At 38.1% G+C, this 57,671-nt stretch carries 62 protein-coding genes (2 of these 62 only partly in view); 59 read left to right on the forward strand and 3 right to left on the reverse strand.

Annotated elements, in window-relative coordinates; translation table 11 throughout:
• From pelF to ACFSCX_RS01095, 5 genes are all read left to right on the forward strand, one after another.
• On the forward strand, positions 1-923 hold the 3' portion of the coding sequence (gene pelF, locus ACFSCX_RS01075; RefSeq protein ID WP_377926231.1) for a GT4 family glycosyltransferase PelF. Its footprint begins 502 nt before the window's first position; 923 of the gene's 1,425 nt are visible here — the last part of the coding sequence; the start codon falls outside the window, past its left edge; the stop codon is at positions 921-923.
• Positions 904-2,373, forward strand: coding sequence for an exopolysaccharide Pel transporter PelG (gene pelG / locus ACFSCX_RS01080; RefSeq protein ID WP_377926232.1), 1,470 nt, complete (start codon positions 904-906; stop codon positions 2,371-2,373). The genes pelF and pelG overlap by 20 nt, the downstream gene beginning before the upstream one ends.
• Positions 2,374-2,719: 346 nt before the next feature.
• Positions 2,720-3,562: a putative glycoside hydrolase gene (locus tag ACFSCX_RS01085; protein WP_377926233.1), complete on the forward strand. Its 843-nt coding sequence runs from the start codon at positions 2,720-2,722 to the stop codon at positions 3,560-3,562.
• Positions 3,563-3,836: 274 nt separating this feature from the next.
• Complete coding sequence (gene rpoE, locus ACFSCX_RS01090) at positions 3,837-4,433, forward strand: DNA-directed RNA polymerase subunit delta (protein ID WP_377926234.1); 597 nt, start codon at positions 3,837-3,839, stop codon at positions 4,431-4,433.
• Positions 4,434-4,664: 231 nt separating this feature from the next.
• Positions 4,665-6,269, forward strand: coding sequence for a CTP synthase (locus ACFSCX_RS01095; RefSeq protein ID WP_377926236.1), 1,605 nt, complete (start codon positions 4,665-4,667; stop codon positions 6,267-6,269).
• 122 nt (positions 6,270-6,391) lie between these two features.
• On the opposite strand, the gene ACFSCX_RS01100 is transcribed toward ACFSCX_RS01095, so the two are convergent.
• Complete coding sequence (locus tag ACFSCX_RS01100; protein ID WP_377926237.1) at positions 6,392-6,913, reverse strand: DUF2529 domain-containing protein; 522 nt, start codon at positions 6,911-6,913, stop codon at positions 6,392-6,394.
• A 183-nt stretch (positions 6,914-7,096) separates the two neighbouring features.
• Here ACFSCX_RS01100 and ACFSCX_RS01105 point away from each other — a divergent pair, with 183 nt between their 5' ends.
• The 35 genes from ACFSCX_RS01105 to ACFSCX_RS01275 all read left to right on the forward strand — a co-directional run bounded on the left by ACFSCX_RS01105 (position 7,097) and on the right by ACFSCX_RS01275 (position 37,858).
• Positions 7,097-7,465 (forward strand): response regulator, encoded by a 369-nt coding sequence (locus ACFSCX_RS01105; RefSeq protein ID WP_377926238.1) that lies wholly within the window; start codon positions 7,097-7,099, stop codon positions 7,463-7,465.
• Between the two features lie 170 nt (positions 7,466-7,635).
• Positions 7,636-8,493 (forward strand): class II fructose-bisphosphate aldolase, encoded by an 858-nt coding sequence (locus tag ACFSCX_RS01110; protein WP_377926239.1) that lies wholly within the window; start codon positions 7,636-7,638, stop codon positions 8,491-8,493.
• A 67-nt stretch (positions 8,494-8,560) separates the two neighbouring features.
• Positions 8,561-9,202, forward strand: coding sequence for a fructose-6-phosphate aldolase (gene fsa, locus ACFSCX_RS01115; protein ID WP_377926241.1), 642 nt, complete (start codon positions 8,561-8,563; stop codon positions 9,200-9,202).
• A gap of 753 nt (positions 9,203-9,955) precedes the next feature.
• Positions 9,956-11,242, forward strand: coding sequence for a UDP-N-acetylglucosamine 1-carboxyvinyltransferase (locus ACFSCX_RS01120; RefSeq protein ID WP_377926242.1), 1,287 nt, complete (start codon positions 9,956-9,958; stop codon positions 11,240-11,242).
• Positions 11,243-11,365: 123 nt separating this feature from the next.
• Complete coding sequence (gene glpX, locus ACFSCX_RS01125) at positions 11,366-12,334, forward strand: class II fructose-bisphosphatase (RefSeq protein WP_377926243.1); 969 nt, start codon at positions 11,366-11,368, stop codon at positions 12,332-12,334.
• A gap of 348 nt (positions 12,335-12,682) precedes the next feature.
• Positions 12,683-13,963, forward strand: a complete 1,281-nt coding sequence (gene rho / locus ACFSCX_RS01130; RefSeq protein WP_377926244.1) for a transcription termination factor Rho — start codon at positions 12,683-12,685, stop codon at positions 13,961-13,963.
• Between the two features lie 194 nt (positions 13,964-14,157).
• Complete coding sequence (gene rpmE / locus ACFSCX_RS01135; protein WP_377926321.1) at positions 14,158-14,358, forward strand: 50S ribosomal protein L31; 201 nt, start codon at positions 14,158-14,160, stop codon at positions 14,356-14,358.
• A 239-nt stretch (positions 14,359-14,597) separates the two neighbouring features.
• Positions 14,598-15,212, forward strand: a complete 615-nt coding sequence (locus tag ACFSCX_RS01140; RefSeq protein WP_377926245.1) for a thymidine kinase — start codon at positions 14,598-14,600, stop codon at positions 15,210-15,212.
• A 96-nt stretch (positions 15,213-15,308) separates the two neighbouring features.
• Positions 15,309-15,743: a hypothetical protein gene (locus tag ACFSCX_RS01145; RefSeq protein ID WP_377926246.1), complete on the forward strand. Its 435-nt coding sequence runs from the start codon at positions 15,309-15,311 to the stop codon at positions 15,741-15,743.
• A 152-nt stretch (positions 15,744-15,895) separates the two neighbouring features.
• On the forward strand, positions 15,896-16,483 hold the full coding sequence (locus ACFSCX_RS01150; RefSeq protein ID WP_377926248.1) for a transposase: 588 nt from the start codon (positions 15,896-15,898) through the stop codon (positions 16,481-16,483).
• A gap of 103 nt (positions 16,484-16,586) precedes the next feature.
• Complete coding sequence (gene prfA / locus ACFSCX_RS01155; RefSeq protein ID WP_377926250.1) at positions 16,587-17,654, forward strand: peptide chain release factor 1; 1,068 nt, start codon at positions 16,587-16,589, stop codon at positions 17,652-17,654.
• A gap of 1 nt (position 17,655) precedes the next feature.
• Positions 17,656-18,528 (forward strand): peptide chain release factor N(5)-glutamine methyltransferase, encoded by an 873-nt coding sequence (gene prmC, locus ACFSCX_RS01160; protein WP_377926252.1) that lies wholly within the window; start codon positions 17,656-17,658, stop codon positions 18,526-18,528.
• Between the two features lie 126 nt (positions 18,529-18,654).
• Positions 18,655-19,275 carry a stage II sporulation protein R gene (gene spoIIR, locus ACFSCX_RS01165; RefSeq protein ID WP_377926253.1) on the forward strand — a complete coding sequence of 207 codons (621 nt, stop codon included), beginning with the start codon at positions 18,655-18,657 and terminating at the stop codon, positions 19,273-19,275.
• Positions 19,276-19,507: 232 nt separating this feature from the next.
• Positions 19,508-19,951, forward strand: a complete 444-nt coding sequence (locus tag ACFSCX_RS01170; RefSeq protein ID WP_377926254.1) for a GNAT family N-acetyltransferase — start codon at positions 19,508-19,510, stop codon at positions 19,949-19,951.
• 466 nt (positions 19,952-20,417) lie between these two features.
• Positions 20,418-21,461 (forward strand): L-threonylcarbamoyladenylate synthase, encoded by a 1,044-nt coding sequence (locus ACFSCX_RS01175; RefSeq protein WP_377926255.1) that lies wholly within the window; start codon positions 20,418-20,420, stop codon positions 21,459-21,461.
• Positions 21,462-21,523: 62 nt separating this feature from the next.
• On the forward strand, positions 21,524-22,084 hold the full coding sequence (locus ACFSCX_RS01180) for a manganese efflux pump MntP (RefSeq protein WP_377926256.1): 561 nt from the start codon (positions 21,524-21,526) through the stop codon (positions 22,082-22,084).
• A gap of 231 nt (positions 22,085-22,315) precedes the next feature.
• On the forward strand, positions 22,316-22,756 hold the full coding sequence (locus ACFSCX_RS01185) for a low molecular weight protein arginine phosphatase (protein WP_377926257.1): 441 nt from the start codon (positions 22,316-22,318) through the stop codon (positions 22,754-22,756).
• Between the two features lie 27 nt (positions 22,757-22,783).
• Positions 22,784-24,082 carry a methyl-accepting chemotaxis protein gene (locus ACFSCX_RS01190; RefSeq protein ID WP_377926258.1) on the forward strand — a complete coding sequence of 433 codons (1,299 nt, stop codon included), beginning with the start codon at positions 22,784-22,786 and terminating at the stop codon, positions 24,080-24,082.
• A 32-nt stretch (positions 24,083-24,114) separates the two neighbouring features.
• A complete protein-coding gene (gene rpiB, locus ACFSCX_RS01195) occupies positions 24,115-24,573 on the forward strand; it encodes a ribose 5-phosphate isomerase B (RefSeq protein ID WP_377926259.1) in 459 nt (152 codons plus the stop codon).
• A 17-nt stretch (positions 24,574-24,590) separates the two neighbouring features.
• Entirely contained in the window at positions 24,591-25,160 is a 570-nt protein-coding gene (locus ACFSCX_RS01200) for a TIGR01440 family protein (protein ID WP_377926260.1), read from the forward strand.
• A 259-nt stretch (positions 25,161-25,419) separates the two neighbouring features.
• The gene (locus ACFSCX_RS01205; RefSeq protein ID WP_377926261.1) at positions 25,420-26,145 is read left to right on the forward strand and encodes a GntR family transcriptional regulator; all 726 of its coding nucleotides are present in this window, start codon (positions 25,420-25,422) and stop codon (positions 26,143-26,145) included.
• 100 nt (positions 26,146-26,245) lie between these two features.
• On the forward strand, positions 26,246-27,340 hold the full coding sequence (locus tag ACFSCX_RS01210; RefSeq protein ID WP_377926263.1) for a PhnD/SsuA/transferrin family substrate-binding protein: 1,095 nt from the start codon (positions 26,246-26,248) through the stop codon (positions 27,338-27,340).
• Positions 27,341-27,428: 88 nt separating this feature from the next.
• Positions 27,429-28,217, forward strand: a complete 789-nt coding sequence (gene phnC, locus ACFSCX_RS01215; protein ID WP_377926264.1) for a phosphonate ABC transporter ATP-binding protein — start codon at positions 27,429-27,431, stop codon at positions 28,215-28,217.
• A complete protein-coding gene (locus ACFSCX_RS01220) occupies positions 28,207-28,992 on the forward strand; it encodes a PhnE/PtxC family ABC transporter permease (protein WP_377926265.1) in 786 nt (261 codons plus the stop codon). The genes phnC and ACFSCX_RS01220 overlap by 11 nt, the downstream gene beginning before the upstream one ends.
• 23 nt (positions 28,993-29,015) lie before the next feature.
• Entirely contained in the window at positions 29,016-29,858 is an 843-nt protein-coding gene (locus tag ACFSCX_RS01225) for a PhnE/PtxC family ABC transporter permease (RefSeq protein ID WP_377926322.1), read from the forward strand.
• Between the two features lie 216 nt (positions 29,859-30,074).
• A complete protein-coding gene (gene phnG / locus ACFSCX_RS01230; protein ID WP_377926266.1) occupies positions 30,075-30,512 on the forward strand; it encodes a phosphonate C-P lyase system protein PhnG in 438 nt (145 codons plus the stop codon).
• Positions 30,499-31,137, forward strand: a complete 639-nt coding sequence (gene phnH / locus ACFSCX_RS01235) for a phosphonate C-P lyase system protein PhnH (RefSeq protein WP_377926267.1) — start codon at positions 30,499-30,501, stop codon at positions 31,135-31,137. The genes phnG and phnH overlap by 14 nt, the downstream gene beginning before the upstream one ends.
• Positions 31,125-32,249: a carbon-phosphorus lyase complex subunit PhnI gene (locus ACFSCX_RS01240; protein WP_377926268.1), complete on the forward strand. Its 1,125-nt coding sequence runs from the start codon at positions 31,125-31,127 to the stop codon at positions 32,247-32,249. Before phnH ends, ACFSCX_RS01240 begins: the two co-directional genes overlap by 13 nt.
• Positions 32,250-32,271: 22 nt before the next feature.
• Positions 32,272-33,132, forward strand: a complete 861-nt coding sequence (locus ACFSCX_RS01245; protein WP_377926269.1) for an alpha-D-ribose 1-methylphosphonate 5-phosphate C-P-lyase PhnJ — start codon at positions 32,272-32,274, stop codon at positions 33,130-33,132.
• Positions 33,129-33,974, forward strand: a complete 846-nt coding sequence (locus ACFSCX_RS01250) for an ATP-binding cassette domain-containing protein (RefSeq protein ID WP_377926270.1) — start codon at positions 33,129-33,131, stop codon at positions 33,972-33,974. Before ACFSCX_RS01245 ends, ACFSCX_RS01250 begins: the two co-directional genes overlap by 4 nt.
• A gap of 19 nt (positions 33,975-33,993) precedes the next feature.
• Positions 33,994-35,190 (forward strand): phosphonate metabolism protein PhnM, encoded by a 1,197-nt coding sequence (gene phnM, locus ACFSCX_RS01255; protein WP_377926272.1) that lies wholly within the window; start codon positions 33,994-33,996, stop codon positions 35,188-35,190.
• 5 nt (positions 35,191-35,195) lie between these two features.
• A complete protein-coding gene (locus ACFSCX_RS01260) occupies positions 35,196-35,834 on the forward strand; it encodes a DapH/DapD/GlmU-related protein (RefSeq protein WP_377926273.1) in 639 nt (212 codons plus the stop codon).
• A complete protein-coding gene (gene phnL / locus ACFSCX_RS01265) occupies positions 35,834-36,547 on the forward strand; it encodes a phosphonate C-P lyase system protein PhnL (protein ID WP_377926274.1) in 714 nt (237 codons plus the stop codon). Before ACFSCX_RS01260 ends, phnL begins: the two co-directional genes overlap by 1 nt.
• 19 nt (positions 36,548-36,566) lie before the next feature.
• The gene (locus ACFSCX_RS01270) at positions 36,567-37,007 is read left to right on the forward strand and encodes a GNAT family N-acetyltransferase (RefSeq protein WP_377926275.1); all 441 of its coding nucleotides are present in this window, start codon (positions 36,567-36,569) and stop codon (positions 37,005-37,007) included.
• The gene (locus ACFSCX_RS01275; RefSeq protein ID WP_377926276.1) at positions 37,004-37,858 is read left to right on the forward strand and encodes a PHP domain-containing protein; all 855 of its coding nucleotides are present in this window, start codon (positions 37,004-37,006) and stop codon (positions 37,856-37,858) included. The genes ACFSCX_RS01270 and ACFSCX_RS01275 overlap by 4 nt, the downstream gene beginning before the upstream one ends.
• Before the next feature lie 81 nt (positions 37,859-37,939).
• Here ACFSCX_RS01275 and ACFSCX_RS01280 read toward each other — a convergent pair whose 3' ends face one another.
• Positions 37,940-38,368, reverse strand: a complete 429-nt coding sequence (locus ACFSCX_RS01280) for a GNAT family N-acetyltransferase (protein WP_377926277.1) — start codon at positions 38,366-38,368, stop codon at positions 37,940-37,942.
• 161 nt (positions 38,369-38,529) lie between these two features.
• On the opposite strand from ACFSCX_RS01280, the gene pdxR reads away from it, so the two are divergent.
• From pdxR to pssE, 9 genes are all read left to right on the forward strand, one after another.
• Positions 38,530-39,912, forward strand: a complete 1,383-nt coding sequence (gene pdxR, locus ACFSCX_RS01285) for a MocR-like pyridoxine biosynthesis transcription factor PdxR (protein ID WP_377926278.1) — start codon at positions 38,530-38,532, stop codon at positions 39,910-39,912.
• A 92-nt stretch (positions 39,913-40,004) separates the two neighbouring features.
• On the forward strand, positions 40,005-41,240 hold the full coding sequence (glyA, locus tag ACFSCX_RS01290; protein WP_377926279.1) for a serine hydroxymethyltransferase: 1,236 nt from the start codon (positions 40,005-40,007) through the stop codon (positions 41,238-41,240).
• Positions 41,241-41,613: 373 nt separating this feature from the next.
• Entirely contained in the window at positions 41,614-41,784 is a 171-nt protein-coding gene (locus ACFSCX_RS01295) for a hypothetical protein (protein ID WP_377926280.1), read from the forward strand.
• 260 nt (positions 41,785-42,044) lie between these two features.
• Positions 42,045-42,674, forward strand: a complete 630-nt coding sequence (gene upp / locus ACFSCX_RS01300; protein ID WP_377926281.1) for a uracil phosphoribosyltransferase — start codon at positions 42,045-42,047, stop codon at positions 42,672-42,674.
• 387 nt (positions 42,675-43,061) lie between these two features.
• The gene (locus tag ACFSCX_RS01305; protein ID WP_377926282.1) at positions 43,062-44,219 is read left to right on the forward strand and encodes a polysaccharide pyruvyl transferase family protein; all 1,158 of its coding nucleotides are present in this window, start codon (positions 43,062-43,064) and stop codon (positions 44,217-44,219) included.
• Positions 44,220-44,323: 104 nt separating this feature from the next.
• Positions 44,324-45,817: a murein biosynthesis integral membrane protein MurJ gene (gene murJ, locus ACFSCX_RS01310; protein WP_377926283.1), complete on the forward strand. Its 1,494-nt coding sequence runs from the start codon at positions 44,324-44,326 to the stop codon at positions 45,815-45,817.
• Between the two features lie 124 nt (positions 45,818-45,941).
• Positions 45,942-47,393, forward strand: a complete 1,452-nt coding sequence (locus ACFSCX_RS01315) for an O-antigen ligase family protein (RefSeq protein WP_377926284.1) — start codon at positions 45,942-45,944, stop codon at positions 47,391-47,393.
• Between the two features lie 105 nt (positions 47,394-47,498).
• Positions 47,499-47,981, forward strand: coding sequence for a PssD/Cps14F family polysaccharide biosynthesis glycosyltransferase (gene pssD, locus ACFSCX_RS01320; RefSeq protein ID WP_377926285.1), 483 nt, complete (start codon positions 47,499-47,501; stop codon positions 47,979-47,981).
• Complete coding sequence (gene pssE, locus ACFSCX_RS01325; RefSeq protein WP_377926286.1) at positions 47,978-48,457, forward strand: PssE/Cps14G family polysaccharide biosynthesis glycosyltransferase; 480 nt, start codon at positions 47,978-47,980, stop codon at positions 48,455-48,457. Before pssD ends, pssE begins: the two co-directional genes overlap by 4 nt.
• Before the next feature lie 50 nt (positions 48,458-48,507).
• Here pssE and ACFSCX_RS01330 read toward each other — a convergent pair whose 3' ends face one another.
• A complete protein-coding gene (locus tag ACFSCX_RS01330; protein WP_377926287.1) occupies positions 48,508-49,098 on the reverse strand; it encodes a VOC family protein in 591 nt (196 codons plus the stop codon).
• 200 nt (positions 49,099-49,298) lie between these two features.
• Here ACFSCX_RS01330 and ACFSCX_RS01335 point away from each other — a divergent pair, with 200 nt between their 5' ends.
• The 10 genes from ACFSCX_RS01335 to atpD form a co-directional block, all read left to right on the forward strand.
• Positions 49,299-51,584: a S8 family serine peptidase gene (locus ACFSCX_RS01335; protein WP_377926288.1), complete on the forward strand. Its 2,286-nt coding sequence runs from the start codon at positions 49,299-49,301 to the stop codon at positions 51,582-51,584.
• 272 nt (positions 51,585-51,856) lie between these two features.
• On the forward strand, positions 51,857-52,081 hold the full coding sequence (locus tag ACFSCX_RS01340; protein ID WP_377926289.1) for an AtpZ/AtpI family protein: 225 nt from the start codon (positions 51,857-51,859) through the stop codon (positions 52,079-52,081).
• Between the two features lies 1 nt (position 52,082).
• Positions 52,083-52,451 (forward strand): ATP synthase subunit I, encoded by a 369-nt coding sequence (locus tag ACFSCX_RS01345; protein ID WP_377926290.1) that lies wholly within the window; start codon positions 52,083-52,085, stop codon positions 52,449-52,451.
• A 22-nt stretch (positions 52,452-52,473) separates the two neighbouring features.
• A complete protein-coding gene (gene atpB, locus ACFSCX_RS01350) occupies positions 52,474-53,214 on the forward strand; it encodes a F0F1 ATP synthase subunit A (protein WP_377926291.1) in 741 nt (246 codons plus the stop codon).
• A gap of 47 nt (positions 53,215-53,261) precedes the next feature.
• Positions 53,262-53,480, forward strand: coding sequence for a F0F1 ATP synthase subunit C (gene atpE, locus ACFSCX_RS01355; RefSeq protein WP_377926292.1), 219 nt, complete (start codon positions 53,262-53,264; stop codon positions 53,478-53,480).
• A 303-nt stretch (positions 53,481-53,783) separates the two neighbouring features.
• The gene (gene atpF / locus ACFSCX_RS01360; RefSeq protein ID WP_377926323.1) at positions 53,784-54,263 is read left to right on the forward strand and encodes a F0F1 ATP synthase subunit B; all 480 of its coding nucleotides are present in this window, start codon (positions 53,784-53,786) and stop codon (positions 54,261-54,263) included.
• Positions 54,260-54,796, forward strand: a complete 537-nt coding sequence (locus ACFSCX_RS01365; protein ID WP_377926293.1) for a F0F1 ATP synthase subunit delta — start codon at positions 54,260-54,262, stop codon at positions 54,794-54,796. The genes atpF and ACFSCX_RS01365 overlap by 4 nt, the downstream gene beginning before the upstream one ends.
• Positions 54,797-54,823: 27 nt before the next feature.
• Positions 54,824-56,332: a F0F1 ATP synthase subunit alpha gene (atpA, locus tag ACFSCX_RS01370; protein ID WP_377926294.1), complete on the forward strand. Its 1,509-nt coding sequence runs from the start codon at positions 54,824-54,826 to the stop codon at positions 56,330-56,332.
• Between the two features lie 106 nt (positions 56,333-56,438).
• Entirely contained in the window at positions 56,439-57,299 is an 861-nt protein-coding gene (locus ACFSCX_RS01375; RefSeq protein WP_377926295.1) for a F0F1 ATP synthase subunit gamma, read from the forward strand.
• A gap of 42 nt (positions 57,300-57,341) precedes the next feature.
• Positions 57,342-57,671, forward strand: partial view of a F0F1 ATP synthase subunit beta gene (gene atpD, locus ACFSCX_RS01380; protein WP_377926296.1) — the 5' portion only. 1,092 nt of this gene lie beyond the right edge of the window; 330 of the gene's 1,422 nt are visible here — the first part of the coding sequence; the start codon lies at positions 57,342-57,344; its stop codon lies beyond the right edge, outside the window.

Genomic DNA, 57,671 nt, shown 5'->3' on the forward strand with positions numbered 1-57,671 from the left:
CTGTTTCTACCGGTTATGCGGGCTTAATAGGTGCGTATATGAAAGAAACGCAAAAGGTCCCTTACATTTTAACAGAACATGGCATTTACTCTAGGGAGAGAGAAGAAGAAATCTTGCAAGCAGATTGGATCCCAAGTGTTTATAAAAGTCGATGGATTAATTATTTCCATCATATATCCATGCAGGCATATGATAAAGCAGATGATATTATTACGTTATTTGAAAAAAATAGTTATCACCAAAAGCTCATTGGAGCTCCTGAGAAAAAGTTTTCTATCATACCAAATGGAATTGAGATAGAGAAGTATATGACGGTCAAGCGGGAAAGTGAAACGGAAGATCAATTCCATATTGGTGCGATTGTGAGAGTTGTCCCAATAAAAGATGTAAAGACCATGATCTATGCAGCCCGTATGCTAGCAGATGATGAAATTTCCTTTTTCCTAACGATTATGGGACCGCTTGATGAGGATGAGGATTACGCAGAAGAATGCTTGCAGTTAATCAAACGTCTAAAACTTGAGGGCTATGTTTCGCTCGCTGGTCAGGTGAATGTTCTAGACTATTTAAGTAAATTTGACCTTTTATTATTAAGTAGTATTTCAGAAGGGCAGCCACTTGCGGTATTAGAAGGGATGGCAGCCGGTATTCCTTGGGTGACAACGGACGTAGGCTCATGCTCAGAGTTACTTTATGGACTACACGATCCATATGGCCAAGCAGGATTTATCGTACCACCTGTAAATCCAAGAGAAATGGCGGATAAATGCAAATGGTTTGCAGAAAACAGAAGAGAAGGTATTCTCTTTGGTGAAAATGGTAGGAAACGGGCCATACATTTGTATCAGCTTTCCGAAGTAATCAAAAAGTATAGGGAGATATATAAGAAGAGAGGTGAACAATATGGCAGGTATTGGGTTTAAAATGCAAAAGCTTTTTAAAGAGGATTACTTTTCATCAAGGATTAAAGCCTATAGCTTTGCAGGATTAATCACAGCAGGACCATGGATTATTGTGATTGTAACAGTAGCTCTTATACAGGCCATTATACGTTCATTTACAAATATTCCCGATGATACAAGGGAGTTATTTGTGATCTCTATCTCGTATAGTTTTATTTTTTCACAAGTGATTTTCGGAATGAAGCAGCTAATAGTCACTAGGTATTTGGCTGATTTGTTTTATGTGGAAAACTTTAAAGATGTATTCCCTACTTTTATTGGTAGTACGAAAGTGGTTATTTTTCTAGCACTATTCTTATGGGGAATATTCTGTGTGCTTTCCCCACTCCCCCTTTTATACAAAGTGCTATTACTTATACTCTTTATCACATTAAATGTCATTTGGATCCTGTTTACCTTTTTAACAGCGGCGAAATATTATCAGCCTGTCGCGCTTTCGTTTTTATTTGGAGGAATAACAACCATCGTTGCAATTTATGGGAGTGTCAACCTCCTACCATTTGAATCCTATTCTCATTATTTTAAAGCTTTTATTCTACTAAGTGGCTTTACTGCAGGAATGGTTGTCACACTATACATTTTACTATATGCGCTACTAATTAGTTTCCCCGATAAAGGAGTCAAAAACCAATTTAATTACTTACAATATTATGATAAATATCCCTCTTTATTTTGGAATGGGTTTTTATATAATATGGCAATTTGGGTGTGTAACTGGGTCATTTGGTTTGGTTCAGGCTCTATCCTTTTAGAGGCGACATTTAGATTTCACCGTTTTTATGACACCGCTATTTTTTGGTCTTATTTAACGATCATTCCAACGATGGTTATTTTTGTAATCTCTATTGAAACACGCTTTTATAGCAGATATCGCTCTTTTTATGGCTATATTAATAGAGGTGGTTCTCTTAGCCAGATTCAGCAAGCGAAATATCAAATGCAGCGAGTATTAAAACAAGAAATGGAACGTCTACTTCGGAATCAAGGACTGTTTTCGTTTACGATCTTATTACTTGCACCCTTTTTCATTAGTTATTTGCTATTACCGAAGGAGTTCTTAACGATTTTCAGACTCACCTTAGTTGGAGCCTTTAGCAATGCCATGGTATTAGTTGTGAATTTACTATTATTATATTTTGAAGACCGCAAAGGAGCTTTACTTACAGTTGTTATCCTTTTTGCAAGTAATCTCATTCTTTCTCTCCTATTCCTTCCGTTCGGAGATGGTTATTATGGTTTAAGCTTTGCCATCGGCTGTAGCCTATCTTTTGCATATGGAAGTTGGAGGCTCATTTCCTATGTATCGGAGATAGATTATTTTGCTTTTACAGGTCAAGGAGTCAGACATAAGAAATCGAGATATGAGATATTTACCAAAATTGGACGATTTTTAAACGAGAAATTTGTATAATCATGACTAAAGTCATTTGTCGGAATTTAAGAAAATACGTAAAATAGAACTAAATAATGAACATTGTGATGGGTAAATTTTCCGGAAAGACTAGGGCACAAAGGAATGGGTCGTCGATGTTTTTTTAGAAGTGCAGCACCAAGCCAAAATGAAATAGCTATGCCTAGCAATCATACTACTAAGGGATCAAATAACCTTTGAAGAGAACATAGGAATTCTCCCATTTCTTCATCAAAGAACATTTGCTTTGTCTGGGACTAACTGGTACGCTTCACCTTTTATTGCATACCGATCACCAGCCTGCGAAACAACCTATCCCTCTGTCAAACTACAAGGAGGGAATTTTATGAAGAAAGCATTATCGTTTGTAACCGCGTCTTTAGTAGGGTTGACTGTTTTACTATCTCCATGTGATCATACGAATGCATTAGAAGGACCACTAAGTACGGTTAACTCCTATCGAATCTATTATCATGTGCCAACGAGTACGATTATGGAGGAAATGCAAAAGCTTGATTTAGTCATTATAGAGCCATACCATTATACAAAAGAACAAATTGAATTTATTCAATCTAAGGGTACATTAGTATTTGGATACATAAGTACCATGGAAGTTGCAAATTGGAATAAAACACTAGTAGAAAAGTTACGACCTACCGATTACTTTTACCGGAACAATGAGAAGGTCTATTTTCCTGCATGGGATTCTTATTTGATGGACATCACATCAGAGCATTATCGCGAAATCCTAACGGGGGAAGTTGAAGCGCAGGTTGCTAAAAAAGGCTTTGATGGGATTTTTCTTGATACTGTTGGAGATATAGATGATCAGCACTATCATGACCAAGCATTGCTAAAGGAGCAGCGAACGGGATTGAAACAGTTTCTTGCATCGATAAAAGAGCTGTATCCTAATAAGCTCCTCATTCAAAATTGGGGAATTGATACGTTAATGACCACAACGGCACCCTATGTTGATGGGATTATGTGGGAAAACTTTAATTATAAACATGTTGCAAAAGATGAGTGGTCTTTAACTAAAGTGAATGAATTGAAGAAGCTACAGGAAGCCTTTTGGTTTGAGGTATTTACCGTATCAAGTGAAATGAGAAAGAAAAGCCGAAAATATTCACAAAAACAAGGGTTTATTAACTATTATACGGAAAATGGTTACGACAGTTGGAAATAGGCGGCAATGGTGCTGTCTTTTTTTTGTTTAAATAAGCCATGATCAATAGGCTGATAGTGCGACTAGAACAGTGAAAAAGATAGTGTTACCTGAATAAACTTTTGTGGACAATAGAAAAATTTCTCAAAAACGTTACTTCAATGTAGCATAATTGATATAAATTTGTTTATAATGAAAAGTATGTTTACCATAGGAAATATCTAGTATTTTCTTGCATTTACATATTCAAATGGGGAAAAACAAAGAGTTACACATAGAAAGGGAGTGCTTTCATTTGTCTATTGATACATATTCACCAGAAGAATTAAAGGAATTATCCATGATTGAATTGGCTTATGAACTAATGGCTTCTAAAAAGCAGCCTCTTGCTTTTAAAGATCTTATTCATGAAATTGCTCAAATACTGGAGCTTACTGATGAAGAACTAAAAGCTAGAATGCCGCAATTTTACACAGATTTAAATATAGATGGTCGTTTTTTATCGTTAGGAGAGAATCGTTGGGGGTTAAGAAGCTGGTACCCTTATGATCAAATTGAAGAAGAAGTTATTCCAGCGGCGAAACCAAAGAAGAAACGTGCAAAGAAAACAGAAGAAGATGATGATCTAGATATCGAAGAATATGATGAGCTAGATGAAGAATATGATGAGTTAGATGAAATCGACGACCTAGATGAAGTTGAAGATGACGACGACGATGATGACATAGATGATGACGACACGGATGATGATTTCGATGATGATTTATTAGATGACGATGAAGATTATGATGATTTAGACGAAGATGAAGAATTTGAAGATGATTCGGATGATGAGGAAGAAGATCTCTCATTAGAAGAATTAGCTGAAGAGGAAGACAAAGACGTAGAATAACCTCTTGACTTTTCCAAGTCCACTATATAGAATCATATTTGGGCTCTTGAAAAACGGATCGTTTAGAGACAAAAGCAAAAATTGCTCCCTTGCAAAAGGAGTAGCGATTTTTGCTTTTTTTGTTTTTATCCCACCATTATATATATTCGTCGTGCATTTTTTTTATTTTCCATGCATGAACTTAGAGTGAACATTTAATAATGAGAAAAGGAACAAATGAGGGGGAACAACATGACAAAGTATATTTTCGTAACAGGTGGAGTTGTATCATCATTAGGAAAAGGTATTACTGCAGCATCTCTTGGTAGATTACTAAAGAATCGAGGGTTAAACGTCACGATTCAAAAGTTCGATCCATACATTAACGTGGATCCAGGGACAATGAGTCCGTACCAACACGGTGAAGTATTCGTTACAGATGATGGGGCAGAAACAGATCTAGATTTAGGTCACTATGAACGATTTATTGATATCAACTTAAATAAGTTTTCAAACGTTACTACAGGAAAAATTTATTCTACTGTGTTGAAAAAAGAGAGACGTGGAGATTATTTAGGCGGTACAGTCCAAGTTATCCCTCATATCACGAATGAAATAAAAGAGCGTGTTTTCCGAGCTGGTCGAGAAACAAATGCTGATGTCGTAATTACGGAAATCGGTGGAACAGTAGGAGATATCGAATCTTTACCATTTTTAGAAGCAATTCGTCAAATTAAGAGTGATATCGGTCGCGATAATGTCATGTATATCCACTGTACGCTTGTCCCTTACATCAAAGCAGCAGGCGAAATGAAAACAAAGCCTACACAGCATAGTGTTAAAGAGTTACGTAGCCTAGGGATACAACCGAATGTGATTGTAGTCCGTGCAGAAGCTCCAATTTCACAAGATATGAAAGATAAAATTGCGTTATTTTGTGATATTGATCCGAAAGCAGTCATTGAGGCAATTGATGCTGACACATTATACTCTGTCCCTCTTTCTCTTCAGGCTCAAGGTCTTGATCAAATCACGTGTGAGCATTTAAAGCTTACCTGCAAGCAAGCAGACATGACAGAGTGGAAGGCACTTGTTGATAAGGTCAAGAACTTATCGAAGAAAACGACGATTGCCTTGGTTGGTAAATATGTTGAACTACAGGATGCCTATATTTCTGTTGTGGAGGCTCTGCGTCATGCAGGCTATACGTATGATAGTGATATCCAGGTGAAATGGATCAATGCTGAATCTGTTAACAAAGATAACGTCGAGTCATTATTGCATGAAGCGGATGGGATTCTTGTTCCTGGAGGTTTTGGAGACCGTGGGATTGAAGGGAAAATCGCGGCTACACAGTATGCTCGTGAAAACAAAATCCCATTCCTTGGTATTTGTCTAGGGATGCAGTTAGCGTGTATCGAATTTGCGCGCAATGTATTGAATCTGGAGGGGGCGCATTCCGCAGAGATTGACCCTGAAACTCCTTATCCAATAATTGACCTACTTCCAGAACAAAAGGATGTGGAGGATTTAGGAGGAACTCTTCGTCTTGGCCTGCAACCTTGTAAGCTATACGAAGAAACTCGAGCATTTGCTGCTTACCATGATGAAGTTATTTATGAGCGTCATCGTCATCGCTATGAATTTAACAATCAATTCCGTCAGCAAATGGAAGAGGCTGGATTTGTGTTTTCGGGGACAAGCCCTGACGGACGTTTAGTTGAAATTATTGAGATTAAAGACCACCCGTGGTTTGTAGCTTCTCAATTCCACCCAGAGTTTATTTCGCGTCCAACAAGACCACAACCACTTTTCAGAGAGTTTGTTGCGGCATCTTTAAATCAAAAAGAAATGTAGACAGAGAAGAACCCTCATTCGTTTGAGGGTTCTGTTATTGTAAAAGTATCATATTATCATTTATAACATAAGCAATAGTGAATATCATGCTTCAAACTTATTGGCAGCCTCAAGCATGAAGTTTAATATTCAGAGGCAATCTCTTCGATAGTGAAAAGAAGTCCATAATAGGCATATAACGCAACAATGCTAGTAGGATAACCGTAGCGATTTCCTTCATCATCAGGTATCAAAGCTTTAACAAGGTGGCTGTTAATATGTACATCAACAATTGAAGCTAATTCTCCATTTTCCACTACATTTGAAATGGCTACAACCGATAAACCTCTATTTGATAAATCCTTGGCTAGTTCGATAGCCTCAACATCATTTGAAGATCTAGTCACTATCAGAATACGATCTATATCTTCAATCTGATTCATTTTTCCATTCTCAAATAAAGACTTGGAGCTTTTTAGTCGTTCAGGCCCGATTGTTGCTGTTAGCTCAACCGCCTTTAATTCATCAAAACCATGCACATAAACCGTGCCATCCGAAACAACAGCTTGGGCTAAAAGCCTTGCTCCTTCTTCAAAGTGGAAATCCTCAGTTTCTTCGATCTTTTTAAAAATACCTTGAAGCTGTGTAGAAAAGATTTTTAACATGATTGTCACTCCTGCTTAAGATGATAATAGTATTATATCGAAAATGCATGAAAAACACGAAAAAATGAGAAAAAAGTAGGTTTTTGTCGAGAAAGAAGTTTTGGTAAAAAAGAAGGAAATACGTGATAGAAAGAGAATTACCAACAATAGGATAATCGGAATATAAAAATAGGAGTGAACCGAATGAGCGAAAAAATACTAATTGTCGATGACCAATTTGGTATTCGAATTTTATTAAACGAGGTATTTAATAAAGAAGGATATAATACCTTTCAAGCAGCGAACGGTTTTCAAGCACTAGAAATTGTTGATAAGCATTCACCAGATCTTGTTTTACTAGATATGAAAATTCCTGGAATGGACGGAATTGAAATATTAAAACGAATGAAAGCAGTTGATCCGGATATCCAGGTTATTATCATGACTGCATATGGTGAGTTAGATATGATTCAAGAGGCAAAAGAACTTGGTGCCATCACACACTTTGCAAAGCCATTTGATATTGACGAAATCCGTGAAGCAGTTAAGAAGCACTTACCAATCCGTTCTTAATCCGAATATATTCTTCATCATTGCCACTTATAGCAATAGTTGATATGCTATAAAATGAGATCCGTTAAATTGGACATTTTACATACTAGTGATTTCTATGGGTAAACTACATGGAGATTCAAGCGATCTACGGATTATAAGGATATGGATACATAAGGAGGATTATTACAATGCCTTTAGTTTCTATGACAGACATGCTAAATAAAGCAAAAGCAGAAGGCTATGCTGTTGGTCAGTTTAACTTAAACAATTTAGAATTTACTCAAGCAATTCTACAAGCTGCACAGGAAGAGAACTCTCCTGTGATTTTAGGAGTTTCTGAAGGTGCTGGTAGATATATGGGTGGGTTTAAAACGGTTGTCGCTATGGTTAAGGCGTTAATGGAAGAGTATAACGTAACTGTTCCAGTTGCAATTCACCTAGACCATGGTTCAAGTTTTGAATCTTGCGCGAAAGCAATTCATGCAGGATTTACTTCTGTTATGATTGATGCTTCACATCATCCGTTTGAAGAAAATATTGAAACAACATCTAAAGTGGTTGAGCTTGCTCATTTCCACGGTGTTTCTGTTGAAGCGGAGCTAGGGGTTGTTGGTGGTCAAGAAGATGACGTTATTGCTGATGGCGTAATATATGCTGATCCAAAAGAGTGTAAAGAATTAGTAAAACGTACAGGAATTGATTGCTTAGCACCAGCCTTAGGTTCTGTTCACGGTCCTTACAAGGGTGAACCGAATTTAGGTTTTAAAGAAATGGAAGAAATTGGTGCTGCTACAGGTGTACCATTAGTTCTTCATGGAGGAACTGGAATTCCAACAAAGGATATCCAAAAAGCGATTTCTTTTGGTACAGCAAAAATCAACGTGAATACAGAAAACCAAATGGCTTCAGCTAAGAAGGTTCGCGAAGTATTGGCAGAAAAGCCAAATGAATATGATCCACGCAAGTATTTAGGACCAGCTCGTGAGGTTATTAAGGAAACAGTAAAAGGCAAAATGAGAGAGTTTGGTTCTTCCAATAAAGCATAGTTATATTAACCGCCAAAAAGGGCGGTTTCTTTTTCTTACACTGTATAATTGATAGGAGGATATACGCATGAAGTTTTTTATAGATACAGCCAATATTGATGAAATTAGAGAAGTGAATGCTTTAGGTGTGTTATCTGGTGTTACGACAAACCCTTCCCTAGTTGCAAAGGAAAAAGGAGTGACCTTCGAAGAACGTCTAAAAGAAATTACAAGTGAAGTAACTGGATCAGTCAGTGCTGAAGTAATTGGATTAAAAGTAGATGAAATGGTAGAAGAAGGGAAGAAACTTGCGGCAATTGCACCTAACATCACTGTTAAAGTGCCGATGACACCAGATGGACTGAAAGCTGTAAAAATCTTTTCGGATTTAGGTATTAAAACGAATGTTACACTAATTTTCACAGCTAATCAGGCATTACTTGCAGCTAGAGCAGGTGCAACATATGTCTCTCCGTTCCTAGGTAGACTTGATGATATTGGGCATGACGGACTTGAACTGATTTCTAAGATAGCCGACATTTTTCATATTCATGGTCTTTCATCTGAAATTATCGCAGCGTCGATCAGACACCCCCAGCACATCACAGAAGCTGCTCTAAGAGGGGCCCATATTGCAACTATACCTTATAAAGTGATTTTGCAGTTGTTCCATCATCCTCTTACCGATAAAGGGATCGAGCAATTTTTAGCAGATTGGAATAATCGATAGAAAAAGATCCTGGCCACGTAGGTCAGGATCTTTTTGTTATAAGCTAAGAAAGTATAAATTTCTGGTGTTTCGTTTATACAATGTTACGGCTACATCAGCTCCAGCGCCCAGCCAAGATGAAATGGCGACGATTCTTTGCCATTGCATCCTACTCGAGGTCAAAAAACCTGTCATGAATAAAAGGGAAAACCACCTTTTTTTCATGACAGGTTATTTGCTTGCCTGAGGCTAAACGGGCGCATGCGTCTTTTGTTCGTTGAATTCAAAGTAAAGCTGATATCAATTGTGGTCGCGGATAAAAGTGAGATGTGATGATAAACGGATATAAGTCGCTGATAAAAGTGAGATGTGATGATAAACGGATAAAAGTCGCTGATAAAAGTAAGAAAGTTAATGATAACCTGGTTAAAGTCGATGATAAAAGAAAAAGTTGATGATAAATCAAAGAAGTTGCTGATAAAGAAAAGGTAGTCGCTGATAAAATCTGTGAAGTTGCTGATAAATTTCAAAAAGTTACTGATAATGACCTAACAATTATAAAATATGATAGGATTTAATAACTATTTTTTGAGGTTTCTTTCAAATTGACTACCGAAAACCTCAAAAACATGATTTTTCATAGAGAATTTGATGAATTTTTTTCCTTTTCATTACATATTTACCCCCATATCGTGTAAACTAAAAGGTAATAGATATGAGGATAATGGCAGCAAGAGGCTTGGTACCTCTTTTCCTAGAAGAAGGGAGTTTACTATGGAAAAACTTAAAATTGAAGGTGGAACCAAATTAAACGGAACGATACGAGTGAGTGGAGCGAAAAATAGTGCAGTTGCATTAATTCCTGCAACCATTCTAGCAGATTCGCCTGTTATTATTGATGGATTACCCAACATTTCTGATGTTCAAATATTATCGGATTTATTAGAAGAGTTAGGTGGGACGGTCTCATTAAATGAACATGAAATTATTGTAGATCCGTCTAGAATGATTTCTATGCCATTACCTAACGGTAAGGTAAAAAAGCTTCGTGCTTCCTATTATTTGATGGGAGCAATGCTAGGTCGCTTTAAAAAAGCAGTTGTCGGTTTACCAGGTGGTTGTCATTTAGGACCTCGTCCAATTGACCAGCATATTAAAGGATTTGAAGCACTTGGAGCGAAGGTATCGAATGAACAAGGTGCGATTTATTTGCGTGCAGACGAACTTATTGGTGCGAGAATTTATCTAGATGTTGTAAGTGTAGGAGCAACAATAAACATCATGCTGGCAGCAGTACGTGCAAAAGGGCGTACCATTATAGAAAATGCTGCGAAGGAACCAGAAATTATTGATGTTGCCACACTTCTTTCGAGTATGGGTGCAAAGATAAAGGGTGCTGGTACAGACGTTATCAGAATTGATGGAGTAGACGAACTGCATGGATGCAGACATTCAATTATCCCAGACCGTATTGAGGCAGGTACATATTTAATTTTAGGAGCAGCGATGGGAGAAGAAATACTAATTGATAATGTAATCCCTCAGCATTTAGAATCTTTAATTGCCAAATTAAGAGAGATGGGTATTACAATTGATACGAGAAATGACCAAATTATCGTAAGAGGTACAGAGGAATTAAAGCCTGTAGATATTAAGACTCTGGTTTACCCAGGCTTCCCTACCGATTTGCAACAGCCTTTTACGTCTCTTTTAACAAAGGCTGATGGCTCTAGTGTTGTGACAGATACTATTTATTCGGCAAGGTTTAAACATATCGATGAGTTAAGAAGAATGAATGCATCGATTAAAGTAGAAGGTCGCTCCGCTATTGTGAATGGTGTGTCAAAATTGCAAGGAGCAAAAGTTCGTGCAAGTGATCTTCGCGCGGGTGCAGCTCTTGTTATTGCTGGTTTGATGGCAGAGGGCATCACAGAAGTGACTGGATTAGAACACATTGACAGGGGCTATGAGCGCCTTGTCGAGAAGTTAAAAGGCTTAGGTGCAACGATTTGGCGTGAAGATATGTCTGAAAATGAAATCGAGCAACTTCAAAATTCATAATAACAGATTAATTATAATATGTTATACTATTTGTGGGTATGAACAAATGGTATAACATATTTTTATTTTTTCAAAAAAAAGAGAGACTATTTAACATAGACTTTTTATAAGGAGAGGAAATAGATGGAACGTAGTTTATCAATGGAGCTTGTTCGTGTAACAGAAGCAGCAGCTCTTGCATCAGCACGCTGGATGGGAAGAGGATTAAAAAATGATGCTGACGAAGCAGCGACTTCTGCGATGCGTGATGTATTTGATACGATTCCAATGAAGGGAACTGTTGTCATTGGTGAAGGTGAAATGGATGAAGCTCCAATGCTGTATATTGGAGAGAAGCTTGGAACCGGATATGGACCAAGAGTAGACGTTGCTGTTGATCCATTGGAAGGAACAAACATCGTAGCAACAGGGGGATGGAATGCCCTGGCGGTCTTAGCAGTTGCGGACCATGGTAACTTGCTTCATGCTCCAGATATGTACATGGATAAAATTGCAGTTGGACCTGAAGCGGTGGGGAAAATCGATATTAACGCGTCTGTTCTAGACAATTTAAAGGCAGTTGCAGCAGCAAAAAATAAAAATATTGAAGATGTAGTAGCAACAATTCTAGACCGTCCTCGTCATGAGCAAATTATAAGAGAGATTCGTGAAGCAGGTGCTCGCATTAAGCTTATTCAAGATGGAGACGTAGCTGGTGCGATTAATACTGCATTTGACCATACTGGTGTGGATATTTTATTTGGATCTGGTGGAGCACCGGAAGGGGTAATTGCAGCTGTAGCCCTGAAATGTTTGGGTGGTGAACTACAAGGGAAGCTTCTTCCACAAACAGAAGAAGAACTAATTCGTTGTAAAAAAATGGGAATAGAAGATGTTAACCGCGTTCTACGAATGGAAGATCTTGTTAAAGGTGATGACGCTATTTTTGCAGCAACGGGTGTAACCGATGGTGAACTTCTAAAAGGAGTTCAATTTAAGGGATCAATTGGTACGACTCAATCTCTTGTTATGCGTGCAAAATCAGGAACTGTTCGATTTATTGATGGTCGTCATAGCTTGAAAAAAAAGCCAAATCTTGTCATTAAGCCTTAGAGAGGGAGCGGTTAATCTGCTCCTTTTTTCCTTGACCGAGCTACATTACATTGAATAGTGCGACAAATCCTGCGTGATCTTTTACTATTTGCGCAGAACTTGTCTAATGTTTTACGTAAAAGGGGAGTTGATTAATTTCCTGTAAAAGGGGTAAAATAGGAAGTGCTACGTGTTACATTCGCTTATCAATCTTCTTCATAAATGCTTCGAAGAAATCTTCTATTTTTATACTTTTCTTTACTTCCATCATTTCTCTATTTAATAAAACATATCGATGGTTTTTGAAAAGATGGATACTTTAAGCGCTTGCAAGTGACGTACAATAATTATTAAAAGAGTGGTGTTCTCATGAGTAATAGCCTTACCCTGTCTAGTTTAGAAGAAATGAAGTTAAAAGATTTATATGAGTTAGCTAGAAATTATAAGGTATCCTACTACAGCAAGCTAACAAAGAAGGAGCTTATTTTTGCTATATTAAAAGCTCAGGCTGAAAAAGATGGTTTTATGTTTATGGAAGGTGTTCTAGAAATTATTCAGTCAGAGGGATTTGGATTTTTAAGACCAATTAACTATTCTCCAAGTTCGGAAGACATTTATATTTCTGCCTCTCAAATACGCCGTTTTGATTTGCGGAATGGGGATAAAGTTTCTGGTAAGGTAAGACCCCCTAAGGAAAATGAGCGTTATTATGGCTTATTGCACGTTGAGGCTGTAAATGGGGACGATCCCGAATCAGCAAAGGAACGTGTTCACTTTCCTGCCCTTACTCCACTATACCCTGACAGACAGATTGTGTTAGAGACAAGCCCTAGTCAGCTCTCAACTCGTATTATGGATATTATTGCACCAGTAGGATTTGGACAACGTGGGTTAATTGTTGCTCCTCCAAAGGCTGGTAAAACGATGTTATTAAAAGAAATCGCCAATAGTATTACGACAAACCATCCAGATGCAGAATTGATTGTTTTACTCGTTGATGAGCGTCCGGAGGAAGTTACAGATATTGAGCGTTCTGTTGCGGGTGATGTTGTTAGCTCAACATTTGACGAAGTACCAGAAAATCATATTAAAGTAGCAGAGCTTGTTCTAGAGCGTGCAATGCGCCTTGTTGAACATAAAAAGGATGTTATCATTTTAATGGATAGCATTACTCGTTTAGCAAGAGCCTATAATCTCGTCATTCCACCAAGCGGTAGAACGCTGTCCGGTGGGATTGACCCAGCGGCCTTCCATAGACCGAAACGTTTCTTTGGTGCAGCACGTAATATTGAAGAAGGCGGAAGCTTAACAATTCTAGCAACTGCGTTAGTAGATACCGGTTCTCGTATGGATGATGTCATCTATGAAGAATTTAAAGGTACAGGAAATATGGAGCTTCATCTAGATCGATCTCTAGCAGAAAAACGTATTTTCCCAGCTATCGATATTCGTCGTTCAGGAACACGAAAAGAAGAGTTGTTAGTGCCAAAAGACCACCTTGAGAAATTATGGACCATTCGTCGCGGTATGACTGATTCTCCTGATTTTGTTGAACGTTTCTTAAGAAGACTAAAGCAAACAAAGACTAATGAGGAATTTTTCCAACTGATGAATGAAGATAAAAAAGGAATGAATTCAGTTAAATCATAAATATTTAGGAATTCATACCAACTATTTTTAGGTGGTTGCAAAAGGTACCTAGCCCTGTTATAATTTCATCATGTGTGATTTTAGCAGTGGGAGATAAGAGGTTAAGTACCATTTAAACTTACTACTATTCTCACTTATGAATATGAACTTACTCTGATTCACAAACAGTCTCAGGGCGGAAGGAGATGAAAGACATGAGAGAAGGAATTCACCCAAACTATAAAAAAGTTATGGTTAAGTGTGCTTGTGGTAACGAATTTGAAACAGGTTCTGTAATGCAAGAAGTAAAGGTTGAGGTATGTTCTGATTGCCATCCTTTCTATACAGGACGTCAAAAGTTCGCTAGCGCGGATGGTCGTGTAGATAAATTTAATAAGAAATATGGTATTAAGTAATTCGGTATACCGAGTTTCTTAAGGTCACCTAATTTCAAACTCGATAAGCGCCGCTTATCAAAAGTTGTAAACTTAAAGCAGGCAAGTGTTCATCTCTTGTCTGCTTTTTTACTTTACTGATAGACATTTCACATATAAACGTGTTCATATATACTTAATTATTATTAGTAAATGAGTGTTTTTTCAGTCAGCTTTTGTATGACAGAATGTAAACACGAGGAAGGGAGAGACCGTTTTTTATGTTAGTAATGAAACAGAGCGGTTGGATAGAAGTGATTTGTGGAAGTATGTTTTCAGGGAAATCTGAAGAATTAATAAAACGTGTGAAACATACACAATATGCGAAGCAGCAAGTGTTAGTATTTAAACCTGTCATCGATAATCGTTATAGTGAAGAATGTGTAGTGTCACATAACGGAACTTCTGTCTTGGCAAAGCCCGTATCCTCTTCTCGTGATATTCTACAATATGTAACTGCAGATACAGATGTCGTAGCAATTGATGAGGTTCAATTTTTTGATCAAGATATTCTTGAAGTGGTTGAAATGTTGGCCAATCAAGGTCATCGTGTCATCGTAGCCGGACTTGACCAAGATTTTCGCGGAGAGCCATTTGGACAAGTACCTAACTTAATGGCAATTGCAGAGCATGTTACAAAATTGCAAGCTGTATGCATGGCATGTGGATCACCAGCAAGCCGGACTCAACGTTTAATCAATAATGAACCAGCTTCTTACGATGATCCCATTATCCTCGTTGGAGCTTCAGAATCGTATGAGCCAAGATGCAGACATTGTCATGATGTTCGAAATAAGCCAGTAACGATTGTTCCTGCTAAAATAGAAACCGTTTAAAGAACAAGACGTGGGAGGAAAGTTGCAGTCATAGTGCAAAACTTACCATGTAAGCAGTTTTACTCATTGGGAAACCTATCCGTAGGAGGGATTACCATGAATCTAAAACTGCTTTTTCTTATTGGATTGTTAGGTTTATCCGCATGTAGTCAAGTCGAGACAACAGAGGATAAAAGTGGAGCGGACCTTATGACAACGGGTGGAGACGAGAAAAATGGTTTCTATGAACGAGACTTAGATGACACACGCTATAATACAAATCAGAATCCAAACTTTATTGATTTAACAGAAAGTCGTCCTAATCTAGGGACTGATCAAGATAAGATAAGAGATGTAATCAATACGTTCCCAGAAGTCACGCCTGGTTCCGTTTACGTTGTTGGTACAGATGCATGGGTAACCGTACACTCCACAAAAAAGTTTTCAGAAGAAGACCGCGATCAACTACGTCATAAACTACTAAAAGACATCACCAAAGCAATGCCCCGTTATCACATCCATATACGTATACACGACGGGGACGGCGAATAAAAGAGTGGTTCACACAGAACTGCTCTTTTTTTGTGTATGGTGACAGTCACTTCCCGAGTTTTGTCGAAAAAAAGGAATTTATTAGGTTAACATAGAATTAATTAATCTATCTCCCGCCCCTTCCCCCAAACAAATCCTCGAGGTGATTTTATATGACTAGAAAACGCCGAACATGGCATCCTGATTTCTATTACCACATTGTTTCGAGAGGTAATAGACGAGATGCCCTATTTCTTGATGAACGTGATTTTAATGCCTTTATGTTCATTCTCCATAAGACGTCACAGCGTCATCCATTCACAGTATGTTCATATTGCTTTATGACAAATCACTACCACCTGCAATTAAAATCCCCAATAACTTCAATCTCAACTCTCATGGCAATTGTTAATAAAAGGTACGCTTCATACTACAACAATCGTTACCGTCTAACTGGACATGTATTTGAAGAAAGGTTTTTTAGTGAAGGAATCATCAGTGAAAAGGGAATGCTAGAGGTGAGTCGTTACATTCATTTGAATCCAGTAAAGGCGAATATCATTCACGATGCTGCTCATTATGTGTGGAGTAGCTATCGTTACTACTCTCAAGAAGATAAATATTCCCTTGCAGACAATTTCTTTGATCCTTCACCGGTCTTACAAATATTTACTGGAAATATTAGTGAGCAAAGGGAAAAGTATAGGCAATACATAAATATGGATGAAAATGAGACAAGGTTGTCCTTCGTGTATAAGTAAAGATTATTCGACAAGTGACTGTCACCACGACTATTTGTTTTGACTAAGCGTATTCTCTATACTATAATTAGAATGTTATGGCAAAAAAATGAGGTGAATTGTCGTGCTAGATCGTTTGCAATCTGTTGAGGATCGATATGAAAGATTAAATGAGCTTTTGAGTGATCCGGATATCGTTAATGATCCAAAAAAGTTACGTGAGTATTCAAAGGAACAATCTGATATACAAGATACAGTAATGGCTTATCGTGAATATAAAGACGTTCGTGAGCAATTAAAGGGCGCAAAGGCGATGCTAGATGAAAAGCTAGATGCGGAAATGCGTGAAATGGTAAAGCTTGAAATAAGTGAGCTTGAGGACCAGGAAGAAGAGCTTGCTGAACGATTACGTGTTTTATTACTACCAAAGGATCCGAATGATGACAAAAACGTTATTATTGAGATTCGCGGTGCAGCCGGTGGTGATGAAGCAGCGTTATTTGCTGGTGATCTATATCGTATGTATTCTCGTTATGCTGAATCACAGGGATGGAAATCAGAGGTAATCGAAGCTTCATCTACCGGTGTAGGAGGCTATAAAGAAATTATCTTCATGATCAATGGTAAGGGTGCATACTCAAAGATGAAGTTCGAAAATGGTGCACACAGGGTTCAACGTGTCCCTGAAACAGAATCGGGTGGTCGTATTCATACTTCGACGGCAACTGTCGCATGTTTACCAGAAGCAGAAGAGGTTGAAGTAGACATTCATGATAAAGATATCCGTGTAGATACGTATGCTTCTAGTGGAGCTGGTGGACAATCGGTTAACACGACGATGTCAGCGGTTCGTTTAACCCATATTCCAACTGGTACAGTCGTTACGTGTCAGGATGAAAAATCACAAATTAAAAATAAAGAAAAAGCGATGAAAGTACTTCGCGCTCGTGTTTATGATAAATTCCAACAAGAAGCACAAGCAGAGTATGATGCAACTCGTAAATCTGCTGTAGGTACGGGAGACCGCTCAGAGCGTATTCGTACTTACAATTTCCCGCAAAACCGTGTAACGGACCACCGCATCGGCTTAACGATTCAAAAGCTTGATCAAATTCTTCAAGGAAAACTTGATGAAGTAATCGATGCACTCATTATGGAAGATCAAGCAAAGCGAATGGAGCAAGCCGAGTAACATGTTTAACAAAGTGTATGAAGCCCTAAATTGGGCTTCTTCTTTTTTAGAAGAATCAGGAAGAGAAGCGAAAGCGGGTGAGCTTCTACTTCTTCACGTATTAGGTTGGGATCGAACCCAGCTTTTCATGAACATGAGGGAAGATCTATCGGACAAACAAGTGGATGAGTTTGTACAGGTTGTTAAGCGCCATGAAACAGGAATACCTGTTCAGCACATAACCGGATATGAAGAATTCTATGGTCGGCGCTTTATAGTGAATCAAGAGGTACTCATTCCCCGTCCAGAAACAGAAGAGTTAGTGGAAGGGGTTTTGAAAAGAGTGAATAAGCTTTTTACAAACCAAGACATAATCAAAGCTGTTGACGTTGGAACCGGAAGTGGCGCTATAGCGATAACTCTAACACTAGAAGATCACAAAATAGAAATGACCGCCATTGATATTGCAAAAGAGTCATTGAAGATTGCAAATGAAAATGCAGTTGCTTTACATGCAAGTATACAACTTATTGAAGGTGACATGCTTCTTCCGCTTATTCAAAAAGGAGAAAAAGTAGATGTTGTAGTATCCAATCCACCCTATATTCCTGAATCTGAACAGCTATCTGATATCGTTCATGACCATGAACCACACCGTGCATTATTTGGCGGAAAAGATGGACTTGATTTTTATAGAAGGTTTATGGATCAACTACCTCTAGTTCTGAAAGAAAAGGCACTCCTTGCATTTGAAGTGGGAATGGGTCAAGGTGAGTCTGTTGCACAATTAATACGCTCAACCTTTCAAGGTGCAAAAGTAGAAGTTGAACTTGATATCAACGGAAAAGACCGCATGGTGTTTGCGGAGCTTCTAGGAACTAGCCAGAAGATTTAAAAAAACGTCGAATGATCAAACAAAACTAAAGAAAAAAATATAGTTTCATAGATTTTTTTAAATTTACTAGTTTAAGATAGATTTTTCTTGTCCACACTGTTTTACTGAAGGGACGGTGTTGGAGAAATGAAAAAAACAACAAATCTAGTACTTATATATATGGTGATTTTATTTATTGGAGCAACAATTACAACTTCGTGGCATCCAGCTGCACAGCAATCAAATGAACCGGTTGTGATCCCTGACGAGGCAATTAGGCTAAGAATCTTAGCTAATAGTAATAGTATTGATGATCAAGAGTTAAAAAGAAAAATACGAGATGCTGTGAATGAGGAAATTACAAATTGGGTGGAGAATTTAACGTCCATAGAGGCTGCTCGAACTCTCATTCAAAATAGACTATCTGACATTGAAATGATTGTTGAAAGAGTATTACAAGAAGAGAATGTAGAACAGAGCTATTCCGTAGATTATGGAAAAAGCGTAAAGTTTCCAACCAAAATGTATGGCTCTTATATTTATCCAGCAGGTGAATATGAGGCGATACTAATCTCCTTGGGAGAGGCAAAGGGAAATAACTGGTGGTGTGTATTGTTTCCTCCGTTATGTTTTCTCGACTTTAATAACGGTGATGCAGTAGAACCTGAAAAAGAGAATAAGGAAAGCCAAACAGTTATAGTGGAGGAAGAAGAAACGGTAAAAGTGAAATTCTTTCTAGTAGAATGGTTTTCAAAACTATTGAAATAAAAGAAAACCGGGATAAATTCCCGGTTTTCTTTTGGCACATAGGAAAGAATAAGAGTTTTCTACATAAAGTAAAGTACTAAGTGCTTATTAGGGTTGTAAGAGGACAATCCATATGAAAAACTATACTACCGCCGGCGTCTAAAGACATGCCTAAAAAATCTAGTAAATAGGTCTATTTTCATTTTCCCCCTCATAGATTAGAGCAAAGAGAAGATTAGGGAGGGAAACAAACATGATGACCATTATTCGTACGGCACAAACAGAAGATTTAGTCGAAATGAAAAATTTTTTAGGACAAGCTGAAGTAAGTACTAGCGGGATTGAACATCAATTAGATCATTTTATTTTAATGGAAGATATAGAAGGTGGACTTTTGGGAACACTAGGTATTCAAAGACTTGAACATGATGGATTGCTTCGTTCACTTGTTATTTCACCTAAAGTTGAAAAAACAAAAATATTAGATATGTTCCAGCAAATATTAAGTTTGGCGAAAAAAAAGGAATTGAAATGTCTTTATCTTGCTACTAATAAAATAGTGTCTGTTGAATTTTTTACACTACTTGGATTCAAGAGACTAGAGCTAAATGAGGTTCCCCCTCATATTTTTCAATCGGAACATGTAGAAGAGTCATTACAGATGGGAGAAACGGTGATTATGCGATTTATCATTTAACATGCTCACAGGTTATCAACAAAAGCGTCAAAGTTATCCACAATATTGGGGATAACTTTTTTTTATAAGTTTCTGGTGTTTTGTTTACACAAAGTTTCTGCTAAATCCAGCTCCAGCACCTATACAAGATGAAATGACGACGATCTTGCCATTTCATCCTACTCGGGGGAAAAAGAAAAATCAAATAACCTGGCATGAATAAAAGGAAAACCACCCTTTTTTTCATGCCAGAACATTTACTCTTCCTGAGGCTAAACGTGCGCCTCCGAGTCTTTTGTTCATCTTAAGATAATAACCAATAGTTTATGTCCAAAAGCGTATCTATTTTAAAGCATATCGATTTCTAACGAATAAAAGTGATCTACAATAACCTATATAGAATTATTATGTCTTTCCTTTCATTTTCTTCGTCTACACTTTATGATTTAATTAGGAAAGAGATAGGTGGAAATAAGGAAGTGACAGCATGGAAACAAAAATATGGTTTGTGGACAAACAAATGAACTTATCCACAAGTTATGAACAGGTTCAACAGGCAGCAATACTTTTACAACAAAATGAAGTAGTCGCATTTCCGACAGAAACGGTATATGGGTTAGGTGGAAATGCTACTTCTAATATCGCTGTGGAAAGAATATATGAGGCGAAGGGCAGACCGAGTGATAATCCACTCATTGTCCATATTGCAGACAAATCGCAGCTTCATTTATTAGTAGAAGATATTCCAGCATACGCAGAAAAATTAATGGATGCCTTCTGGCCAGGTCCATTAACGCTTGTTCTACCAGTCATACAAGGGACGGTTTCGACTAAAGTGACGGCTGGGTTATCCACTATTGCTGTACGTATCCCTGAACATCCAGTTGCCCTTGCCATCATAAAGGAAACTAGTTTACCGATTGCAGCGCCAAGTGCGAACCTTTCTGGAAAACCAAGTCCTACAAAGGCAGATCATGTATGGAAGGACTTAAACGGAAAAATCGCAGGTATAGTTGATGGTGGTGAGACCGGTGTAGGATTAGAATCAACCGTGGTGGATTGTTCGGAAGGAATACCTGTCATATTAAGACCGGGAGGAATCACAAAAGAGCAGCTAGAAGAGGTAGTAGGGATAGTCAAAATAGATCCTGCTCTAACAAAGCGGGAAGAGGTACCTAAATCTCCTGGGATGAAATATACACATTATGCACCTAAAGCTCCGCTTTGGCTCGTTGATGGGTCAAATGAATATCTGCAAAGCCTCGTAAATAAGCAACAGCAAAAAGGTAAGAGAGTCGGAGTCTTAACAACAGATGAATCATTCGAACAGTATAAAGCAAATGTTGTTTTATCATGTGGAACACGATCTGACTTATCCACAATTGCGAATAAATTGTATTCAATTTTGCGAGAATTTGATGACAGTGATGTGGATATTATTTTTAGTGAGATATTTCCGCTTGAAGGGGTTGGAGAAGCTGTTATGAATCGTTTAGAGAAGGCAGCAGGTTATCAGAGAGTTAAAGAGTAAATTTTCTTCTATTTTTCCTTGGACTTGCATATCTTGAATTAGCAAGTCCGAGGAGGGTAGAAATGGATATTACAGCGGTGTTTGGAGAAATTGTAACATTATTTATTATGGCATTTGCATTAGGGATGGATGCCTTTTCTGTAGGGCTTGGTATGGGTTTAATCAAGCTGCGATTAAGGCAAATTTTTTACATAGGGATTACCATTGGAATTTTCCATGTTTGGATGCCTCTATCTGGAATCGTAATTGGACGATTTCTATCCGATCAATTCGGTACGATTGCTTCTATCATTGGTGGGGTTCTGCTCTTACTGCTAGGTATACAAATGTTTGTATCCTCTTTTAGAAAAGAAGAAGAGCCAATGATTACACCAGTAGGTTTTGGATTATTTATTTTTGCACTAAGTGTAAGTCTAGATAGCTTTTCGGTAGGATTAAGCCTTGGCATTTATCGGGTTCATACTGTGTTTGCAATCTTAATGTTTGGATTCGTTAGTATGATTTTAACTTGGATAGGACTCTTATTAGGAAGGCGTGTAAAAGATTGGATTGGTGCATATAGTGAAGCTCTCGGTGGTAGTATTCTATTCGCGTTTGGAATTAAGCTATTATTACCGATTTAGTTTAAATAGATCAACCTAGAGGAGAAACTAGAATTGTCTAGTTTCTTTTTAATTATTTTTTGATTGTATAGGTATGTTCCAGAAAACCGTCATGCGAGTATCCGGCATTGAAAAAAAAAATCTTCGTAAAATGCCCTATTTATGTATATTTAACTGTTTTATAATAAGAGAGTGTATAAATTCAAAGCAAACGCTTCATGATGAAAATACGACTAGAAAGGAGCGCTATGCATGACCAAGATTTTATATGTTTGTACAGGTAATACTTGTAGAAGTCCAATGGCAGAAGCGCTTACGAGGCACAAAGATCCGCATGTTGAGGTTCAATCGGCCGGTGTTTTTGCGTCTGCTGGTAGCCCTGCTTCTACCAATACGGAGTTGGTTTTAAAAGAAAAAAACATAGAAATAAACCATTCTTCGAAACAATTATCGAAAGAGCTAATCGACTGGGCTGATTATATTTTTACCATGACAACATCTCATAAGCAGTTGGTAGGAGAGCGGTTTCCGGAAGCTCTGGACAAAACCTTTACACTAAAAGAATACAGTGAATTACCTCTACACGACGTTGCAGATCCTTTTGGTGGTCCTTTAGAATGGTATAAGCAAACTTTCGAGGAACTGGATGAAGCACTAGATATTGCATTAAAAAAAATAGATAGACAAAGGTAAGCTAAGATCCTTTAGGAGGAATCAAGGATGGCACATAAAAAACCAAAATATAAATTTGGACTTCAAAAAAAGCTAGTTGTATTTACGGCGATATTGGCGCTTGTAACGTATTCAACTAGTGCTTTTTTCATTCAATTTGTGTATGGTTTTGTCGATAATCATGTTGCTGTGACAGAAGAGGTATTTACTTTTATAACATTTGGTATGGGGATCTTTTGGTCTGCTGTACTTGCCTACTTTGCAGCAAGCTTTATTACAAAGCCGTTAAAAGCATTAGAACATTCTGCAAGAAAGGCAGCAGAAGGTCAAATTAATGAAGACGTACCTCTTTCGAATTCTGATGATGAAATTCGGTCACTGGCAGTAGCCTTTAACCAAATGTTAGGGAATTTACGTGAAATGGTTAAAAGCATTGATACAAACTTTAAACGTACAAATGGGAAAGTAATCGAAATTTCTGCAGCTTCAGCATCGGCTTCTGAACAATCTGAAGCGATTGCAAGAACGATTGACGAAATATCAAAGGGAGCAGAAACGTCAGCCGTTGCGATTCAAGATACAGCCCAATCGATTGAAGAGGTAAGTAGAATCGCAGAAAGGATACAGGTTAGAGCCAATACATCTAAACAGCTATCAAATGAAATGGTTCACACGTTAGATGAAAGCAAAAAAGTGATAAATTCCTTAATTTCTGGTATTCAAAAACTAGCTGATAGTAACCAAGTGTCCTTAACAGCTGTCAATCGCTTAGAGGAAAATGCGAAAAAGGTAGAAAATATTATATCCCTAGTTGGAGATATTGCGGGACAAACAAATTTATTAGCGTTAAATGCATCAATCGAAGCGGCTCGTGCTGGTGAACATGGAAAAGGCTTTGCAGTTGTTGCCGAGGAGGTTCGTTCTTTAGCGGATGAAAGCTCGAAGGCAGTACAAGGCATTACAGGACTCATTCACAATATCCAAGCTGAGGTTAAGAATGTGGTCGTGCAAATTAAGGAACAAGTAAAAGTGGCAAATCTTGAAGCGGAAAAAGGAACAATGACGAATAAAGCGATTGCTGAAATGGCAAACTCAGTACATCAAGTAGCTGATGCGGTTGACCAAATAACAGAACTTGTGAGACAGCAAATGGAAAATGTAAAAGTAACGTCTACTCAGTCACAAGATGTTGCAGCCATTGCAGAGGAAACATCGGCAAGTGCATTAGAGGTAGCTAGCTCGACGCAAGATCAAACAGCAATAATTGAACAAGTTGAACGGATTGCAAAGGATTTAGCTGTTCAAGCAAACGAATTGAAAAAAACAATTGAACGTTTTACGATTTAACTACTAGCTTACAGGACGGGAGGTGTGATGGAATGAAAGTAGCAATTGCTTCTGATCATGGTGGTGTAAAAATCCGCGAGGAAATTAAACAATTAATGGACGAATTAAACATCTCTTATGTTGATCTTGGATGTGAATGTAATGAATCGGTTGACTATCCAGATTATGCATTTCCAGTAGCAGAAAAGGTAGCGAGCGGAGAAGTAGATAAAGGGATATTAATTTGTGGAACGGGTATTGGAATGAGTATTGCCGCGAATAAGGTAAAGGGAATTCGTTGTGCATTAGTTCATGATACATTTAGTGCAAAGGCAACACGTGAGCATAATGACAGTAATATTCTAGCAATGGGAGAACGAGTAATTGGACCTGGTCTGGCTCGTGATATTGCGAAGATTTGGTTGACAACCGATTATGAGGGAGGTCGCCACAAGCGCCGAGTTGATAAAATATCATCTTATGAAGCTGTCACAACGGACCAATCTGAATAGCAGAAAGGGTGTTGTTCATGCCACAAGTCGAAATATGGAGAGGTCAACTGCAACACATATTACATGATTTTGATGAACAAACCTCTCTTGAGCAAGGTAAAATTATCGTTATTGGTTGTAGCACAAGTGAAGTCATGGGGGAGCGAATTGGCACTGCCGGTACTGAAGAGGTAGCAGAGCTTATTTTTCAGGAGCTTTCCACGCTGGCACATAAATTAGGAGTTCATTTAGCCTTTCAGTGCTGTGAACATTTAAATAGAGCTCTAGTGGTTGAAAGAGAGACTGCAAATGCCTATTCTTTAGAGGAAGTCACTGTGGTTCCGGTCCGTACTGCAGGAGGTGCGATGGCAACCTACGCCTATCAACACTTTAACGACCCTGTTGTTGTCGAATTCATTAAAGCAGATGCTGGTATTGATATTGGTGATACATTTATTGGTATGCACTTAAAGCATGTAGCCGTACCTCTTCGTACACAGGGAAAATCACTTGGTCACGCTCATGTTACGATGGCCAAAACAAGACCGAAGCTTATTGGTGGTGTACGGGCTGTCTATACCAATGACAAAAGTAATTTATCTTGTTAACAAAGCACAGAGACAGATCCTTTGAAAAATTCACCTATGATTTTTTTAATCGTGATAATAAATGATAAAAGGTAACTCACTTCACTAGTGGGTTACCTTTTTTTAGTTAGTTTGTAAATGAATTGTTAATATTCCTAGAAAAAACCTTCCATCTATTAACAAATTTAATATAACTTTAAGAGTTTTTTACAGTAGCTTAACCTCAGTAACTTGTTGACAAGTTACGATCATATAGGAAGCAGATGAAGGGAGAGAGAGGATGACAAAACTTCGGGAGGAACCTCTTCAGCATTTAGAGATCGCTGAATACTTAATTCATAATATTCGTTCTAGCGTTTATGAAGTGAATCAAAAGATTCCATCCGAAAATGAGCTTTGCCGCCAGTTCAATGTAAACAGGCACGTTGTAAGACAGGCAATTGCTAGATTGACCAATCTTGGATGGGTGACTCCGTTACAAGGAAAAGGCTGCTACGTGAACCATATTCCGAAACCAATTCTTTATGTACTGTCGTCTCATACACGCTTTTCTGAAAATATGGAAAGCCAAGGAGTCCAACATAAAAGTAAGTTGCTTAATTGGACGAAAGGACTACCAACATCGCTTGAAAAAGAGCAATTAACATTGGAGGAGAATGAAGAGGTTTATCGCCTTGAGATTCTTCGGTTTATTGATGAAAAACCAATTTCTATTACAACAACTGTATTCCCGGAATCAGAGGTTCCGAATTTAGACATGCATTTCAGTGATTTTCAATCTTTATATGGCATTTTGTTAGAACATTATCAATTAAGGCCCATCCGTTCTAGTTCGACATTCCAAGCTAGTCTTCCGATGATGAAGGATGCAGAACTTCTTGAAATACCAGAAAGCATTCCAGTTGTACAAATTGAAAGCATTATGAATCACCCAAGCGGTTATCCTATTGAGTTTAGTGTTGCTCGTGTTAGAGGTGATATGCACAAATGCTTAGTAGAGTTTTAGAAAGTTAGAATTCAGTTATAAGAAATGTCATCAACATTGGGTTCCACCAATGATGATTATAAACATTTATTTTTTAAAAACGAGAGGAGAACCATCACTAATGAAAAGAGTACTATTACTAATGTTAGCTTTATCTTTTGCTTTAGTTTTTGCAGCATGTTCAGCTTCAACTGAATCAACAAGCACGGAAACAGAAACAGCTAGTGAGAACACGTCTAGTGAAAAGCCTGCTGAGGACAAAAAGGATGAAAAAGATACAATCATCATTGCTTGGTACCCAAATGAATCAGGAGCAGATTTAAAAGATTCACGTGATGCATTAGGAAAGATTATAGAAGAAGCAACAGGTAAAAAGGTTGAACATAAAACGACAACAGATTACATTATTGCGATTGAGTCTATTGCAAACGGTAATGCTGACTTAGCATTCATGGGAGCTCAAGGATATATCGAAGCTCATAATAAAAATGATAAAGTACTTCCTCTAGTTGTATCTTCAGGTGCATCTGGGACATTAGATGACGCTGTTTACTACAGCTGGTTAAATGTAAAAAAAGGTAATGAAGATGCATACAAGGATGGAGATACATTCTCAATTGATAACATCGTTGACAAAAAGTTCTCTTTCGTTTCAAACAGTTCAACGTCAGGGTTTAAAGTCCCTTCATCTGGAATCGTAGCACACTTTAGTAAGCAAGATAGCTATAAAGATTTAACGGCGGATGATTTATTAGAAGGTGGAGCATTCTTTAGTGAAGTATTATACGGAGGTTCTCACCAAGGATCAGCAGTAAATTTACTAACAGGTAAAGCTGACGTTGCAGCTTTTTGTGATGTATGTGTAAAGAACTATATTGAATTGGCAGAAGGTGAATGGAACCGCCCAGGTGCAGTTTATCAAGTATTAGCTGATGCAGCAGAGCCGTTTAACACTGTACCAGGTGAGCAATTTGTTTCAATCTCTGTAACACCAGTATTAAATGCACCTTTTGTTGTAAATACAGAAACAGTAAGTGAAGAGGATATTGCTGCTATTAAAAAAGCGTACACTTCTGACAAAGTAGCAAATGACCCAACTATTTTCGTACCAAAGGATTCAGAGACAAAAGGTTTATTCTCTAAATCAGAAAATGAGCGATTCTTAGAGGTTGATGATGCTTGGTTCAACCCTGTAAGAGAACTTTCTGGTAACTAATGTTTAAATCTAAGTGCTATCCATTTTGTGGGCGTTTCATGTTCACGAATGGATAGCTACTATTTAACTACTAAAAAAGGAGTTAATCATGACAACGTTATTACAGTTAAACAATGTATCAAAGCAGTATGGTAAAGATACGTTAGCGTTATCAGATGTTAGCTTCTCTGTTAAAGAGGGAGAGTTTGTTTCCGTCATTGGCCCGTCAGGAGCAGGGAAATCAACTCTCCTTCGTTGTATCAATCGTATGATTGACTCAACTAGCGGAGAAATCATGTTCAATGATGTGAAGGTTATGGACTTAAAAAAGAGCGAGCTTCGAAAGTTGCGCACTAAAATAGGGATGATTTTCCAACACTATAACCTAGTTAATCGTTTAAGCGTCATTGAAAATGTGCTTCACGGAAGACTGGGCTATAAGTCAATGATTACAGGTGCGCTTGGAATTTATACGGAAGAAGAAAAACGACAAGCGCTGCATATTTTATCTCTATTAGGGTTAGAGGATCAAGTATATAAACGCTGTGATCAGCTTAGTGGTGGGCAAAAACAACGTGTAGGTATTGCAAGAGCATTAATTCAAAATCCAAAAATGCTGTTATGTGATGAGCCAATTGCTTCCTTAGATCCGAATGCTTCTAAGGTTATTATGGATCATTTGAAAAACATCTCATCCTCAATGGGTATCACCGTGTTGATTAACTTACACCAGGTAGACGTGGCACTCAAGTATTCAGACCGTATTATCGGGGTAAGTAAGGGGGAAGTTGTGTTCAACGGTTCTCCAAAGGAAATGACTAACAAAGAAATTCAAGGAATCTATGGATCGGAAGCTAGTGATCTGATGATTGATATAGGTGAAAAAAATGCAGGATAAATTTTTTGCCAAAAAACGATTAAACTCAATACTTATAACTAGTTTGCTTCTACTTATCACCTACGGAGCGATTACCGTAACAGAATATGACGTTGTTAAAGGGTTTGCCTCCATCCCTGAAGCAATCGAATGGGGATTTAATAATTTTTATCCCGATGAAAAGTCTCTTGAGAAGCTACCGAAAATATGGGAAAAGCTTCAGGAAACACTTCTCATCTCATTTGCCGCCTCAACAGTGGCAGGGATGTTTGCACTTGTATTTGCCATTTTAGGATCAAACACGACGAGAGTAAATAGCTTTATTGGGACATTAGCCCGAGGGATTGCTACTTTATTCCGTAATATTGATGTGGCAGCTTGGGCTATGATCCTTCTTTTTTCCTTTGGTCAAAGCTCCTTAACGGGATATTTCGCCCTGTTTTTTGTATCATTCGGATTTTTGACACGTGCATTCATGGAAACGATTGATGAAGTAAGTAATAGTTCAGTTGAAGCTTTAACGGCAACAGGAGCTAGTTACTTATCGATTATCATCCACTCTGTGATTCCAGCAAGTATTCCTCAAATGATTAGCTGGCTATTGTTTACGATTGAAACGAGTATTCGAAGTGCGACACTTGTTGGAATTTTAACGGGGACTGGTATCGGCTTCTCATTCAATCTATATTACAAGAGCTTGAATTATAATGCCGCAAGTTTAGTTGTCCTAATGATTGTGATTTCTATTTTTACGATCGAATACATCTCAAACTATATTAGAAGGGTGATTTTGTAGTGGGATTTCAGAACAAACCAGTGATGACTGGTCCAAATGGTGGGGTACAACCATCTTCATCTAAGCGAATAAAAATAAAGCCACTTAATAAAGAAACACTCGTGATAAGAGGAACATTGATATGCCTCTTTCTTTTAACGATCTATGGCTTTTTAACCTTCGATTATAAGGATATTAGTTTTATCGGTGGAGTCGTTGCAACACTTGATAACTTTGGCGTGATGTTCTTAGAACCTCATTTCGCTCATTTCACCTTTTGGGAAGCTGCTTATCAAGTATTAATCACCCTAGGTTTAGCGGTCTTAACGACCATATTTGGAGCCTTTATCGCCTTACTACTTGGACTACTTTCAGCCCAAAACCTTTCTAGTAAAGCAATGTCAAATACAATTAAGGGTATCATTGCTTTTATTCGAGCGGTGCCCACCGTATTATGGGTGTTAATCTTTGCGGTTGCCGCCGGACTCGGTAGTGTTGCTGCCGTTATTGGAATGACCTTTCACTCGGTTGGTTATTTAACAAAGGCATACTCAGAGTCATTCGAAGAGTTAGATAAAGGTGTCATTGAAGCTTTAAAGGCGAGTGGTGCAAGTTGGTGGCAAATTATTTGTCAAGCAGTCATACCATCCTCGATTACCTATATCATTTCTTGGACATTTATGCGATTCGAGATTAATTTTGGTGTAGCAGTTGCGATGGGAGCAGCAGCGGGTGCTGGTGGGATTGGATTTGATATGTTCATGGCAAGTGGCTTCTATTTTGACTTGCGTGAAATAGGAACTATCACATACTTTATTTTAGCAGTTGCCATCCTATTAGAATTTATCGCGATGAGAATTAAATCAAGATTAAAAACAAATGTATAAATAGTAATTGTCGAACATTGAGTTCGGCATTTTTTTTTTGCGAAGATTTCACCTTTATTGAAAAGTAAGCTTCCCTATTTTTAATCCTAAATCAAATGTAAATATATCTTTTACATATCTGTAACCTTTGTAACTTGTCAATAAGATAGATTGAAAATGTCAAAGTGATTACAAAGAAATGTTCACTTTTTAAGAGAGAGGAGATCCATCTAATCTATGAAAAAATCACGATTAACAAAGATATTAGTGGAAGGAAATCCAGAATTACTAAAGCAATTATCATTGCAAGTTGAAGAGCTAGTTGAAGTGAGATTGGAACGAAAACCAAAGACCGGATTGATAATGTTGAAGGTAAGAGACTCTGTTTCGAAAGAGCCCTTTTATATGGGGGAGGTACTTGTTTCAGAATGTACCGTTTCTATTGAAGGAACATACGGCATGGGGACAATTATGGGGGAAGAGTTCGAGCGTTCTTATCAAATCGCCGTTATTGATGCTGCGTTTAATGTGAACTTACCTATTACAAAGACTTGGCTTAAGAAGCTTGAAGAAGAGGAAACAGCTATTCACCATAGACATCAGCAGGAACATGCAATGGTTGCTAATTCGCGGGTGAATTTTGACACAATGGAGGATTACAATGACAAAAGCTAATTACGACACATTTGATTTTGTTCATGGTACTCAGCAAATATTTCGTAAGCTTGTAGATTGTATGGCTAGACCAGGAAAAGTGAACTCACTAAAAGAGGATATCTGGCCAATTGAAGGAGATCGTGGTTTATCAAAAGCTCTAATTGGGCTTGCATATACGCTACTTGATCGTGAAGTATCTTTTTATATAGTTTGTGAGGAAAAAGAAAGAGTAGAACAGTTTTTAAAGTGGAGTACGTTTAGTACAACCGGGACATTACAAACAGCAGATTATATATTCATACAACATTCTCTATCGGGAGGAGAATTTCTCAATCTCGTCAATCAGGTTAAATGTGGAACCCTAACCGACCCGCATAATAGTGCAACACTTATCTTCCATGTCGAAGAAATTTCAGTTGAAGGTCCTATTGGACTAAACCTTATTATGTCTGGCCCAGGAATAAAAGAAACCACCAGCTGTTATGTAAAGGGTTTGCCTACCAATCTAGTTGAAGTTAGAAAAGAGGTTAATAAGGAGTTTCCAATTGGAGTTGATATCATTGTTGTCTCATCTAGTGGTGAGATGGTTGGAATCCCGAGAACAACGATGATAGAAAGTGAGGGTTATGTATGGGATATGTAGCTGTAACCGGTGGCCAGAAGGCAATTGAGCAAGCGGCAAAGCTTGTTCAATCATACCGACTATCGAATGTAAAAAACGTAGTAGAAACGAGCGAAGTTAGAAATCAATTTCGATTATTAATAGACCGTGTAATGGGGGAAGGGGGACTATATGCTCCTGAATATGCAGCACTTGCCTTAAAACAATCGGAAGGAGATCCAGCAGAGGCTGCTTTTTTACTAAGAGCGTACCGCTCAACATTACAAAGAACCCAGTATTCCTTAACTGTTGACCCAAGTAAGATGCGTGTGATACGGAGGATTTCTTCTTCATTCAAGGATATACCAGGAGGACAACTACTTGGACCAACGTATGACTACACACACCGTCTCTTAAATTTTGATTTGCGACAAGAGGAAGTAGAAACAGTTCATCAATTTTTACAAGAGTTTGATCTTGAAATAGAAGAAGATGAGGTGTCTTATCAAAAGGTAGCCGAGCTATTAAGACAGCAGGGATTACTAGGAAATGTTCCGTTAAACGAGACTGAGCCTTTTGATGTGACAAGAGAAAAGCTTATGTTCCCAGCCCCCCGCTCTGCACGTCTTCAAATTTTAACTAGAGGGGAAACGGGGGCAATGACAGCACTTGCATATAGCAGTATGAGGGGATATGGCGTCGTACATCCAACGATCGGAGAGCTAAGAGTAGGTTACACAGATGTTCATATTCCTTATCCATTTAGTGATGATGAAGAGGATTCTGTTTATATTGGGGAAATCATGGTGACGGAAGTAGAAACGATTAATTCCTTTACACAAAATAACCGTGGAGAAATAGAGTTTATGCTTGGTTACGGATTAACATTTGGTCAAAACGAGGTAAAGGCAATTGCAATGGCCATTTTGGAAAGAAGCTTAGAAACATCCGGTCAGACACCAACACAGGATGAAGAGTTTGTCTTATTACATATCGATAGTGTTGAAGCGCATGGATTTGTATCCCATTTAAAGCTTCCGCATTATATAACATTCCAGTCAATGTTAGATCGGATTCGCCAGGTTCAAGAAGGGGCTAAACCGAGTAACAAACAAGGACAGCAGGATCGTGAAGTGTCCTTTAGTCATTCTTAAAAAAGAGAGGTAGGGGTAAATCATGAGCGGTCAACGTGAGCAAGTATACAATTTTGCCTTTTTAGATGAAGGCTCCAAAAAAGAGATTCGCCGTTCCACGTTAAAAGCAATTGCGATTCCAGGATATCAAGTCCCTTTCGCTTCTCGAGAAATGCCGATTGGCAGAGGCTGGGGAACAGGTGGATTGCAGTTAACATTAGCATTAATAGGTGAGCGGGATAGGTTGAAGGTGATTGATCAAGGTCATGATGATAGCGTCAACGCAGTTAGTATTAAGCATCTTGTAGAGAACTGTACTGGCATCCATACAACAAATGATTCAGAAGAAGCAACGATTATTCAAACTCGCCATCGGGTCCCTGAAATTCCTCTTCGCGAGGATCAGATTCTAGTCCTGCAAGTACCTCTTCCAGAACCGTTACGTAGAGTGGAAGCAAAGGAAAAAGAAACAAAGCGATTACATGCAGAAATGGATTACAGCAGCATGTGGCTACGATTATATGAAGATATTGTAAGATATGGGGAAATTACGATTGGAGCTGATTATCCTAGCATGGTCCATGACCGCTATATTTTCAATCCGAGCCCCATTCCACGTTTTGATTTACCAAAGCTTCATCAAGCGGAAGGACTCTATTTATTTGGTGCGGGCCGTGAAAAGAAAATTTATGCAATTCCGCCTTATACAAATGTAAGACCACTGCAATTTGAGGATTATCCATTTGAAGTGGAAAGCTTTGAAGGATTGGCATGTCACTTATGTGGAAGTACCCACGTTTTCCTTGATGAAATATATGATGGGAAATCTGGAGAAAAGAAACATCAATGCTCTGATACTGGCTATTGTTCACAAAAACAGCAAGAAAAGGGGGTAGTACAATGAATGATTCACCTCTTTTAACGGTTAAAGAATTAAATAAGCGATATGGAAGTGGTTGTGAAAACTGTCAATCTCCACACGATTTAACAGGCCAAGATAATCGTTGCCCTTCTTGCGGTAGTGTATGGGCTTGTATTGATGTGAACCTTGATCTTTATAAAGGTGAAATTTTAGGAATTGTAGGAGAAAGTGGTTCCGGCAAAAGTTCTCTCGTTAAAAGTCTCTATTTTGATGATGAGGTGACATCTGGATCAGCCGCTATATCTTCCTATAAAGAGGGGGAAGAAAATATTTTTAAAGTATCCTCTCAGCAAAAGCGATATATTCGCAATTATTTAATGGGAATGGTGTATCAAAACCCGTGGCTGGGCCTTAAGATGTCCTTTTCAAGTGGTGGAAACATTGCTGAAAAATTAATTGCTTCGGGCTCATTTCATGTAGGAGATATCAGGAAAAGAGCTGCAGAGCTATTAGAACATGTAGAGATTCCATTAGCTAGAATGGATGAGCTTCCGAAAAATTTTAGTGGTGGCATGCAGCAACGAGTACAAATTTCAAAAGCTCTTGCAAACAATCCTTCAATTCTTTTACTAGATGAAGTGACAACAGGATTGGATTTATCTGTCCAAGCAAAGGTGTTAGATTTAATTCGAAAAATTCAACGAGAATTTAACGTTGGAATGATCGTTGTCTCTCATGATTTGGGGGTAATTCGAATGCTAGCTGACAGAACGATTGTGATGAGACATGGCCGAATTGTTGAGCAGGGTCTGACAGATCAAATTTTAGAGGATCCGCAGCATCCTTATACACAACAATTAGTTCATTCGCTTTTACATGTATAAAAACTCTGAGGTGATGAAGATGAGCAATAGAAAAAGAATCGTCAATGCAAAGATTGTAACGCCTAGTAAAGTAATCTTAGATGGCTGTTTAGAAATAGAAGATGGGGTAATTGTTAGCATTGAAGAAGAACCATTAGCTTCAGAGTGTTCTGATGACATTGATGCAAATGGAAGTTGGGTTATTCCTGGTTTAGTAGACTCGCATAGTGATGCGATTGAGATAGAAATGGAGCCAAGACCTAGCAGCATTTTTCCATTAGAGGTTTCTTTTTATGAGCTTGAAAAGAAGCTAGTTGGAGAAGGAATTACAACGATCTATCACTCTCTTTCATTACTAGAAGAATATGCAAAAAAGTGGATGAGGCAGAACCAAACGGTGATTGGACTCATAAAGGAGATAGTCGAGCTATCGAAAAAACAGCACTTGATCCGTCATAAGACGCATCTTCGATATGAAATTACGAATATAGATGCTGTAAAGGATGTTCAGGACTTAATCAAAACGAAAATGATTGACCAGTTATCTTTTATGGATCACACTCCAGGTCAAGGTCAATTCCGTGATATTGAAATCCATAAAAAGCTTCTAATGGAGCATCGTCATTATACAGAGGAACAGGCAGAAAACATCATTCAAGAAAGCTTAGGGCAGGAAAAGTTAGCTTCAACTGTCATTGAACAGTTAGCCCAATTGGCCGCTGAGTACGGGATTCCGATTGCTTCCCATGATGATGACACGGTTGAAAAATTATCTGTGGTAAAAAGCTGGAATGCAACGATTAGCGAGTTTCCAATTGAATTAGAAGTAGCAAAGCGAGCGAAAGAGATGGGTTTATATGTCGTAATGGGAGCACCAAATGCACTTCTTGGAAAATCCCACAGTAAAAATTTATCAGCCATTGAAGCCATTCAGAACGGAGTGGTCGACATTCTCTGCTCTGATTATTATCCTTCATCACTTTTGCATGCTGCATTTAAGCTGTACCATCAACATAACATACCAATCTATAAAGCAATCAATATGGTGTCTATCAACCCAGCAAGAGCTTTAGGTATTGACAGTGAAGTAGGATCGATTGAGATAGGAAAGAAGGCAGATCTATTAATCGTTTCAGAGGATAGAACACGTCCTGTTCTAGAAACCGTCTTTGTTAATGGTATGATTGTCTGTCAAATGAGGTATCAACTACCATCCTTAGCGTTGAATTTAAGCTGAAAGGAATGAAACCAGTGAAACGGTTAAGTGAATCCCCAACGATACATCCGAGTTCAGTAGTTCATAGTAGTGAGCTAGGGGTATGGACCGAAATTGGACCAAATACAACCATTCAGGAATCTAGTTTTGGAGATTATAGCTATACCGCTGGAGATGCTCAAATTATTTATGCCGAAGTAGGGAAGTTTTGTTCGATTGCCTCACATGTCCGTATCAACCCTGGTAATCATCCGATGTGGCGAGTAACACAACACCATGCAACCTATCGCCGTGAACAGTATGACCTTGGTCAAGATGATACAGAGTTTTTCGAGTGGCGAAAAGAACATAAGGTAACGGTTGGGCATGATGTGTGGATTGGCCACGGTGCTATTATTATGCCTGGAGTCACAATTGGTACAGGTGCAGTGATTGGGGCAGGAGCTGTTGTAACAAAGGATATCCCTCCGTATATGATTGCAGTAGGAATCCCTGCCAAGCCAATACGTGAACGTTTTCCTAGACACATGGTAGAAAAGCTTTTAAACATACAATGGTGGAATTGGGATCGAGGGATGTTAGAAGAACGCTTTGACACATTAAATGACCTTGAGAAATTTATTGAACTGTATAGTGAAGAGTCTGAATGTAAAGGAGGTTCATAATGAAAGAACTATTGAGAGTCGAGGAATTAGAAAAATCATTTACCATGCACCACCTACAAGATAAGCATATTATCGGATGCAGTGGTATAAGTTTTTCCCTTAATGCAGGAACCTTCCTTGGGATAACAGGAAAAAGTGGAGCCGGTAAATCAACGGTATTGAAAAGTTTATATCGAACATATAAACCAACTTCAGGACGTATCGTTTACAACTCAGAAAAGTATGGTCCGATTGATTTAGTGAAGGCAACAGAACGAGAAATGATTACGATTCGTAAGCAAGAAATTGGATACGTTTCACAGTTTTTAAATGTCATGCCACGAGTGACAGCATTAGAAGTGGTCATGGAAGCGATTATGGAGATGGGCATTGAACTTGAAACGGCCCGTGAAAAAGCGAAGGTGATTCTTGAACATTTTAAGCTGCCAGAATCATTATGGGATACCTTTCCTAGAACGTTTAGTGGAGGGGAAAAGTTGAGACTAAACTTAGCACAGGCAATGGTAAAAAGTCCAAAGCTTCTCTTATTAGATGAGCCCACTGCATCTTTAGATAATTCTTCAAAGGAATCGGTAAAAGAAATGATTATTGAATTAAAAAACTCCGGTACGAGTATGATTGGGATTTTCCATGACTTAGATTTTATGGAGACAGTAATAGATGATCAATATCATCTAGCGAATGGGTTGTTTAAAAGGGTTGTAGGTGTTTAAGTAAAGGAGCAAATTTCTTATGATTTATCGAGAGCTTGTAAAAGAAGATTTACCTTTATATTTAGAGTTGCTTAAAGAATTAGATGCTGATCACACACTAACGATTGAGCAAGCAGAAAGTATGCTGTTAACCATTCAAACCTATCCATTTTATAAAGTATATTTTGCACTGAAAAACGACGTCGTAGTTGGTACGTTTTCATTAATCATCTGTGATAACTTCGGGCATGGTGGTCAGAAGTTTGCGATACTCGAAAACGTAGTCGTTCATCCTACACATGTAAGAACGGGGATTGGTAGGGAAATGATGCAGGAAGCTGTTCATTTATCTGCCGAGAAGGGAAGCTATAAACTGATGTTGTCTAGTAATGAGATAAGAGAAGAAGCCCATGCTTTTTATGATTCACTTGGATTTAAAAGACATGGAGTAAGTTTTGTGACGGAGGTAGGTGCATCTTGATCGATTTACATTGCCATACGAAAATATCGGATAACTCTATGACAACGGAAGAAGTGCTTAAAATAGCAGCTGCTAGAGGTGTAACACACTTAGCGATTACAGACCATGATACAACGATAGGACTCCGAGAGGCTGAACGACTAGGAAGAGTATATGGGGTGGAAGTCATTCCCGGTATCGAAATATCAGCGTACGATCATAGACGAAAATCTCGTGCTCATATATTAGGTTTTTTTGTGACTCAGGGGCATGAGGCTATCGATAAATTGTGTGGGAGCCTAAGGGAAGAACGACATCAAACCTCCTTTCAAATGGTGCAGCAGATTATGGCAGCCGGCTACAACATTACATGGGAGGAGGTAATAGAATATGCTTCTGGTGGAACAGGCGTATATAAGCAACACATAATGCATGCTCTTCTAGATAAAGGCTATACCGATCGAATTTATGGAGAACTCTATAAAACTTTATTTTACAGAGGCAGTGAAACGAGAGCTCCTGGCATTGCATTTGTTCCCATAACTTATGTAGATGTTAAGAATGCCATTCTAGCAATTAAGGATGCTGGAGGAATACCGGTATTAGCACATCCAGGTCAATTTAATAGTTTTGATGCTGTTGAAGAGTGGGTAGAAGCAGGGCTAGAAGGGATTGAGGTCGAGCATCCCCTCCATTCACATGAAGATAAAACAAAAGCGCTTGAATTAGCAGACCGGCTGAATCTTGTTAAGACGGGCGGATCTGATTTTCATGGGTTTTACAGTGATGCAGACACCTCGATTGGAGATTATGTTACCAAAGTAGAATGGTATGAGGAATTGAAGAAAAGGAAAACTAGACTAGAAGTTTGATAAATAATAAGGAAAGGCTAATTCGTAGAATTAGCCTTTTGATATCTATCATTGGAAAGAGCATAGGCGCGTTGGAATTAACTATACAGAATACACAAATCCAAACGAGGTTTTCTGATACTTCATTTTTTCTTCATAAAAACGGTGAGCATCTACTCGTTGAAGGCCTGACGATAAGGCAACGAACTGACAGCCTCTCTCTTTTGCGACCGTATGAATGTATTGTAACAATTCCTCTCCATACCCTTTGGAACGCTCCGAATCACTAGTTACTAAATCATAAACATAAATATGCTTTAAATTATATAGATTTACTAGCTCAATTATCCCTGTAACTGCAACAACCTTTCCCTCTGCATAGAGTGCAAACATACGATAACCCTGGAGAATCATACTAGACAATAGCTTCAAATACTCTTCCTCTGAAAGATGTGTCCGAAGCTCATTCATCACTGGAAATGCCTCCAACCATTCTTCCTCATTAACCATTTCCTTCACTTTAGTACTCATTGCTCTTCCTCCTTCATACTAAACCGTTTATACTCATACTATAAATTCACACTGGTTGGTACAAAAGTGTCAGTTTTATTGTTTTTGATAGGTTCAGATATAAAACTGTTAAAGTGTTAGAAGTGTGTAAGAGTTCTTTAAAATAAAAAGGATGGTAGAAAATGAAGGAAATCGTAATAAACTTCTCTAATGATAGTCCCTTATACATGCAAATATATGAAAAGCTGAAAGTGGATATTATGGCTGGTTTTTATAGAAAAGGAGATCAATTACCTTCAAAGCGTAAGCTCGCGTCCCATTTAAAGGTAAGTATCAATACGGTTGAATCAGCCTATCAACAGCTCATCGCTGAGGGATATGTTGAGAGTCGACCGAAGCAGGGGATTTTTGTTCAAAGAGTCCAAAATGAGGATGTTTTCGCGGAAAGAACACAAAAAGCATCATGCATACCAGACAACAAGAATAATCCCTACACCATTGATTTCAGTCAAGGAAATGTAGATATTGACCATTTTCCTATAAAAGTATGGAGAAAGTGCTCTCTCCAAGCATTAGATCATCCGCAAATTTTACATGTTGGTCATGAACAAGGTGAATACGAACTACGAGAAGAACTATCACAATACCTTTACCGAGCAAGAGGTGTTCAATGCTCTCCTGATCAAATTGTCATTGGTGCAGGAACGCAAAATTTATTAATTCTGCTTGGGATGTTATTTGAAAAGGGGTCGATACTTGCTTTTGAGGACCCAGGTTATCACCGAGCCAAGTGGACCTTTCAAAAGATAGGGATGAGCATTTGCCCTATTCCGGTAGAAGAAGATGGATTAAGTATTGAGCAATTATTATCATCAAAAGCTAACATTGTTTATTGTACACCCTCACATCAGTTCCCTTTAGGAATGATTATGCCTATACATCAGCGTCAACAATTAATTAAGTGGGCCTATGACGTTGAAGGCTATATTATTGAGGATGATTATGATGGAGAATTTAGGTATGAAGGTCGCCCAATCCCTGCCTTACAGGGTTTGGATCAACAGAATAGGGTCATATATTTAGGAACATTTTCAAAATCATTAGTTCCGTCGCTTCGAGTAAATTATCTCGTTTTACCACCAACACTACTAGCTCAATACAAAGAATCTCTTTCTTTAATGAAGCAATCTGTTTCTAAAATCAATCAACAAACCCTTGCCTTATTTATGAAAGAAGGACATTGGGAAAAGCACATTAACAAAATGAGAACACTCTATCGAAAAAAACAGCAGATCCTCATTCAATCGATACAAGAATGTTTTCAGAGAGAGATGATAGTAAGAGGGGAAAAGTCAGGCCTCCATATTATTCTCCAAGACCAAAGAAACCGGGATGAGCAGAAATTAATAACAAAAGCTATGAGAAATGGGATAAGAGTGTATGAAACCTCTCAATTTTATTCAAAGTGTAAGCAGGAGAAAACGGAAATTCTAATCGGATATGGCGGTGTGAGTTTAGAAGAAATTCAAACTGGTATAAGAACACTTGGAGAAGCTTGGCGGTAAAATAATTACTTACTTATCGTTCTATTAACAATCAGGGAAAAATGGTAAAATAAGAAAGTGATAGCGCGTACATACGAAAAGGGGGATTAGCAATGGGAACTTTAAAGGGTCAAGATCCACTAGTATTTGAAGCGATTGAAGCTGAGCGTAAAAGACAACAGGACAAAATCGAGTTAATTGCTTCTGAAAATTTTGTAACGGAAGCAGTGATGGAAGCGCAAGGTTCTGTCATGACAAATAAATATGCAGAAGGGTATCCAGGCCGTCGTTACTATGGTGGCTGTGAGCATGTGGATGTGGTAGAGAATTTAGCGCGTGATCGTGCGAAGGAGCTATTTGGTGCAGAGCATGCGAATGTTCAACCTCACTCAGGTGCCCAAGCAAACATGGCCGTTTACTTTACCGTTTTAAAGCCAGGTGATACGGTTCTAGGAATGAACCTTTCTCACGGTGGCCACTTAACTCATGGTAGCCATGTTAACTTCAGTGGTATTCAATATAACTTTGTAGAGTATGGTGTTGATGAGAATTCACACCGAATCAACTATGATGATGTGTTAGAGAAAGCAAAGGAGCATAAACCAAAATTAATCGTTGCAGGTGCAAGTGCATACCCGCGTACCATTGACTTTGCGCGTTTCCGTGAAATTGCAGATGAGGTTGGAGCTTATTTAATGGTAGATATGGCACATATTGCAGGATTAGTAGCTGCTGGTTTGCATCCAAACCCGGTTCCTCATGCACACTTTGTTACAACTACTACACATAAAACACTCAGAGGACCACGTGGTGGAATGATTCTTTGTAAAGAAGAGTTTGCTAAGCAAATTGATAAATCCATCTTCCCAGGTATTCAAGGTGGTCCATTAATGCATGTTATCGCTGCAAAAGCAGTGGCTTTCGGTGAAGCCTTGCAAGATAACTTTAAAACATATATTCAGAATGTAGTGGACAACGCTTCTCGTTTAGCAGAGTCCCTGAAAAAAGAAGGATTGACGATTGTATCTGATGGTACAGACAATCATTTATTACTTGTTGATGTCCGCTCATTAAACATCACAGGTAAAATTGCTGAAAAGGTATTAGATGAAGTTGGAATCACAGTGAATAAAAACACGATTCCGTTTGATCCAGAAAGCCCATTTGTCACAAGCGGTATTCGTATCGGAACAGCAGCTGTTACAACTAGAGGCTTTGGTCAGGCAGAAATGGATGAAATCGCATCTATTATTGTCCAAACATTAAAAAACCCAGAAGATGAAAAGAACCTGGCAGACGCTTCAAACCGTGTGTTAGAAATCACAAAAAAATTCCCTTTATATGCCTAGTTAATGAGAGGACAGCTGTTAGACAACAGCTGTCTTTTTTTGCTTCTATCAGTACTTATCTCAGTGAATTTTTTCTGTTAACTGATAGGCTGTGTTAAATTTTATTTTTGATTTTTACATCGATGTTGATTGGAGTGGAAGGGGCGAGACTCCTGCGGGAGAACGGGTCTCGGGAGACCCCACAGGCGCTTCGCGCCGAGGAGGCTCCCGGACTCGCCCGCGGAAAGCGAGCTCCTTCAACGGAAATCAACAACTAAGTTTAACAGAAATATTTAATTTAATATTTCACTTTTTTTAATAAATCAAAAAAATAAGACTAAGAACAAAACACCAAGGGCATTATAGGAATAATTTCGTAAAGGAGGAATGATAGATGGAAGCAGATATGACAGTAGAGCAAGTGGTGTCGGAAATCCAACAATTAAGTAGAGGCATGGGAGAATTAAACAAGAAGAAAATAAAGAAATCTCATCCTAACTTAATGAAAAATGCTCTATATTATTTTCCCGATTGGCAGAGTGCAGTCGACCGAAGTATTACATAAAAGCTAGAAACATATTAATGACCGTTTTCATATAGGAAAACGGTCATTTTTTCGTTATTGTCCTGCTAATCTCTATTAATTAGTTGCTAGTCATGCTTTCTTTCTTCCTATTAATATTTTTCATAAGTAATCATCAATTGGTTTTTGCTTATGTGAATCGTTCGTTCACGAATCGTTAAAAATACAAGAGAATGACTTGATGAATACCATATTTTTCTGTAAAATCTATGGAAGTGTGAAAAGTAAAGGAGATGACCGGATTGAGTAAAGTTTACGTATTTGACCATCCATTAATTCAACATAAATTATCGTACATACGTGATAAGCATACAGGGACAAAGGAGTTTCGTGAGTTAGTAGATGAAGTGGCAAGCTTGATGGCCTTCGAAATTACGCGTGATCTTCCTCTTCAAGAAATTGAAATCGAAACACCAGTAGCAACAACCATGACTAATGTTCTTGCTGGAAAGAAGCTAGGTCTTATTCCCATTTTACGTGCTGGTCTTGGAATGGTTGACGGGATACTAAAGTTAATCCCAGCTGCAAAAGTGGGACATGTAGGTTTATATCGTGATCCTGAAACACTTCAGCCTGTCGAATACTATGTGAAGCTTCCGAGTGATGTGGAAGAAAGAGATTTCATTGTGTTAGATCCAATGCTGGCAACAGGTGGATCAGCAGCTGAAGCGATTCACTCGTTAAAAAAGCGCGGTGCCAAGAATATTAAGCTTATGTGTATCATCGCTGCTCCAGAGGGTGTAGAACTTGTCCAAAAAGAACATCCAGATGTAGATATTTACGTAGCTGCAATGGACGAAAAGTTAAATGACCACGGTTATATCGTTCCAGGTCTTGGAGATGCTGGAGATAGATTATTTGGAACTAAATAAAATTAATTAGAAAAAAGACACCAAAACTAGTATCGTTTGGTGTCTTTTTTGAACTACAGGAAAGCATACATTCTTTATAAGTCAACTAAGAAATTGTTTACATATTAATACGTTTCAATAGGACACCGAATTAGGTAAAAGATGATATCGCCGGCGTTAAAGGACTTAGTGCAAGTCAAGTTTTCAAATGGAATGGTTTCATGTGAGAGTAAAACAGGTGTTCAGATGATGAATAGAAAATATGTTCTTTTTGTGTTACGATATTGTGGAACTCGGATTAAAGGCGCCATGTCCTGTGGCAACATCCGAGTGACCAACTTCCTGTTGGCCCGAATTTTGTAGTAATATGATGATAAGACAAAAATTGATAAGTAGAGGAACTAACATATGAAGGTCGGAATTATAGGGAACTATGGCAATGACAATAACGGCGATGAAGCCATTTTGACAGGCATACTAAACCAATTAACAAGTCACCTACATGTAGAGACAAAAGATATTACAATATTTAGTAATCACCCTGAAAAAACAGAATCTTATTATGGGATTAAGTCTGTACCTTTGTTATATAAGAAGGATACGAAAAAGGCAGATTTATTCAAAACCGTAATAGAGAGTTACAAAATTATGAGAACGTTAAACGTCCTCATAATTGGTGGTGGAGGATTGCTAATGGACTTATATAAACGTGATGCTCCATTATACGGGTCACTTGGAATGATTAGTAAGATTGCAGGTTGTCATGTCGTCGTATACGGTGTGGGAGCTGGTCCAATCACTACTTCAACTGGGAAGTATTTTATAAAAAAATTGGTGAATATGGCAAGCTTCGTCTCAGTAAGAGACGAAAAATCAAAGGCACTACTTAACCATATCGGATGTAAGAAAGCGATAAACGTTATTCCTGATCCGGCTTTTTCTATGCCTATTACTCAAAAAAGATTGAGATCAACGAAATTACGAAAAATCGGGGTGACAGCAGTTCCTTATTATCATGAGAATTACTGGCCACAAGCAGATCAAGTCAGGTATCAATCTTATGTAAAAGGAATGGCTCGAAATCTCGATACATTACTTACTTCCAATCCAGAACTCGAAATTACGTTCTATTCAACAAAGTTCCCTCAGGACGTTGAAGTTACAAAGCATATCGCTTCGGAAATGGAGCATGGAGAACGAGTGGAGATCATTGAAAAAAACTTAGGTCCAAAGGATCTCCTGCAAATTAGTGCAAAGCAAGACCTAGTTATTGGGACTAGGCTTCACTCGTTGATACTCGCTTTAATTACTGAAACCCCGATTATAGGGGTTGGATATCACCATAAGGTGATCCATTTTATGGAGATGATTGGAAGAAAAATTTATTCGATGGCGATGGATGATCTCCAAAAGGAAGATACATTAAAGACCATTATCGAATCTTCTATTACGAACAATTGGGAAGCTCATCAATCACAAATTCAACAAATATCAAAAGACCTTATAAAACGTTCTAATAGTGGCAGTCATTTTCTAAAACAATTCGTCCAAAAGAATCAAAGATAGAGCAAAGGATTGGTAGTTCAAAAAGTATGTAACATATAGATTTTATAAATACCTTCTTTTTGTTTTATATTGATTATGTGATCGCATTTGAAAGTGGGAGACAAATGGCAAATCTCAGATTTACTGGTTTTTTATTAATATTTGCAACTTTCTTCTTGAAGATTTCTAGTATGCTACGTGATATGTTCATTGCCTATTACTTTGGTACAACAGAGATTACAGATGCTTACCTATCGTCATTTTTAGCGGCAAATATGCTAATTTTATTTATGGTAACCGGGATGAAGGATACGTTTGTACCGAGTTATATTAGTGCAAAAGATAAGGGGAAAGAATCGGAACATATTACGTCAGTATTTAAAGGAACCTTTATTATAGGACTGATTGCCTCTATAATAGGGATAATTTTGTCTCCAATATTACTACCAGCCATATACCCCAATTTTAGTGACAATGCCCACGATGTATTAGTTTGGACTGCGGGTATCTACTTTGGGACGATTGTATTTGTAGGTCTAAATGCCGTTTTAGAAGGTTATTTAGATGCCGTCAATCGCTTCTCTTGGTCTGTATTCTCTCAAACCATAGTCGTTCTATTTACAATTGGTGGAATTGTTATATTAGCAAAACCAGTAGGTATTTATGGTGCGGCAATTGGTTATATTGCCGGAACTCTCATTTCATTATGTGTGAAATACTTAGCTTTGCTTCCGAAAAAACTTATTACATTAAAGAACAAAACTGATTGGGAAGATGTGAAGCGTTTTTACAAGGTGTTCTTACCAATTGGAATCACTGTAGCAATTGGACAAGTTTCCTTGCTTATCGATAGCTTCTTTGCCAATCGTTTTGGTGAAGGTGTTTTGTCCTATTTGAACTATGCTTTTCGTGTCGTACAGTTTCCGCAGCAAATCTTTGGTGTGACAGTCGGAACGGTTGTGTTACCGATTTTAGCGCGTGCTGCTGCCAAAAATGATAATGACATGTTTAAAAATGGGATTGAAAAAGGGTTATCAACCATCTTTTATATTCTCCTGCCATCACTGATAGGTATGCTATATTTGATGCCACAAATTATTGAGATTTTATATGAACGCGGAGAATTTAATGAAGCTTCTACCTTAGCAACGAGTAAGGTGGGAATCTATTATCTTGGTACGATCTTATTTTTTAGTCTACATATGGTTATTACGAAAGCATTTTATTCCATTCAAAAGGGTCATTATATATTATATGTAGGTTTAGCATCTATATTTTTTAAAGTCCTATTTAATTTCATATTTTCAGAATGGTTTGGGTACATTGGTCTTGCTCTTTCCTCTTCGGTTGTTGCATTCTTGTATGTGGGCAGCTGCTTTGTAATTCTCGTTAACATCATTGGAGGACTTCCAATGAGAAAATTAGGACTTGAATTTTTGAAAGTGATTATTGCAACCACGATTATGTATTCTGCCATCTATTTTGCAGGAAATTATATAGAGGTTATGTTTTCATCCTATCTGTTTACACTCATCATAATTGTGATTGGAGTAATAACGTATGCGTTAGCTTCATTCTTGATCAAGTGTGAACCTTTATTAACCTTTATTAAAAAATAGGTTCTGTTAAACTTGCCTGTTAATCCGTAGACATGACGCTCGCTTTCCGATATGTGAAAATCACAATACATTCTTAAACAGAGCAAAAATATAAAATTAGTAGTGGAAATGGAAGGAGAAAAAGATGTCATTTAATTGGAGAGAATTACACTTTTTATGGTTAAGCTTACTTATCTTTTTAATCGGCTCATTAATCCCTAATGAATATTTAGGGTTATTGATCGCACTTAGCTTTGCGGTTTATACTTGGCTTTATCCGAAAAATGCAATGATCATCTTACTCGCTTATATTCCGTTAAGGCCAATATTGATAGAACTAAACCCTGGTCTAAAACTGATTGGAGACGCTATTATTTTTGTAGCTCTTCTAAGAGTATTATGGAGTACAAGGAAAGATTGGAAAAGTTGGTTTAAGTTAAATGTCTTTGAATGGGCTTTTATTGTGTATTGTATTTTTGGTGCAGTAATCGGATTTGTAAATAATGTATCTCCGGTTGCACTAGTATTCCAGCTTCGAGCATTTTTACTACTATTCTTGTTAATTTATATTGTAAGACGGTTGGATATTACAAAGGACGACATTCGAAAATTTTTATGGTCTTCATTCGCAGTGGCAGCTATTATATGTATTCATGGTTTAATCGAAAAAGTATCTATACGTACAGTACTTCTTCCGCAAACGTGGATTGATCTACCGCTTTCTTCAACAAACCAAATTAGAATATATGGTCTAATCGGCAACCCGAATGCATTAGGGTTACTTATGATGTTTATGTTCCTTATCACCTTATATTTAAAATCGTTTTTTGAAAAAGGCAGAACGGCCAAAGTATTAAATATTGGGTTAGTGCTATTCTTCGGAGTTTGGATTTTAACGTACTCACGAGGAGGGCTAATTGTCTTAACCGTCGCAACATTAGTATACTTGCTTCTATCTAGAAACTGGCGTTTTCTTAAGAAACTTGCGATCATAGCAGTTTCAGCGATCTTATTTGTAGTAGTTCCTGCGGAGCTAGGTGTAAAAATTGCTGAAACAACAGATTTTGGTCAAAAGCAACGTGAAAATCAAACAATGTATGACACGGTTAAAGGTGACGAAGGGATTAAAGGAAGATTTAACCCTGATAATATAATTAAATTTAACCAAAATGTTGGACGACTTGAGTTCGTAAAAAAGGGACTTGAAATATTTAAAGACCATCCTATTACAGGTACTGGATTTGCTACATTTGGAGATTCGGCCACACAAAGTTATTTGTCTCCAATCTATGAAGACTATGATATTGAGTATGTTGATTTTTATTCTGATAATCAATATATCCAAGTCATTGTTCAAACTGGAGCCATAGGTGTGATCCTTTTTGCCATTTTTCTACTAGGAATGCTATTTGACATGTGGAAAAGAAAAGAGCAAGGAGATTTCCTAAAAGTAATGGTAGGAATTGTCGTTGCCAGCTATTTTGCTGGTCTTGTGTATAACATTTGGGAAGAAGATATATTCACACTTTACTTCTTCATTTTCCTTGGTTTTGTGTTAAATGGAAAAAGCAAAGATTTAATGTTACAGGTAAAGTAGTATTATATTAGTGAACTAATGCCTTTATTAGTAATGGTAGTCTTCCAATGTATGCTAATGAAGATTACTTGTTCACATGATAAAAGAAATACGGAGTGAACGTATATGGATAGAAATAAAAAACGGAAAAAGGTCATGTTTATTTCTTCAATTGGTGGCCATTTTACACAGCTTATGCAGCTTGAACCTCTGTTTAACAAATACGAGTATATTATCGTAACTGAGAAATCAAGCATTACGGAGAAGTTTAAAGAGAAGCACCCAATGGCGTTCCTTGTATATGGTGCAAGGAACTATCCATTCAAATATTTATTTAAGTTTTCATTCAACATTATGAAATCACTCTATCTCTTTATTCGTGAACGTCCTGATGTTATTGTGACAACCGGTGTTCACACTTCGGTACCAATGTGTTATATCGCAAAGCTTTTTGGTAAGAAGGTCATATTTATAGAAAGCTTCGCAAAATCTACAAGCCCGACTTTATCAGGTAAACTCGTATACCCTATTGCAGATTTATTTATTGTTCAGTGGGAAACAATGAAGGAGATTTATCCTAAAGCGGTTTATGGAGGGTCTATCTATTGATATTAGTTGTGTTAGGAACGCATGAATTACCTTTTACAAGACTATTAGAAGCGGTAGATTCTTTAAAAACTGCCGGAAAGCTTGATGATGAAATTGTCGTCCAAAGTGGGCATACAAAATTTACAAGTTCTCATATGAAGCTCATACCATTTATAAGCTATGAAGAATTAGGAGCTCTATATGATGAGGCGAGGTTAATCATCACTCACGCAGGGACAGGTTCAGTCATTACTGGTATCAAAAAAGGTAAAAAAGTAATTGCTGCACCAAGGCTTGAGAAATATGGAGAACACAATGATGATCATCAACTTCAACTTGTAGATGAATTTGTACAAGCAGGCTATATAGTAGCTTGGCATGATGGAGACTCGCTCGAAGATATCATTCAGCAGGCAACTACATTTGAACCGAAACCATTTAAGTCAGGAAGAGATCAAATGTTATCAATTATTGAAGATTTTATAAATAATATATAGTATGAAAATCCGTGAGGGAGTAGGGCGTTGATCCCTCTCCCTTACGCTTTTTAAGAGGGGAGAAGCACAACTCCGTTTGGGTCCTTGTAATATTGATGTAACCCGTTAACGAGAACACATTGTAATTCAAGCTTGTCGCTTTTAACAAATTGAATCTCAGGTAAGCTGCTATTAAACACACTTGTTACTTGGTTGATGCCATCCTCTTTTTTTATACCAATTTTCATCCCTTTTATCGCAAACTTTGCGCCAATGTCATCTATAACCTCTTCTCTACATTGTAATTCAAATCGTAAACCAAAAGGTGCTCGAATGAACGTGCGTCTTTCGTTCATCTCCGTACCCCACCCTAATTTCATTGCCCTCTTGCATATTGAATGTTGTTCAGCCTTATTAACTAAAAATCCAATATGATCAAAAATGGGTCGTTTACCTTCACCAAACGTGATATTAACAGAACCTTTTCTTACCTCGATTACTCGAAAGATGGGTTGTTCCTTTCTAAAATCATTCCATGTTAATGGCGGGTGGTACGTTTTATTCTTTCCAAACCGTTGAACAATTTTAAAACCACATTTCCAATAGAAATCCTCAGTTTCTTCTACTGAATCTGTCCAATAATGATAATGAAATAGCTTCATTCTCATCCCTCCTCCTCCTACTATATAAAAAAAGAGTGAAATGGACGTCCAACAAAATGTTTAAATTAACCTCATCCTTTTGGCTGAATATAGTGACGTATTTTATACTGATAGCAGTGGCGCCTTGTTGGAATCAGTGTATGAACACAGGCGAATGGAACAAAGCATACTGACACATCCTATGGTAAGAGGTGGGAATGATGGGAATTCATTTACGGTATGTAAGTATAGGATTATTACTTATCTTGACAACAATCTTGATGGGGGCAAGTAATGATGGGATAACGGGTACACTTCGGTATCCTGACCGTCCGTCAGCACCTAAGATTGATGATGATGAAATTCAATCGGTTATCATAACAACAAAGGAATCATTGACAACTGAAGTCTACGAACTACTAAAGAAAGAAACTTCTATAAAGGTTCATCAACAATTTTCAGTAGCCTTTACGGGATATTCGATAAGTGGACCTCGTAAAGTGATAAATAAATTAAAACAAATACAAAGTGTCGATAATATTTATCCTAATCAAACTTATCAAGTAACGATCGATCAAAGTGTTCCATATATTGGAGCAGAAGAAATTCGCTCGTATTTAGATGCGGATCAGCAGCATTTAACAGGAAAAGGAATCAAAGTTGGTGTTATTGATACAGGAGTTGACTACACTCACCCTGATTTAAGGAATAACTATAGAGGTGGATATGATCTTGTTGATCAAGATAAAGATCCAATGGAAACAAAAGCCAATGAAGGCCTTCCAACCATCCATGGAACACATGTTGCTGGAATTATTGCAGCAAACGGACAGATGAAGGGAGTTGCGCCAGAATCTGAAATAATTGCATATCGTGCACTAGGTCCAGGTGGGATGGGGACATCAGAACAAGTTATCGCAGCAATAGAAAAAGCAATCGAAGATAAGGTTGATATCATTAATCTTTCACTTGGAAATGATGTAAATGGACCAGATTGGCCTACAAGCATAGCCTTGAACAAAGCGGTCGAAAGCGGAATCGTAGCCGTTACATCAAGTGGAAATTCTGGTCCGCAAATCTGGACAGTAGGCTCACCTGGTACTGCCCTAAATGCGATATCGGTAGGTGCGTCCACCCCACCTATTGAACTTCCATATGTAACAATTGGGACAAGTAATCGACAAATTGAAGTAACTCCCATGCAAGGATCTAAGCCTTGGAAGTTTAAACGAGGAGAGAAGCTTGTTTTTGGAAAATTAGGGTTGGCTGACGATTTAGGTGATGATGTAAAAGGAAACATCGTTCTTGTGGAAAGGGGAAAAATTCCATTTTCAGAAAAAGCGAGGAACGCAATGGAAAAAGGAGCGACAGGAGTCATTATCTATAACAATGCGAATGGAAGCTTTTCAGGGGGATTGGATAGAGATTTTGACATACCAGTTGTCTCTATATCTAAGGAAGATGGGGAGTATTTACGCTCTAAGCTAACTAAGAACTCATTCATTAACACAATCTATAAGCAAGTAAAGGATACGATGGCGGACTTCAGTTCAAGAGGACCTGTCACATATACGTGGGATATTAAGCCAGATGTTGTTGCACCGGGCGTAGCTATTGATAGCACAGTCCCAAAAGGCTATGAATCACTGCAAGGTACTAGTATGGCAGCCCCACATGTTGCTGGTGCTGCAGCTCTGATTAAGCAAGCTCATCCAGAATGGACGCCAGAGCAAATAAAAGCATCTCTTATGAACACAGCGGTACGAATTGGAGATCAAAACAAGATGTACGAGCCCGTCATTCAAGGGGCAGGACGAATCCAGGTGGATAAAGCCGTCCATGCACAAACGCTTGTGTATCCAAGCTCATTTTCATTAGGGATGTTTCATAATGAGCATCCTAGAACAAAGCGGAGTGTATTAATTACGATAGAAAATATAACCAATCAGGTACAATCGTACTCTTTTGAATTGCCAAAAGCTGAAATGGGAATTCAGTGGGACTTACCACTTCCCTTTAGTTTAAAGGCACACGAGAAGAAAACGGTATCCATCTCAATTGATATGACACCGTCCATTATAAAAGAGGGGATCTATTCCAACTGGATAACACTCCATACGGAACATGGCCAAGTAAACGTTCCATATCTGTTTGTCATCGAAGAGCCGAACTATCCACGGATTATGACCTTTCAATTTAGTCCCGGTGATGAACAAGATACGTATAGATACGAAGCATATTTACCGGGAGGAGCAGAGGAATTTGGAATTGCCCTATACGACCCGGATACCTTTAGGTTTATAACGTATCTAGATTATAAGCAGCAAATTAGTAGAGGGAATTTAGAGGGAAGCGTCAATATAAAGGAGCTAGGCTTAAAGGGAGTATATAAAGCGTTGGTTTTTGCTAAGAACAAGGGCCGAGAAGACACAATAGAAGCGGAAATTCTAGTAGATGACGCAATTGTTTTAGAGGAGCGTTCAAAGAACAAATTTGAATTAAAGTGAGGTTTTCCCACTTGTCTAAAAGCTCTGGATAACCATAATGTATGTTGGATAATTATGAGGGTAAAGGGAAAAAATCCTATTGTGAACAATTTGTAAACAATTGGAGTCTAGATTGTGAACTTTTTCACGGTAATTGATTGACATTGACAAAGTGCTATTGTATGCTAACAAAGGGTAGAATGATAAGGTTTACAAATGCGTAAACTCAATATTTTTCAAACCTTTTTTTATGAAAAAAACGACCCTGTCGTAGCCGAAGGAGAGCGTAGTTTATGCGCAAAAACGATCGGCACCCTATTCAAGCTGTGGCACTATATGGAGCCATTCTTTCTCAATTAGTAGGTTCGATCCTCGCCGGTATTTTTATGGGGCGATGGTTAGATCAAATGATCGGAACCTTTCCACTCTTTTTAATCATTGGCCTTCTGCTAGGATTAGCAACTGGAGTCTATGGTATGCTCCGATTAATCCAACATTTCTTTTCAGGAGAATCATAACATGTCCGATATTAAAGACATCTTTGTACGGCATCGGAAATACATATTCTATTTGCTGTCAATCTATGTACTAGGCTATGGGTTTACTCCCTATCAATCCGTTTTTTTGGGATTGATATTTGGTACAGCTCTAAGTCTTTACAACTTATGGGTTATGGTTCGTAAAACCGAGAGATTTGGACAAGCCATTGCAGAGGGAAGAAAAGTGATGTCGATTGGGACATTCTCAAGACTAGCTTCAGCTGCACTAGCAGTAATGATTTCATTTCGTTTTCCAGAATATTTTCATAGCGCTGGAGTCATTGTGGGATTAATGACATCTTATATTGTCATTATGATAGATATTATCATCCAAACTATACGCAAGTAGCAAAGAAGAGAGGTGAACACATTTGGAACATACAGCTCCTAGAGTTGAGTTTTTAGGGCTTTGGTTCAATTTATCAAACGTGATGATGACAACCATTACAGCTGTTATTGTGTTTATTATTGCTATTATAGCAACCCGATCATTATCGATGAGACCTACTGGAGCACAAAACTTCTTTGAGTGGATCATGGATTTTGTACGCAACATTATCAAGAGTACGATGGATTGGAACACAGGTGGAAGATTCCTAACATTAGGAGTAACACTGTTAATGTATATCTTTGTAGCGAATATGCTTGGTCTACCATTCGCCATTGTTGATGAAGGTAAACACGAACTATGGTGGAAATCACCAACAGCTGATCCAATAATAACTTTAACCTTAGCGGTTATGGTTGTGGCCCTTTCACATTTTTACGGTGTGAAAATGAAAGGTGCAGGAGAATATGGTAAGGACTACTTTAAGCCGTTCCCGGTATTCTTACCAATTAAGATTATTGAAGAGTTTGCGAACACACTAACGTTAGGTCTTCGTTTATACGGAAACATTTTCGCTGGTGAAATCTTACTAGGATTACTTGCTGGACTAGCTACTAATGGCTATCTTGAAAGTATGGGAAGTGGGATCTTAGGAACAATCATGTCAGCAATACCGATGCTGATATGGCAAGGGTTTAGTATTTTCGTAGGTGCAATTCAAGCATTTATCTTTGTTATGTTAACGATGGTATATTTGGCCCACAAAGTGAGTCATGACCATTAATCATAAAAAATAATAAAATTTCTGTTAAATTTAAGGAGGACTTTATAATGGGTTTATTAGCAGCTGCAATTGCAATTGGTTTAGCGGCACTAGGTGCTGGTATTGGTAACGGTTTAATCGTATCTCGTACTGTGGAAGGGATTGCACGTCAACCTGAGCTTCAAGGTAAGCTTCAAACAACAATGTTCATCGGGGTAGCGTTAGTAGAGGCGATTCCAATTATCGCGGTAGTAATCGCATTCATGGTATTCGGTGCTGGCGCTTAATAAGAACAATAAAGCTTTTGCGGTGGTCAGAAGCGACAAATTCGGGGGAAGTGCAGCTTATTAGAAGAGAACTTCTAGCTGACGCGGGAATTTAGCTTAAAAAACCGCAGGCGCGAACTTGAATGGCGAAGTTGCTTCTATGTAAAACTTCGCCATTCATTTATGTAAATTATAAATATCTATGATATGAACTAATAAATCAACACATTTTTATGGTTAAAAAAGTGATGGAACTCTTCGAAAGGAGTGAATAATGTGCCGTTAAATTTTGATCTGTTTATTTTAGGTGCTGGAGCAGGTGGAATGAACTATGGAGATATTCTTTTCCAATTAGCAATTTTTCTAATTCTATTAGCGCTTCTTCGTAAATTTGCATTCGGTCCAATCATGGGAATCATGAAGCAGCGTGAAGAACACATTGGAAACGAAATCAGCGCAGCTGAAAATAGTAATAAAGAAGCTAAGAAATTAGTGGAAGAGCAGCGTGAGTTATTAAAGCAATCACGTCAAGAAGCTCAAGAGCTTATCGAAAATGCTAAGAAGCTTGGTGAGGAGCAAAAGAAATCAATCGTTTCTGAAGCTCGCACTGAAGCAGAACGTATTAAAGATGCAGCTGTAAAAGAAATTGCTCAAGAAAAAGAGCAAGCTGTCGCTGCATTAAGAGAGCAAGTTGCTTCATTATCTGTTCTAATCGCATCTAAGGTTATTGAAAAAGAACTTAACGAACAAGATCAGCAAAAGCTTATCAATGAGTATATTCAAGAGGTAGGTCAAGGGCGATGAGCAATGGAACAGTAGCAAAACGCTATGCAATCGCACTATTTCAAGTCGCAAAAGAACAGAACCTTTTAGAAAAAGTAGAACAAGAGCTTCTTGCAATTAAAACGGTTTTTGCAGAAAACAAAGAATTGAATTCTGTGTTAAACCACCCAAAAGTAACAAAAGAAACAAAGAAATCGTTAGTAAAAGAAAGTTTTGCTAATGTTTCTACACCTGTTTTAAATACGTTAATGATTTTAATTGACCGACACCGTCAAGCAATTATCTCTGATGTTGTAGAATTCTTTATTGGGGCTGCTAACGATGAAAGAGGGATTGCGGACGCGAAGGTTTACTCAGCTAGAGAATTAACTGAGGATGAAAAGAAAACGCTAGAGTCTACTTTTGCTAAGAAGGTAGGAAAGAGTGCTCTTCGAATCCAAAATATTGTAGATAAAAGCGTGATAGGTGGAGTGAAACTCCGCATCGGTAACCGTATTTATGACGGTTCAGTAAGTGGTAAATTAGCTCGCGTTGAGCGTGAGTTATTGAAATAAAGACTCGAAAGAATAGGGGTGAAATTCATGAGCATCAAAGCAGAAGAAATCAGTGCGCTGATAAAAAAGCAAATTGAAAACTATCAGTCTGAAATTGAAGTAAATGATGTAGGTACTGTAATCCAAGTTGGGGACGGTATCGCTCGTGCTCATGGCCTCGACAATGTCATGGCTGGAGAACTTGTAGAATTTTCTAATGGTGTCATGGGTATGGCACAAAACCTAGAAGAAAATAACGTAGGTATCGTTATTTTAGGACCATACAAGGAAATCCGTGAAGGTGACGAAGTACGTCGTACAGGCCGTATCATGGAAGTACCAGTAGGTGAAGCGTTAATTGGACGTGTTGTTAATCCATTAGGGCAACCAGTTGATGGATTAGGTCCAATCGAATCATCAAAAACTCGTCCGATTGAAAGTCCAGCACCAGGTGTTATGGATCGTAAATCAGTTCATGAACCATTACAAACAGGTGTTAAAGCGATTGACGCTTTAATCCCAATTGGTCGTGGACAACGTGAGTTAGTTATCGGTGACCGTCAAACAGGTAAAACAGCTGTTGCAATCGATACTATCTTAAACCAAAGAGATCAGAACATGATTTGTATCTATGTTGCGATCGGGCAAAAGGAATCAACAGTTCGTGGAGTTGTTGAAACACTAAGAAAGAACGGAGCATTAGACTACTCTATCGTCGTTACTGCATCTGCATCACAACCGGCTCCATTACAATATCTTGCACCACTTGCTGGTGTAACAATGGCTGAAGAATTCATGCATAATGGTAAGCACGTTCTTATCGTGTATGATGATCTTTCTAAGCAAGCGGCAGCATACCGTGAGCTTTCATTACTATTAAAGCGTCCTCCAGGACGTGAAGCATATCCAGGGGATGTTTTCTACTTGCATTCTCGCTTACTTGAGCGTGCTGCAAAGCTTTCGGACGCAAAAGGCGCAGGTTCTATTACTGCACTTCCGTTCGTTGAAACTCAAGCTGGTGATATTTCAGCTTATATTCCAACAAACGTTATCTCTATCACAGACGGACAAATCTTCCTACAATCAGATTTATTCTTCTCAGGGGTACGTCCAGCGATCAATGCCGGTCTATCTGTATCACGTGTAGGGGGATCAGCGCAAATTAAAGCGATGAGAAAGGTTTCAGGTACATTACGTCTTGACCTTGCAGCATACCGTGAGCTAGAAGCATTCGCACAATTCGGTTCTGACCTTGATAAAGCAACGCAAGCAAAGTTAAACCGTGGAGCTCGTACAGTTGAGGTTCTAAAGCAACCTTTAAACAAGCCTTTAAAAGTTGAGAAGCAAGTAGCAATTCTATACGCACTAACTCGTGGATTCCTTGATGATATCCCAGTTGGAGATATTCGTCGTTTTGAAGAAGAGTACCACACTTGGTTAGATCATAATGCGAAGGATCTTCTAGATCACATTGCAACAACAAAAGAATTACCAAGCGACGATGATTTTGCAAAAGCTATTAACGAATTTAAGAAAACATTTGTTGTTTCTGAGTAATATAAACAGCTAGGCAGCATTGAAGTGCTGCTTAGTTCCTTTGATTAAAAGTGTTCCAAACAATTTTTTGGAATGTCTTATTAGCTAAAAAAGGTGGTGAAAACCTTTGGCATCCTTACGTGATATAAAATCAAGAATAAATTCAACAAAAAAGACAAGCCAAATTACAAAAGCCATGCAAATGGTATCTGCATCGAAATTAAATCGTGCTGAAAACAATGCAAAAGCTTTTGTTCCTTATATGGAAAAAATTCAAGAGGTTGTTGCAAGTATCGCTCTTGGTTCATCTGGTGTCGATCATCCGATGATGCAAACAAGAGATGTTAAGAAGACTGGTTATATCGTTATCACTTCAGATCGTGGATTGGCGGGAGCATATAACAGTAACATCCTTCGTGCAGCATACCAGGCAATGCAAAATCGCCATAATTCAAATGATGAATTCGGTGTTATTGCTATCGGTAAGATTGGTTTAAACTTCTTCAAAAAGCGTGGAGTAAACGTCGTTTCTGAAATTACAGGTCTAGGTGACCAACCTTCCTTTGCCGACATCAAGGATATCGCAAGTAAAGCGGTAAACATGTTTGCAGATGAAACGTTTGATGAACTATATCTTTACTACAATCACTTTGTAAGTGCCATTGAACATCAAGTAACAGAGAAGAAGCTTCTTCCATTAACGGATATTGCAACTGATGCGAAGCTAACTTCTTATGAATTTGAACCTTCGGAAGAAGAGATTTTAGAAGTGTTGCTTCCGCAATATGCAGAAAGCTTAGTTTACGGTGCATTATTAGATGGTAAAGCAAGTGAACACGCAGCACGTATGACTGCTATGAAGAGTGCAACAGATAACGCGAAAGAGCTTATCAACAACCTTACGCTTGTTTACAACCGTGCACGTCAAGCAGCAATCACACAAGAAATTTCAGAAATCGTTGGTGGAGCAGCAGCTCAACAACAATAATTTCGCATATAGAGTCTTATTAGTAAGTTAGGAGGGAAAACGATGACAAAAGGACGCGTTACCCAAGTTATGGGTCCTGTTGTAGACGTACAGTTTGAAGCTGGACATCTTCCTGAAATTTATAACGCCCTTACAATTAACCATAAAGCAACTGGTGAAAATGAAGTAAACATCGAGTTAACACTTGAGGTTGCTCTTCACCTAGGTGATGATACGGTTCGTACAATTGCAATGGCATCAACTGATGGAGTTGTTCGTGGTTTAGAAGTTGCTGATACTGGAGCACCAATCTCGGTTCCAGTAGGTGACGTTACGCTTGGTCGTGTATTCAACGTATTAGGTGAAAATATTGATCTTGATGAGGCACTTCCA

Source organism: Bacillus salitolerans (genome assembly GCF_042680805.1).
Classification (GTDB): Bacteria; Bacillota; Bacilli; order Bacillales; family SA4; genus Bacillus_CJ; species Bacillus_CJ salitolerans.

Bases quoted from the DNA above. Each gene is read 5' to 3' on its own strand.
- spoIIR (WP_377926253.1), top strand. From the start codon at position 18,655: ATGAAAAAAACAACAAATCTAGTACTTATATATATGGTGATTTTATTT.
- glpX (WP_377926243.1), top strand. From the start codon at position 11,366: ATGGAACGTAGTTTATCAATGGAGCTTGTTCGTGTAACAGAAGCAGCA.
- atpA (WP_377926294.1), top strand. From the start codon at position 54,824: ATGAGCATCAAAGCAGAAGAAATCAGTGCGCTGATAAAAAAGCAAATT.
- ACFSCX_RS01345 (WP_377926290.1), top strand. From the start codon at position 52,083: ATGTCCGATATTAAAGACATCTTTGTACGGCATCGGAAATACATATTC.
- rpmE (WP_377926321.1), top strand. From the start codon at position 14,158: ATGAGAGAAGGAATTCACCCAAACTATAAAAAAGTTATGGTTAAGTGT.
- ACFSCX_RS01305 (WP_377926282.1), top strand. From the start codon at position 43,062: ATGAAGGTCGGAATTATAGGGAACTATGGCAATGACAATAACGGCGAT.
- ACFSCX_RS01120 (WP_377926242.1), top strand. From the start codon at position 9,956: ATGGAAAAACTTAAAATTGAAGGTGGAACCAAATTAAACGGAACGATA.
- ACFSCX_RS01100 (WP_377926237.1), bottom strand. From the start codon at position 6,913: ATGTTAAAAATCTTTTCTACACAGCTTCAAGGTATTTTTAAAAAGATC.
- ACFSCX_RS01365 (WP_377926293.1), top strand. From the start codon at position 54,260: ATGAGCAATGGAACAGTAGCAAAACGCTATGCAATCGCACTATTTCAA.
- pdxR (WP_377926278.1), top strand. From the start codon at position 38,530: ATGAAGGAAATCGTAATAAACTTCTCTAATGATAGTCCCTTATACATG.
- ACFSCX_RS01085 (WP_377926233.1), top strand. From the start codon at position 2,720: ATGAAGAAAGCATTATCGTTTGTAACCGCGTCTTTAGTAGGGTTGACT.
- ACFSCX_RS01095 (WP_377926236.1), top strand. From the start codon at position 4,665: ATGACAAAGTATATTTTCGTAACAGGTGGAGTTGTATCATCATTAGGA.
- fsa (WP_377926241.1), top strand. From the start codon at position 8,561: ATGAAGTTTTTTATAGATACAGCCAATATTGATGAAATTAGAGAAGTG.
- ACFSCX_RS01210 (WP_377926263.1), top strand. From the start codon at position 26,246: ATGAAAAGAGTACTATTACTAATGTTAGCTTTATCTTTTGCTTTAGTT.
- ACFSCX_RS01315 (WP_377926284.1), top strand. From the start codon at position 45,942: ATGTCATTTAATTGGAGAGAATTACACTTTTTATGGTTAAGCTTACTT.
- ACFSCX_RS01170 (WP_377926254.1), top strand. From the start codon at position 19,508: ATGATGACCATTATTCGTACGGCACAAACAGAAGATTTAGTCGAAATG.
- ACFSCX_RS01225 (WP_377926322.1), top strand. From the start codon at position 29,016: ATGACTGGTCCAAATGGTGGGGTACAACCATCTTCATCTAAGCGAATA.
- ACFSCX_RS01150 (WP_377926248.1), top strand. From the start codon at position 15,896: ATGACTAGAAAACGCCGAACATGGCATCCTGATTTCTATTACCACATT.
- ACFSCX_RS01270 (WP_377926275.1), top strand. From the start codon at position 36,567: ATGATTTATCGAGAGCTTGTAAAAGAAGATTTACCTTTATATTTAGAG.
- ACFSCX_RS01185 (WP_377926257.1), top strand. From the start codon at position 22,316: ATGACCAAGATTTTATATGTTTGTACAGGTAATACTTGTAGAAGTCCA.
- ACFSCX_RS01260 (WP_377926273.1), top strand. From the start codon at position 35,196: ATGAAACCAGTGAAACGGTTAAGTGAATCCCCAACGATACATCCGAGT.
- ACFSCX_RS01205 (WP_377926261.1), top strand. From the start codon at position 25,420: ATGACAAAACTTCGGGAGGAACCTCTTCAGCATTTAGAGATCGCTGAA.
- ACFSCX_RS01110 (WP_377926239.1), top strand. From the start codon at position 7,636: ATGCCTTTAGTTTCTATGACAGACATGCTAAATAAAGCAAAAGCAGAA.
- ACFSCX_RS01180 (WP_377926256.1), top strand. From the start codon at position 21,524: ATGGATATTACAGCGGTGTTTGGAGAAATTGTAACATTATTTATTATG.
- atpF (WP_377926323.1), top strand. From the start codon at position 53,784: ATGAACTATGGAGATATTCTTTTCCAATTAGCAATTTTTCTAATTCTA.
- rpiB (WP_377926259.1), top strand. From the start codon at position 24,115: ATGAAAGTAGCAATTGCTTCTGATCATGGTGGTGTAAAAATCCGCGAG.
- ACFSCX_RS01335 (WP_377926288.1), top strand. From the start codon at position 49,299: ATGGGAATTCATTTACGGTATGTAAGTATAGGATTATTACTTATCTTG.
- phnL (WP_377926274.1), top strand. From the start codon at position 35,834: ATGAAAGAACTATTGAGAGTCGAGGAATTAGAAAAATCATTTACCATG.
- ACFSCX_RS01295 (WP_377926280.1), top strand. From the start codon at position 41,614: ATGGAAGCAGATATGACAGTAGAGCAAGTGGTGTCGGAAATCCAACAA.
- ACFSCX_RS01280 (WP_377926277.1), bottom strand. From the start codon at position 38,368: ATGAGTACTAAAGTGAAGGAAATGGTTAATGAGGAAGAATGGTTGGAG.
- phnC (WP_377926264.1), top strand. From the start codon at position 27,429: ATGACAACGTTATTACAGTTAAACAATGTATCAAAGCAGTATGGTAAA.
- murJ (WP_377926283.1), top strand. From the start codon at position 44,324: ATGGCAAATCTCAGATTTACTGGTTTTTTATTAATATTTGCAACTTTC.
- prmC (WP_377926252.1), top strand. From the start codon at position 17,656: ATGTTTAACAAAGTGTATGAAGCCCTAAATTGGGCTTCTTCTTTTTTA.
- glyA (WP_377926279.1), top strand. From the start codon at position 40,005: ATGGGAACTTTAAAGGGTCAAGATCCACTAGTATTTGAAGCGATTGAA.
- ACFSCX_RS01340 (WP_377926289.1), top strand. From the start codon at position 51,857: ATGCGCAAAAACGATCGGCACCCTATTCAAGCTGTGGCACTATATGGA.
- ACFSCX_RS01105 (WP_377926238.1), top strand. From the start codon at position 7,097: ATGAGCGAAAAAATACTAATTGTCGATGACCAATTTGGTATTCGAATT.
- ACFSCX_RS01140 (WP_377926245.1), top strand. From the start codon at position 14,598: ATGTTAGTAATGAAACAGAGCGGTTGGATAGAAGTGATTTGTGGAAGT.
- ACFSCX_RS01240 (WP_377926268.1), top strand. From the start codon at position 31,125: ATGGGATATGTAGCTGTAACCGGTGGCCAGAAGGCAATTGAGCAAGCG.
- ACFSCX_RS01330 (WP_377926287.1), bottom strand. From the start codon at position 49,098: ATGAAGCTATTTCATTATCATTATTGGACAGATTCAGTAGAAGAAACT.
- pelG (WP_377926232.1), top strand. From the start codon at position 904: ATGGCAGGTATTGGGTTTAAAATGCAAAAGCTTTTTAAAGAGGATTAC.
- atpE (WP_377926292.1), top strand. From the start codon at position 53,262: ATGGGTTTATTAGCAGCTGCAATTGCAATTGGTTTAGCGGCACTAGGT.
- rho (WP_377926244.1), top strand. From the start codon at position 12,683: ATGAGTAATAGCCTTACCCTGTCTAGTTTAGAAGAAATGAAGTTAAAA.
- ACFSCX_RS01190 (WP_377926258.1), top strand. From the start codon at position 22,784: ATGGCACATAAAAAACCAAAATATAAATTTGGACTTCAAAAAAAGCTA.
- ACFSCX_RS01200 (WP_377926260.1), top strand. From the start codon at position 24,591: ATGCCACAAGTCGAAATATGGAGAGGTCAACTGCAACACATATTACAT.
- ACFSCX_RS01145 (WP_377926246.1), top strand. From the start codon at position 15,309: ATGAATCTAAAACTGCTTTTTCTTATTGGATTGTTAGGTTTATCCGCA.
- ACFSCX_RS01250 (WP_377926270.1), top strand. From the start codon at position 33,129: ATGAATGATTCACCTCTTTTAACGGTTAAAGAATTAAATAAGCGATAT.
- pssD (WP_377926285.1), top strand. From the start codon at position 47,499: ATGGATAGAAATAAAAAACGGAAAAAGGTCATGTTTATTTCTTCAATT.
- phnH (WP_377926267.1), top strand. From the start codon at position 30,499: ATGACAAAAGCTAATTACGACACATTTGATTTTGTTCATGGTACTCAG.
- ACFSCX_RS01220 (WP_377926265.1), top strand. From the start codon at position 28,207: ATGCAGGATAAATTTTTTGCCAAAAAACGATTAAACTCAATACTTATA.
- phnM (WP_377926272.1), top strand. From the start codon at position 33,994: ATGAGCAATAGAAAAAGAATCGTCAATGCAAAGATTGTAACGCCTAGT.
- ACFSCX_RS01245 (WP_377926269.1), top strand. From the start codon at position 32,272: ATGAGCGGTCAACGTGAGCAAGTATACAATTTTGCCTTTTTAGATGAA.
- ACFSCX_RS01175 (WP_377926255.1), top strand. From the start codon at position 20,418: ATGGAAACAAAAATATGGTTTGTGGACAAACAAATGAACTTATCCACA.
- phnG (WP_377926266.1), top strand. From the start codon at position 30,075: ATGAAAAAATCACGATTAACAAAGATATTAGTGGAAGGAAATCCAGAA.